The sequence below is a fragment of the Mesorhizobium sp. M1C.F.Ca.ET.210.01.1.1 genome (assembly GCF_004791585.1).
In the GTDB taxonomy this organism is placed as follows: domain Bacteria; phylum Pseudomonadota; class Alphaproteobacteria; order Rhizobiales; family Rhizobiaceae; genus Mesorhizobium.
Genome location: NZ_SRUU01000031.1, coordinates 1 through 52368 on the forward strand (window position 1 = coordinate 1; position 52368 = coordinate 52368).

Annotated in this window: 69 protein-coding genes and 1 pseudogene (1 of these 70 only partly in view); 25 read left to right on the forward strand and 45 right to left on the reverse strand. The window is 63.5% G+C overall.

Annotated features, from left to right (window positions below; translation table 11 throughout):
- Positions 1 to 367: 367 nt before the first annotated feature.
- The 7 genes from EN853_RS26435 to EN853_RS26465 all read right to left on the reverse strand — a co-directional run bounded on the left by EN853_RS26435 (position 368) and on the right by EN853_RS26465 (position 9161).
- A complete protein-coding gene (locus EN853_RS26435) occupies positions 368 to 910 on the reverse strand; it encodes a hypothetical protein (RefSeq protein WP_128357058.1) in 543 nt (180 codons plus the stop codon).
- Between the two features lie 25 nt (positions 911 to 935).
- Positions 936 to 2972 carry a hypothetical protein gene (locus EN853_RS26440; protein WP_127862050.1) on the reverse strand — a complete coding sequence of 679 codons (2037 nt, stop codon included), beginning with the start codon at positions 2970 to 2972 and terminating at the stop codon, positions 936 to 938.
- A 337-nt stretch (positions 2973 to 3309) separates the two neighbouring features.
- A complete protein-coding gene (locus tag EN853_RS26445; RefSeq protein WP_127862051.1) occupies positions 3310 to 3717 on the reverse strand; it encodes a DOPA 4,5-dioxygenase family protein in 408 nt (135 codons plus the stop codon).
- Positions 3718 to 3972: 255 nt separating this feature from the next.
- Positions 3973 to 4686 carry a hypothetical protein gene (locus EN853_RS26450; protein ID WP_127862052.1) on the reverse strand — a complete coding sequence of 238 codons (714 nt, stop codon included), beginning with the start codon at positions 4684 to 4686 and terminating at the stop codon, positions 3973 to 3975.
- 40 nt (positions 4687 to 4726) lie between these two features.
- Positions 4727 to 6118 (reverse strand): polysaccharide biosynthesis/export family protein, encoded by a 1392-nt coding sequence (locus EN853_RS26455; RefSeq protein WP_127862053.1) that lies wholly within the window; start codon positions 6116 to 6118, stop codon positions 4727 to 4729.
- Positions 6119 to 6409: 291 nt separating this feature from the next.
- Positions 6410 to 8449, reverse strand: a complete 2040-nt coding sequence (locus tag EN853_RS26460) for an ABC transporter ATP-binding protein/permease (RefSeq protein WP_127862054.1) — start codon at positions 8447 to 8449, stop codon at positions 6410 to 6412.
- 112 nt (positions 8450 to 8561) lie between these two features.
- Complete coding sequence (locus EN853_RS26465; RefSeq protein WP_167524610.1) at positions 8562 to 9161, reverse strand: LysE family transporter; 600 nt, start codon at positions 9159 to 9161, stop codon at positions 8562 to 8564.
- 216 nt (positions 9162 to 9377) lie between these two features.
- Here EN853_RS26465 and EN853_RS26470 point away from each other — a divergent pair, with 216 nt between their 5' ends.
- Together EN853_RS26470 and EN853_RS26475 are read left to right on the forward strand one after the other, a co-directional pair.
- The gene (locus tag EN853_RS26470) at positions 9378 to 10361 is read left to right on the forward strand and encodes a nucleoside hydrolase (RefSeq protein WP_127862056.1); all 984 of its coding nucleotides are present in this window, start codon (positions 9378 to 9380) and stop codon (positions 10359 to 10361) included.
- Positions 10362 to 10523: 162 nt separating this feature from the next.
- Positions 10524 to 11582: an aminopeptidase gene (locus tag EN853_RS26475; protein WP_127862057.1), complete on the forward strand. Its 1059-nt coding sequence runs from the start codon at positions 10524 to 10526 to the stop codon at positions 11580 to 11582.
- A 213-nt stretch (positions 11583 to 11795) separates the two neighbouring features.
- Here EN853_RS26475 and EN853_RS26480 read toward each other — a convergent pair whose 3' ends face one another.
- The 6 genes from EN853_RS26480 to EN853_RS26505 all read right to left on the reverse strand — a co-directional run bounded on the left by EN853_RS26480 (position 11796) and on the right by EN853_RS26505 (position 18450).
- A complete protein-coding gene (locus tag EN853_RS26480) occupies positions 11796 to 12026 on the reverse strand; it encodes a hypothetical protein (protein WP_127862058.1) in 231 nt (76 codons plus the stop codon).
- 106 nt (positions 12027 to 12132) lie between these two features.
- Entirely contained in the window at positions 12133 to 13119 is a 987-nt protein-coding gene (locus EN853_RS26485; RefSeq protein ID WP_127862059.1) for a substrate-binding domain-containing protein, read from the reverse strand.
- A gap of 86 nt (positions 13120 to 13205) precedes the next feature.
- Positions 13206 to 14273 (reverse strand): ABC transporter permease, encoded by a 1068-nt coding sequence (locus EN853_RS26490; RefSeq protein ID WP_127862060.1) that lies wholly within the window; start codon positions 14271 to 14273, stop codon positions 13206 to 13208.
- Positions 14273 to 15790, reverse strand: coding sequence for a sugar ABC transporter ATP-binding protein (locus EN853_RS26495; RefSeq protein ID WP_127862061.1), 1518 nt, complete (start codon positions 15788 to 15790; stop codon positions 14273 to 14275). The genes EN853_RS26490 and EN853_RS26495 overlap by 1 nt, the downstream gene beginning before the upstream one ends.
- A complete protein-coding gene (locus EN853_RS26500; RefSeq protein WP_127862062.1) occupies positions 15787 to 16800 on the reverse strand; it encodes a LacI family DNA-binding transcriptional regulator in 1014 nt (337 codons plus the stop codon). The genes EN853_RS26495 and EN853_RS26500 overlap by 4 nt, the downstream gene beginning before the upstream one ends.
- A 423-nt stretch (positions 16801 to 17223) precedes the next feature.
- Positions 17224 to 18450: an anion transporter gene (locus tag EN853_RS26505; RefSeq protein ID WP_127862063.1), complete on the reverse strand. Its 1227-nt coding sequence runs from the start codon at positions 18448 to 18450 to the stop codon at positions 17224 to 17226.
- 682 nt (positions 18451 to 19132) lie between these two features.
- Between EN853_RS26505 and EN853_RS26510 the strand changes: the two genes are divergently transcribed.
- The 3 genes from EN853_RS26510 to EN853_RS26520 all read left to right on the forward strand — a co-directional run bounded on the left by EN853_RS26510 (position 19133) and on the right by EN853_RS26520 (position 21083).
- Entirely contained in the window at positions 19133 to 19423 is a 291-nt protein-coding gene (locus EN853_RS26510) for a hypothetical protein (RefSeq protein WP_127862127.1), read from the forward strand.
- Between the two features lie 94 nt (positions 19424 to 19517).
- Positions 19518 to 19970 carry a GFA family protein gene (locus EN853_RS26515; protein WP_127862064.1) on the forward strand — a complete coding sequence of 151 codons (453 nt, stop codon included), beginning with the start codon at positions 19518 to 19520 and terminating at the stop codon, positions 19968 to 19970.
- A gap of 567 nt (positions 19971 to 20537) precedes the next feature.
- Positions 20538 to 21083 carry a hypothetical protein gene (locus tag EN853_RS26520; RefSeq protein ID WP_127862065.1) on the forward strand — a complete coding sequence of 182 codons (546 nt, stop codon included), beginning with the start codon at positions 20538 to 20540 and terminating at the stop codon, positions 21081 to 21083.
- Positions 21084 to 21130: 47 nt separating this feature from the next.
- On the opposite strand, the gene EN853_RS26525 is transcribed toward EN853_RS26520, so the two are convergent.
- Complete coding sequence (locus EN853_RS26525; protein ID WP_127862066.1) at positions 21131 to 21400, reverse strand: hypothetical protein; 270 nt, start codon at positions 21398 to 21400, stop codon at positions 21131 to 21133.
- A 168-nt stretch (positions 21401 to 21568) separates the two neighbouring features.
- On the opposite strand from EN853_RS26525, the gene EN853_RS26530 reads away from it, so the two are divergent.
- The gene (locus EN853_RS26530) at positions 21569 to 21763 is read left to right on the forward strand and encodes a hypothetical protein (RefSeq protein WP_126094503.1); all 195 of its coding nucleotides are present in this window, start codon (positions 21569 to 21571) and stop codon (positions 21761 to 21763) included.
- A 95-nt stretch (positions 21764 to 21858) separates the two neighbouring features.
- On the opposite strand, the gene msrA is transcribed toward EN853_RS26530, so the two are convergent.
- The 10 genes from msrA to EN853_RS26580 form a co-directional block, all read right to left on the reverse strand.
- The gene (gene msrA, locus EN853_RS26535) at positions 21859 to 22377 is read right to left on the reverse strand and encodes a peptide-methionine (S)-S-oxide reductase MsrA (protein ID WP_127862067.1); all 519 of its coding nucleotides are present in this window, start codon (positions 22375 to 22377) and stop codon (positions 21859 to 21861) included.
- A 151-nt stretch (positions 22378 to 22528) separates the two neighbouring features.
- Entirely contained in the window at positions 22529 to 22780 is a 252-nt protein-coding gene (locus tag EN853_RS26540; protein WP_127862068.1) for a hypothetical protein, read from the reverse strand.
- A 153-nt stretch (positions 22781 to 22933) separates the two neighbouring features.
- Entirely contained in the window at positions 22934 to 23257 is a 324-nt protein-coding gene (locus EN853_RS26545) for a hypothetical protein (RefSeq protein WP_127862069.1), read from the reverse strand.
- Positions 23257 to 23451 (reverse strand): hypothetical protein, encoded by a 195-nt coding sequence (locus EN853_RS26550; protein WP_127862070.1) that lies wholly within the window; start codon positions 23449 to 23451, stop codon positions 23257 to 23259. Before EN853_RS26550 ends, EN853_RS26545 begins: the two co-directional genes overlap by 1 nt.
- Positions 23436 to 23675: an ABC transporter permease gene (locus EN853_RS26555; RefSeq protein ID WP_127862071.1), complete on the reverse strand. Its 240-nt coding sequence runs from the start codon at positions 23673 to 23675 to the stop codon at positions 23436 to 23438. The genes EN853_RS26550 and EN853_RS26555 overlap by 16 nt, the downstream gene beginning before the upstream one ends.
- Positions 23676 to 23779: 104 nt before the next feature.
- Positions 23780 to 23983 carry a hypothetical protein gene (locus tag EN853_RS26560; RefSeq protein ID WP_127862072.1) on the reverse strand — a complete coding sequence of 68 codons (204 nt, stop codon included), beginning with the start codon at positions 23981 to 23983 and terminating at the stop codon, positions 23780 to 23782.
- Positions 23980 to 24708 (reverse strand): glycosyl hydrolase 108 family protein, encoded by a 729-nt coding sequence (locus EN853_RS26565; protein ID WP_127862073.1) that lies wholly within the window; start codon positions 24706 to 24708, stop codon positions 23980 to 23982. The genes EN853_RS26560 and EN853_RS26565 overlap by 4 nt, the downstream gene beginning before the upstream one ends.
- An 861-nt stretch (positions 24709 to 25569) precedes the next feature.
- Complete coding sequence (locus EN853_RS26570; protein ID WP_127862074.1) at positions 25570 to 26412, reverse strand: hypothetical protein; 843 nt, start codon at positions 26410 to 26412, stop codon at positions 25570 to 25572.
- Between the two features lie 32 nt (positions 26413 to 26444).
- Entirely contained in the window at positions 26445 to 28226 is a 1782-nt protein-coding gene (locus tag EN853_RS26575; RefSeq protein WP_127862075.1) for a hypothetical protein, read from the reverse strand.
- Positions 28163 to 28531, reverse strand: a complete 369-nt coding sequence (locus EN853_RS26580; protein WP_348631610.1) for a terminase family protein — start codon at positions 28529 to 28531, stop codon at positions 28163 to 28165. Before EN853_RS26580 ends, EN853_RS26575 begins: the two co-directional genes overlap by 64 nt.
- Before the next feature lie 599 nt (positions 28532 to 29130).
- Between EN853_RS26580 and EN853_RS26585 the strand changes: the two genes are divergently transcribed.
- The gene (locus EN853_RS26585; protein WP_127862076.1) at positions 29131 to 29967 is read left to right on the forward strand and encodes a hypothetical protein; all 837 of its coding nucleotides are present in this window, start codon (positions 29131 to 29133) and stop codon (positions 29965 to 29967) included.
- A 217-nt stretch (positions 29968 to 30184) separates the two neighbouring features.
- Here the strand turns inward: EN853_RS26585 and EN853_RS26590 are convergent, their stop codons facing one another.
- The 5 genes and pseudogenes from EN853_RS26590 to EN853_RS34795 all read right to left on the reverse strand — a co-directional run bounded on the left by EN853_RS26590 (position 30185) and on the right by EN853_RS34795 (position 32989).
- Positions 30185 to 30430 (reverse strand): hypothetical protein, encoded by a 246-nt coding sequence (locus EN853_RS26590; RefSeq protein ID WP_127862077.1) that lies wholly within the window; start codon positions 30428 to 30430, stop codon positions 30185 to 30187.
- Between the two features lie 265 nt (positions 30431 to 30695).
- Positions 30696 to 31121 (reverse strand): hypothetical protein, encoded by a 426-nt coding sequence (locus EN853_RS26595; protein ID WP_127862078.1) that lies wholly within the window; start codon positions 31119 to 31121, stop codon positions 30696 to 30698.
- A 45-nt stretch (positions 31122 to 31166) separates the two neighbouring features.
- Positions 31167 to 31811 (reverse strand): annotated as a pseudogene (locus EN853_RS26600) (terminase family protein); the annotation flags it as partial.
- On the reverse strand, positions 31765 to 32178 hold the full coding sequence (locus EN853_RS26605; protein ID WP_167524605.1) for a hypothetical protein: 414 nt from the start codon (positions 32176 to 32178) through the stop codon (positions 31765 to 31767). The gene EN853_RS26605 and the pseudogene EN853_RS26600, both read right to left, overlap by 47 nt.
- Positions 32171 to 32989, reverse strand: coding sequence for a hypothetical protein (locus EN853_RS34795; RefSeq protein ID WP_245517195.1), 819 nt, complete (start codon positions 32987 to 32989; stop codon positions 32171 to 32173). Before EN853_RS34795 ends, EN853_RS26605 begins: the two co-directional genes overlap by 8 nt.
- A gap of 286 nt (positions 32990 to 33275) precedes the next feature.
- Here EN853_RS34795 and EN853_RS26615 point away from each other — a divergent pair, with 286 nt between their 5' ends.
- The 5 genes from EN853_RS26615 to EN853_RS26635 all read left to right on the forward strand — a co-directional run bounded on the left by EN853_RS26615 (position 33276) and on the right by EN853_RS26635 (position 35740).
- The gene (locus EN853_RS26615; RefSeq protein ID WP_127862080.1) at positions 33276 to 33611 is read left to right on the forward strand and encodes a hypothetical protein; all 336 of its coding nucleotides are present in this window, start codon (positions 33276 to 33278) and stop codon (positions 33609 to 33611) included.
- A gap of 134 nt (positions 33612 to 33745) precedes the next feature.
- Positions 33746 to 34207, forward strand: a complete 462-nt coding sequence (locus tag EN853_RS26620) for a hypothetical protein (RefSeq protein ID WP_127862081.1) — start codon at positions 33746 to 33748, stop codon at positions 34205 to 34207.
- 390 nt (positions 34208 to 34597) lie between these two features.
- Positions 34598 to 34834, forward strand: coding sequence for a hypothetical protein (locus EN853_RS26625; RefSeq protein ID WP_245517196.1), 237 nt, complete (start codon positions 34598 to 34600; stop codon positions 34832 to 34834).
- A gap of 145 nt (positions 34835 to 34979) precedes the next feature.
- A complete protein-coding gene (locus tag EN853_RS26630; protein WP_127862083.1) occupies positions 34980 to 35336 on the forward strand; it encodes a hypothetical protein in 357 nt (118 codons plus the stop codon).
- Positions 35337 to 35434: 98 nt separating this feature from the next.
- Positions 35435 to 35740 (forward strand): hypothetical protein, encoded by a 306-nt coding sequence (locus EN853_RS26635; RefSeq protein ID WP_126084587.1) that lies wholly within the window; start codon positions 35435 to 35437, stop codon positions 35738 to 35740.
- A gap of 71 nt (positions 35741 to 35811) precedes the next feature.
- Here the strand turns inward: EN853_RS26635 and EN853_RS26640 are convergent, their stop codons facing one another.
- Positions 35812 to 36231, reverse strand: coding sequence for a DoxX family protein (locus EN853_RS26640; RefSeq protein ID WP_127862084.1), 420 nt, complete (start codon positions 36229 to 36231; stop codon positions 35812 to 35814).
- A gap of 301 nt (positions 36232 to 36532) precedes the next feature.
- Entirely contained in the window at positions 36533 to 37291 is a 759-nt protein-coding gene (locus EN853_RS26650; RefSeq protein ID WP_127862085.1) for a tryptophan 2,3-dioxygenase family protein, read from the reverse strand.
- A gap of 141 nt (positions 37292 to 37432) precedes the next feature.
- Here EN853_RS26650 and EN853_RS26655 point away from each other — a divergent pair, with 141 nt between their 5' ends.
- Together EN853_RS26655 and EN853_RS34140 are read left to right on the forward strand one after the other, a co-directional pair.
- Entirely contained in the window at positions 37433 to 37903 is a 471-nt protein-coding gene (locus EN853_RS26655; RefSeq protein WP_127862086.1) for an Lrp/AsnC family transcriptional regulator, read from the forward strand.
- Positions 37904 to 38029: 126 nt separating this feature from the next.
- Positions 38030 to 38680 (forward strand): hypothetical protein, encoded by a 651-nt coding sequence (locus EN853_RS34140; protein WP_189343914.1) that lies wholly within the window; start codon positions 38030 to 38032, stop codon positions 38678 to 38680.
- Between the two features lie 70 nt (positions 38681 to 38750).
- Here the strand turns inward: EN853_RS34140 and EN853_RS26665 are convergent, their stop codons facing one another.
- Genes EN853_RS26665 through EN853_RS26680 form a run of 4 tightly spaced genes read right to left on the reverse strand, consistent with a single transcriptional unit; the run spans position 38751 to position 41172 of the window.
- On the reverse strand, positions 38751 to 39194 hold the full coding sequence (locus tag EN853_RS26665) for a hypothetical protein (protein WP_127862087.1): 444 nt from the start codon (positions 39192 to 39194) through the stop codon (positions 38751 to 38753).
- Entirely contained in the window at positions 39172 to 39927 is a 756-nt protein-coding gene (locus EN853_RS26670) for an SdrD B-like domain-containing protein (RefSeq protein ID WP_127862088.1), read from the reverse strand. Before EN853_RS26670 ends, EN853_RS26665 begins: the two co-directional genes overlap by 23 nt.
- Positions 39924 to 40829, reverse strand: coding sequence for an HTTM domain-containing protein (locus EN853_RS26675; protein ID WP_167524606.1), 906 nt, complete (start codon positions 40827 to 40829; stop codon positions 39924 to 39926). The genes EN853_RS26670 and EN853_RS26675 overlap by 4 nt, the downstream gene beginning before the upstream one ends.
- A complete protein-coding gene (locus EN853_RS26680; RefSeq protein ID WP_127862090.1) occupies positions 40813 to 41172 on the reverse strand; it encodes a hypothetical protein in 360 nt (119 codons plus the stop codon). The genes EN853_RS26675 and EN853_RS26680 overlap by 17 nt, the downstream gene beginning before the upstream one ends.
- Here EN853_RS26680 and EN853_RS26685 point away from each other — a divergent pair.
- Complete coding sequence (locus EN853_RS26685; RefSeq protein ID WP_127862091.1) at positions 41153 to 41653, forward strand: hypothetical protein; 501 nt, start codon at positions 41153 to 41155, stop codon at positions 41651 to 41653. The genes EN853_RS26680 and EN853_RS26685 overlap by 20 nt on opposite strands.
- Positions 41654 to 41740: 87 nt before the next feature.
- On the opposite strand, the gene EN853_RS26690 is transcribed toward EN853_RS26685, so the two are convergent.
- On the reverse strand, positions 41741 to 42094 hold the full coding sequence (locus tag EN853_RS26690; RefSeq protein WP_189343915.1) for an SPW repeat protein: 354 nt from the start codon (positions 42092 to 42094) through the stop codon (positions 41741 to 41743).
- 156 nt (positions 42095 to 42250) lie between these two features.
- On the opposite strand from EN853_RS26690, the gene EN853_RS26695 reads away from it, so the two are divergent.
- The gene (locus tag EN853_RS26695) at positions 42251 to 42460 is read left to right on the forward strand and encodes a hypothetical protein (protein WP_127862093.1); all 210 of its coding nucleotides are present in this window, start codon (positions 42251 to 42253) and stop codon (positions 42458 to 42460) included.
- On the opposite strand, the gene EN853_RS26700 is transcribed toward EN853_RS26695, so the two are convergent.
- Together EN853_RS26700 and EN853_RS26705 are read right to left on the reverse strand one after the other, a co-directional pair.
- Complete coding sequence (locus EN853_RS26700; protein WP_127862094.1) at positions 42457 to 43512, reverse strand: PAS domain S-box protein; 1056 nt, start codon at positions 43510 to 43512, stop codon at positions 42457 to 42459. The genes EN853_RS26695 and EN853_RS26700 overlap by 4 nt on opposite strands.
- A 60-nt stretch (positions 43513 to 43572) precedes the next feature.
- The gene (locus EN853_RS26705) at positions 43573 to 43818 is read right to left on the reverse strand and encodes a hypothetical protein (RefSeq protein WP_127862095.1); all 246 of its coding nucleotides are present in this window, start codon (positions 43816 to 43818) and stop codon (positions 43573 to 43575) included.
- Between the two features lie 260 nt (positions 43819 to 44078).
- Here EN853_RS26705 and EN853_RS26710 point away from each other — a divergent pair, with 260 nt between their 5' ends.
- Positions 44079 to 44414 carry a hypothetical protein gene (locus EN853_RS26710; protein ID WP_127862096.1) on the forward strand — a complete coding sequence of 112 codons (336 nt, stop codon included), beginning with the start codon at positions 44079 to 44081 and terminating at the stop codon, positions 44412 to 44414.
- 23 nt (positions 44415 to 44437) lie between these two features.
- Here EN853_RS26710 and EN853_RS26715 read toward each other — a convergent pair whose 3' ends face one another.
- The gene (locus EN853_RS26715; RefSeq protein WP_127862097.1) at positions 44438 to 44845 is read right to left on the reverse strand and encodes an HD domain-containing protein; all 408 of its coding nucleotides are present in this window, start codon (positions 44843 to 44845) and stop codon (positions 44438 to 44440) included.
- A gap of 225 nt (positions 44846 to 45070) precedes the next feature.
- Here EN853_RS26715 and EN853_RS26720 point away from each other — a divergent pair, with 225 nt between their 5' ends.
- From EN853_RS26720 to EN853_RS26735, 4 genes are all read left to right on the forward strand, one after another.
- Positions 45071 to 45274 carry a CsbD family protein gene (locus EN853_RS26720; protein ID WP_126084600.1) on the forward strand — a complete coding sequence of 68 codons (204 nt, stop codon included), beginning with the start codon at positions 45071 to 45073 and terminating at the stop codon, positions 45272 to 45274.
- A 111-nt stretch (positions 45275 to 45385) separates the two neighbouring features.
- Entirely contained in the window at positions 45386 to 45607 is a 222-nt protein-coding gene (locus EN853_RS26725; protein ID WP_127862098.1) for a DUF768 domain-containing protein, read from the forward strand.
- Between the two features lie 283 nt (positions 45608 to 45890).
- A complete protein-coding gene (locus EN853_RS26730; protein ID WP_127862099.1) occupies positions 45891 to 46076 on the forward strand; it encodes a hypothetical protein in 186 nt (61 codons plus the stop codon).
- A 150-nt stretch (positions 46077 to 46226) separates the two neighbouring features.
- Positions 46227 to 46424 (forward strand): hypothetical protein, encoded by a 198-nt coding sequence (locus EN853_RS26735; RefSeq protein WP_127862100.1) that lies wholly within the window; start codon positions 46227 to 46229, stop codon positions 46422 to 46424.
- Here EN853_RS26735 and EN853_RS26740 read toward each other — a convergent pair.
- The gene (locus EN853_RS26740; RefSeq protein ID WP_128165122.1) at positions 46421 to 46621 is read right to left on the reverse strand and encodes a hypothetical protein; all 201 of its coding nucleotides are present in this window, start codon (positions 46619 to 46621) and stop codon (positions 46421 to 46423) included. The genes EN853_RS26735 and EN853_RS26740 overlap by 4 nt on opposite strands.
- A 278-nt stretch (positions 46622 to 46899) precedes the next feature.
- Between EN853_RS26740 and EN853_RS26745 the strand changes: the two genes are divergently transcribed.
- Together EN853_RS26745 and EN853_RS26750 are read left to right on the forward strand one after the other, a co-directional pair.
- The gene (locus EN853_RS26745) at positions 46900 to 47412 is read left to right on the forward strand and encodes a ferritin-like domain-containing protein (protein ID WP_127862102.1); all 513 of its coding nucleotides are present in this window, start codon (positions 46900 to 46902) and stop codon (positions 47410 to 47412) included.
- Between the two features lie 88 nt (positions 47413 to 47500).
- The gene (locus EN853_RS26750) at positions 47501 to 47866 is read left to right on the forward strand and encodes a low affinity iron permease family protein (RefSeq protein WP_127862103.1); all 366 of its coding nucleotides are present in this window, start codon (positions 47501 to 47503) and stop codon (positions 47864 to 47866) included.
- Positions 47867 to 47901: 35 nt separating this feature from the next.
- Here EN853_RS26750 and EN853_RS26755 read toward each other — a convergent pair whose 3' ends face one another.
- The gene (locus EN853_RS26755) at positions 47902 to 48255 is read right to left on the reverse strand and encodes a low affinity iron permease family protein (RefSeq protein WP_127862104.1); all 354 of its coding nucleotides are present in this window, start codon (positions 48253 to 48255) and stop codon (positions 47902 to 47904) included.
- 163 nt (positions 48256 to 48418) lie between these two features.
- On the opposite strand from EN853_RS26755, the gene EN853_RS26760 reads away from it, so the two are divergent.
- Entirely contained in the window at positions 48419 to 48625 is a 207-nt protein-coding gene (locus tag EN853_RS26760; RefSeq protein ID WP_127862105.1) for a hypothetical protein, read from the forward strand.
- A gap of 109 nt (positions 48626 to 48734) precedes the next feature.
- Here EN853_RS26760 and EN853_RS26765 read toward each other — a convergent pair whose 3' ends face one another.
- Both EN853_RS26765 and EN853_RS26770 read right to left on the reverse strand, forming a co-directional pair.
- Positions 48735 to 49784 carry a YihY/virulence factor BrkB family protein gene (locus EN853_RS26765; protein WP_127862106.1) on the reverse strand — a complete coding sequence of 350 codons (1050 nt, stop codon included), beginning with the start codon at positions 49782 to 49784 and terminating at the stop codon, positions 48735 to 48737.
- A 78-nt stretch (positions 49785 to 49862) separates the two neighbouring features.
- Entirely contained in the window at positions 49863 to 50846 is a 984-nt protein-coding gene (locus EN853_RS26770) for an SDR family oxidoreductase (protein WP_189343916.1), read from the reverse strand.
- A 547-nt stretch (positions 50847 to 51393) separates the two neighbouring features.
- Between EN853_RS26770 and EN853_RS26775 the strand changes: the two genes are divergently transcribed.
- Entirely contained in the window at positions 51394 to 51681 is a 288-nt protein-coding gene (locus EN853_RS26775) for a DUF982 domain-containing protein (RefSeq protein ID WP_127862107.1), read from the forward strand.
- Positions 51682 to 51772: 91 nt separating this feature from the next.
- On the opposite strand, the gene EN853_RS26780 is transcribed toward EN853_RS26775, so the two are convergent.
- Complete coding sequence (locus tag EN853_RS26780) at positions 51773 to 52165, reverse strand: response regulator (RefSeq protein WP_127862108.1); 393 nt, start codon at positions 52163 to 52165, stop codon at positions 51773 to 51775.
- Between the two features lie 39 nt (positions 52166 to 52204).
- Positions 52205 to 52368, reverse strand: partial view of a sensor histidine kinase gene (locus tag EN853_RS34145; RefSeq protein ID WP_167524607.1) — the final stretch only. It continues 277 nt past the right edge of the window; 164 of the gene's 441 nt are visible here — the last part of the coding sequence; its start codon lies off the right edge, out of view; the stop codon is at positions 52205 to 52207.

The window sequence follows — 52368 nt, forward strand, 5'->3', positions numbered from 1 at the left end:
GTTCAGGTTGATGGTTTTACCGGTGGGAAGGGACCGGGCCATGCCACGGCCTGTCCGAAAGGACGACCAGGATCCACTCGGTCTCCTTCCCACTTCAACCATACACCGGAACCAACACACAGGATCCTAGGGTCTGCGCGCGTCGCTTCGCTCCTTGCTCCGCCCTAGGATGACGAAGGTGATAGGCGCGGCGTTGGCCCTGAGCCGGCGGTGCTTCTTGAGGTGATCTGCCGCCGGCGCGAGCCTTCGGCAGATCACGATGCCCGGTTCGCTCCGGCGGCCATCGGGTCGACCAGATGGTCGCGCCTGGGGTTGGTCGAAGTCACCAGCGCGGGTGCTTCTCGCCCACGCCGTCGCGAGCGGCCGTTTATTTCGCCGGTTTACCCTTCTCGCCGCTGTCTGGGCCTTTCGGCGCCGGGGCGGCCGTCACTCCGATGGCGGAGATCCTCCAGCGGTTGTCGACGTTTTCGAAGGACAGGTCGAAATCGATTTCCAGCGGCTGCGTGGGGAACAGGCCGACGAGGTGCAGTTGCTTCTGGGGATCGAGAAAGGGAGGCGTGGACAATTGCGGTGCGATGACGGCAACCGCCGTGAGATCCGCGCCGGCCTGGCGCAGAGCCTGGAACCTGATCGCAAGATCGGCGGCGGTGTTCTGGGCGCGAAAGCCTGGCGAACCCAGATCCCTGAGCACCGTGAAATTGCCTGTCTCCACCGCCTGCTGGAGAGCCATCATCGTGCTGCGGGCGAGGTAGATCGACTGCGCGGCATTCGCGGGCCAGCCGGGTGGGGCCGGCGCCGCCGCCTTCTTCTTCCCCTCCGCCGGCGCCTGGGTCTGGGCAAGGCCAGGTCCAGCGGTGCACACGGCCAGCATCGCCGCAAGGATGGTTGTGACTATTTTCATCGGGATCATCATGTCGCGCCGGCGGGACCGCTTCCTACCAGCTCATCCTCAGGCCCAGCCGTCCGCCGGCCATATGCTGGTCGGGATCGAAGGCGACGCCGCCATTCAGCTGGAGCTGCTCGCCGAGCCGGGCGCCCGCGCTGAGCGCAAAGGCGTTGGCGCCCTCGAATGTGCCCCAGTTCAAGGTGGTGACGAATCTCTCGTCCGGAAGCACGGTCGGGGCGCCGGCCAGCGCCATCGCCATGGCGACGCCCGAATAGGCGTGGCTGCCGACAGTGTCGATGCGGGAGTTGAGGCTGTTGAACAGCGAAGGGTCGGAGAGGCCGAGCACGCCCGGGCTCACGGAAGCAAGATTGCCGGTGGAATCGGTGGTGACGATCTGAATCGAGCCGGTTTGGGCCAACGAACTTGCCGCCGACGTCAAGCCGGGCATCGCATAGGTGTTGCTCGCCGTCCCGAAGACCTGCTCGTTCTGCCTTGTCGCGACCGCGCCCGAGCCGTAGGCCGCCGAGCCCGCATAGCCGGCGCTCGCACCGGCGCCGATCGCAACCGCGTTCAGGCCGGCCGACGATGCGCCCGATCCGACGGCGATTGCTTTGGCGCCGGTCACGGTCGTTCCATTGCCGAGCGCGACGGCGTTGGTGGCGTTGACCTTATTGCCCGATCCGACCACCAGCGATCCGGATGAATTGGCGGTGCTTGCGACGCTGTTGTTCGACCCGAAGACCTGGATGCCGTTGCCGTTGCCGGCGACATTCGGGGCGTTGACGGAATTGTCGTCGCCGTAAACGAAGGCGTTGTTGCCGTTCACGACATTGGGGTCGCCGACCGCGTAGCTGCCATTGCCGTTGACGGTGTTGCCCGTGCCGAAAGCGCCGCTGTCGTTGCCCGTGACACTGTTGTTCGAGCCGATGACGGTGGTGTTGTTTCCCTGCGACTGGTTGTTGGTGCCGCCGGCCAGCGCATTCGTGCCGCTGGCATTGCTCCCCGAACCGGCGGCGGTGGAGTTCGTTCCGCTGGCGTTCGGCTGTGGGCCGGAGGCGGTCGTGTCGTAATATGGCGGACTTCCGCCGCCGGTGATGCAGGCCAGATCGCCCGAGGCATTGGTGCCGATGCCGGAGGTGCAGCCCGCCAGCGATGCAAAACGAACGGTGCCCACGACGTCGAGACCCGCGGCGGGGGTGGTCGTGCCGATGCCCACGTTGCCGTTTCCATCGATGGTCATGCGCGTCACGCCATCGGTGGCAAGGAGAAGCCGGCCGCTTGACCCGCTAGCCGAATGGGCATTGATCAGCGACGTCCCGACGCCGAGGCTCGCGCCGCCATAGCCGAGGGTCAGTCCGTCCGCGCTGGCCGCCGAGGACACGCCGATGGTCTCGAAAGTGTCTTGCGAGGAGCTGCCGTAGACATGCAGCTTGCTGTCGGGGGAAGTCGTGCCGAGACCGACATTGCCGTTCGCGGCGATGTCGAGGCTGCTCGTCGGGGCGCCCGGCCGGATGCGGAAAGGAAGCTGGCTCCCGTTCGTCGTGTCGCGCACGAAGAAGTTGGCCTCGTTGGCGCCGATGTCCCAGGTCTGCGCCGTGAAGCCGCTGGCATTGGTCTGCTCCAGGCGGATCGCCGGCGTATCGCCTCGGGTTATCTGCAGCCCAAGGGCCGGACTGGACGTGCCGAGGCCCAGATTGCCCGAGCTGCTGACATAGAGCGCATTCTCCGGAGCGCCTGCATTGACGCGGAACACCATCCTGTTGCTCGTCGCATCCTGGATGCCGAAGTAGTTGGCGCCACCCCCAGCAGAATCGTTCGCGATCAGCGCCCAGTCATTGGCGGCAAATCCGGCCGCCGAGCTGGTGTCGTCGAAATAGATCCGTGTGTTGTTTTCCTTCACGATGATCGTGTTGAACCCGAAGGCCTCGTTGTCGACGCAATCCAGGCCGACGCAGAGGCTTCCCTGGACGATCTGGTCGTCCGCAACGACATTGTCGGCAAACGCATCGGCGACCGGCATGGCGAGGATCGCGGCGCCCAGGCGCAACGCGGCGCATTTCGTCGCGAACTTTGTTTGTTTCGCCACAAGCCCTCCCCCGAGGATCAATGATCGCAGAAATCAAGGCTTATGGGCTGGTCATCGGTTTGGCAAGCAGTAGAACCGCTCACCGCTTGTCTTTATCGCGGGTGTGTTTCCAAGACATCACCAGTAACGCCCGGGCGGTGTTCAACTCTTTTCCTGCCTCAGATTACGCCCCCTCTGCGCCGCTCCAAGGTGAACTGCGCGAAACGCCATGTCGCGGCCGGGTATTTTAGCTTGGCTGCATATTTGCGGCAGATCCTGATCGAGGCTTCGGCGGTTCGCCGCCCGCAGCGTGCTCTCCTCTCGTCCAATGTGGAGACGGCTTCGAGGACGGCTCCTCCTAAACCCCAATCGTCGGCTCGGTATTCACCTCCAGCGCCGCTTCCGCCTCGTCATCGTCCGGAAGCACCTCGCCGTTCACGCCAAGCGGGCGGCCGATCCAGACCGGGTCGACCAGGTGGTCGCGCTTGGGGTTGGCGGTGTTGGGGTGGATGAGGATGCTCAAGCCGCCGTGGTTCAGCATCAGCCACGGCACCAGCGAGGCGAAAACCTCGTTCGCGAAAGAGACCTGGTACATGGCCTGCTGATGCGGGCCGACCGGCTCGTCGCGCCAGTTGCCCAGGCGCACGCGGAAACGCTCTGCAATGCGCAGACGCAGCCATTCGGCTTGTTGCCGCTCGGCCGGCCCGGCGTAGTAGATATGGGCGTGGTAGCTGGCGATCTCGGAAAGTGCCCTGACGTCGTTCATCGCGATGCTCCCCTTCGATGATTTTTGCACCCGGCGCAACTGTAGCCGAGGCGCGGGCGCCTTGTCTGCAGCCGATCCCGCGCGGTTCAGGAAGGTAATAGCACGGCAGTGCCAGCCCCCGCTCCGCCTCGGCGCTGCGCGGGGGAGCGCCATAGACGATAGCCCTGCCGCGGCCAAGGAAAACGCGGCCAATGCGCTGCCTTTTTGTCGAGAAGACCGAATAGCCGAGGTTTGGCGCCGTTGTGTCTGTGCGCGCTAAATCACCGCCGTGACCGCCCCCGCCGCGTCGAGGCGGCAGCCGACCCGCGCCTGCCGGACTTCAATGCCGCCTTGCCTTTCATAGTCTATGCGCACCGCGATGGGGGCGTTGAGACCGCCTTGACGTTGAAGCGCGTGGCCTGCGCTTGCTGCGTAGACACGCACGGCGCCAAGGGGCTTCGCTGCAGTCATGATCGCCGCGCGACAGGCGCGCACCACGGCACCCGACGTGCCGGGTACCGCTTTCAGAGGTGGCAGGACCGCAAACGGATGCCGCCCGGTGAGCCGCCGCAGGTCACCGTCGGCAGCCCTGGAAGGCCGCAGCGCTCGCGGCAGGACGATGGAGTGTGCCGCGGTCTTGGCCAAAGCTTTCGTGGCCGCGGCCGGGCGCCGGGCAGAGGCAGGCGGTCCGCGCTGGACGGAAGGATGGTTGCCCACTTGGGCGCCCGTCGACACGCCCGCGCGTGGGCTGCCCAGGTTGCCGCCGGCACTGACGCCGAGTGATCCGCCGCCGCTGGTCGATGCGCCAACGTTGGCTCCGCCGACGCCGTCGACGCTCGTACCCGCATCCGCCGACACGCCTTGCGAACCGGCGCTCAATCCAGCGCCGACCCCGACACCGCCAACGGTGCCGCCCCCGCCGACGTCAACAGCCGAGGCAGGCCCGGTCGTGATCCCGATCGCCAAGGCCGCTGCTATGTATTTCTTCATGGCCATACCTCCCCGCGGTATCGTTACGGGTCGCCGCTCCTCATGGGTCCGGCTTCGGTGGTCGCGTCGGCAGCAAAGCGGCGGGAAGAGCTATGGTCGCCACCAGGTCGGGTTGCGGCGACCTTTGCAGCTTGACCCTCTGCTTGTCCGGCGCCTTGCGCGCCGACGCTTTCGGCATGCGCTTCATGTTCACCGTGCGACGCTCCGCCTTGACGATGCCGGTTGCCTGCCGTGCTGCACTGAGGATGCGGGCCAGGCCGACAGACCTTTCGCGCTCTTGTCCCAGGGCCGCGCTCAACGCTGCCGCGGCCTCCCGTGAAGCGTCGCGCTCCTTGCGCATGCTGTCGAGATCACGCGCGGCGGCATCCGCCCGTTGGCGTTCCAGCGCCAGCGCCTCGCCGGCCTGCTTCAACGCGGCCTCGGCCGCCTGGCGGTCCTTTATGGCGTTGGCCCGTTCGACCGCAGCCTCATCTGCGCCTGTCCTGAGACCGTCGATGGCCTGGCGGGACGAGGCGAGTTCCTGTTCCACGAGCTCAACCTTGTGCCGCTCCTCATCGAGCGTCCGCTGGACAGCAGCCCGGGAGGCTTCTGCCGAGCGATCCGCCTGAAGCATGGCGGCCTTTTCATCGTCCCAGACCATGGCCTTGGCCTTGAAGCCTTCGATAACGCGCCGCGCCGCCTCCAGATCGAGCGCCAGCGCTTCGGCTTTCTGCCGCTGCTTTTCCAGGTCTTGCGCCTGTCTGGCCGCCTTGTCGGCAACCGCATGTGCCTCGGCGCTTTCCTCGCGCGCGTTGCGTTGCATGACATCCAGCGCCGCTCGTGCCGCCTCCAATTCACGGCGCAAAGCCTGCTCATGCTCGCTGGGCAAGCTTCGTGCAGCCTCCTTGAGCGGCTCCGGTACCTTGAGCGCCTCTGGCGCCGTGGGCGCCATATCTTCGGGCGCCGTCTGGCCGCCTTCGGATGCCACGGAACCTGTCGTTTCGGTGGCCGGCTTCAGGATGCGCTCGACGCTCGTCTCCGGCCGCTCGGGCAGGCCACTCCTGGCCTGCAGGCGATCGGCAATCAGCTTTGCCAACTCGTCCGTGCTGAGGCCCGCGGCGCCAATGCTGCCGATGTTTGGAAGATCAAGCCTGCCGGTCTGGTCGATGCCGAAGTTTCGGTTGAGCTGCAATCCCTCCAGGACGCCGCCGCGCAGCGCGGTCCAGTGCCAGACGTGCAGTTCGATCCAGTCTCCGGGGCCCAGCCTGTCGTCGACCGTCGACTGGCTCCTCGCCGGAAGTCCCAGCAGCAGGACGAGGCATAGCGAAATGAGGCATAGCGCGAGGGTGCAGCCTCTACCGCGCGTTCCAGGACGTAAACTCGAAACCCGTCGTCCAATGAAGGTGAAGTCCCGATGGAAGCATGCTGATTGGGTACCCTGCACATGGTTCATCACTGAACCCCACCGGCTGCGCGCCCCTCGCCGCGATCTACTCTCCGTGAACCCGTACTCCGCGGCTGGACGCCGCGCCAAAGACCCATGATAGAAAAGCGCTCTCGCCAACGCCAAGCACCGCAAAAGGCTTAGGGACCGTCTCCTTTTAACTTAGTAACTATCGATCCGTCGTGGGCGGCTAATGGCATGGATTGAGTTCGCCCACCGCGCCGTTAACGGATAACTTGCAAATTAGTTTCACCTAATACGCGGGTCGCGCCCTGCGGCCGAGGAGAACGCGCGTTCCCCTCACCCTGGCTCTCGATCCCGCGTCCCGCTCCCCCACAGCGCCCGCTTGATCAGGCTCCGCTTCCCCCTCCTTGGCACCAGCTCGACATCGCTCACCAGCTTCGCCCCGCCCTTGTGGCGTTCCAGCGTGATCTTGCGGCTGTGGAAAGCTTCCAACTCGGCGCGGTGGGCGACGCTGATGATGGTGACCTTGGGCAGTTCGCGGATCACCGTCTCCATCATCTGGTCCTGGCTCTTCTCGTCGAGCGCGGAGGTCGCCTCGTCCAGCACGACGATGTCGGGGCTGTGCAGCAAGAGACGCGCGAAGGCGAGGCGCTGCTTTTCGCCGCCCGACAGCGTCTGGTCCCACGGCGCGTCGTCCTCGAGCCTGTCTTTCAGGTAATCGAGGCCGACCTTGTCGAGGGCGGCATCGATCTCGCCCTTCTTCCAGTTGTCGGCGGCGGCGGGATAGGCGACGGCACGGCGCAGCGTGCCTGTCGGGATGTAGGGGCGCTGCGGCAGCATGAACAGCCGCCGGCCGGCATGGAAGTTGACGCTGCCGCCGCCCCATGGCCAGAGGCCGGCAACGGCCCGCACCAGCGTCGACTTGCCGGTGCCGGATTCGCCCGCGACCAGCACCCGCTCGCCCGGCTCGATCTCGACCTCGGTCTCCTTGACCACGCCGGTGCCGTCGTTGAGCGTGACGGAGAGATTGTCGAGGCTGAGCATCGCGCCGTTTTCGGTCTTGCCGTGCCTGATGCGGCCGAAAGTGTCGCTCTGTTCGGCGCGCTCCAGCCCGTCGAGCGACATCATCAGCGAGGCGATGCGGCGGGCCGAGGCGTTCCAATCGGCAAGCCGCGGATAGTTGTCGACGAGCCAGCCGAAGGCGCCCTGCACGATGGCGAAGGCCGACGCCGCCTGCATGACCTGGCCAAGCGACATCGAGCCTTCGAGGAATTTTGGCGCGCACAGCAGCACCGGCACCACCGGCGCGAACAGCATCGAGCCTTGCGAGACAAGCGCGGTGCGCATGTGCTGTCCGGTCAGCTGCGCCCATTGCCTGAGCACATGGCCGAAATTCCTGTCGATGCCGCTGCGCTCCTCCTTCTCGCCGCCCAGCAGCGCGATGCTCTCGCCGTTCTCGCGCACGCGCGTCAGCACGTAGCGGAATTCGGCTTCCGCCTGGTTCTTCGCCTCGGAAAGCTGAACGAAGTGGCGGCCGATGACCGTCATCGAGGTGGAGGTGATGGCGGCATAGATGACCGCGGTGACGACGAGGAAGCCGGGGATGGTGACGGTTGTGCCCGCCAGCGTGAAGCTCAGCGCCCCGCCGATCGTCCACAGCACCACGATGAAGGTCGAGGCCGCCAGGAACGCGTTGAGGACGCCGGCGATGAAATCGACGGGCGACTCGGTGGCTATGCGCAGATCTTCGGTGAGGCGGGCTTCGGGGTTGGTGTGGTCGCCTTTGACGAGGTTGAGCTGGTAGTAGCGGCCGCTGGCCAGCCAGCGCGCGATCACGGCGGTGGTGAGCCAGGAGCGCCAGCGGCGCTGGATCGTCATGCGCAGGTAGACCTGCGCGACGACAAGGCTGGCGCTTCCGGCCACCAGCGGCACGAAGACGGCGCTCAGCATATAGACGGTGCTGACGTTGCGCTGCTCGATGGCGTCGAAGAAGGCGCGGTTCCAGACGTTGATGCCGTACTGGAAGCCGACATTGACGACGATCAGTACCAGCAGCAGAACCGTGAACGGCCATGCGAGCTTGTCGCCATGCCGGCCCCAATAGCCGCGCCCGCTGATCCAGAAACGCCTCAAGAGGTATTTCTTGCGCGCCTGCTCGGCCTGTTCAGGCGTCAGCTCGGGATCGGGTTCGACGGCCGCCGGTGGCGGCGCGGCCTGACCGTTCACCTCCGGCGTTGGCTCGGCAGCCGGTTCCTTCTCGTCGCGCGCGTTTCCTTCGCGCGATTTCTGCGGGCGAGTCTTCCTTTCGCGCGCCTTCCGGGCACCGCGCTGTTTGGTGTTGTCGGTCGGTTTCGGTTTGGACTTGACCGGGGGCATCGGCCGACAACGGCCTGGAAATCAAAAGGTTTCACTGCGGATGCACTGACCCGGGCCATCCGACCGGTCGAGCAATCGCGCAGGGCAGCGCCGCCCTGCTCTCGCGGTCACCTCACCCGGCAAACCCCCGCCGCGCCGCGGCCATGCCTTCCCACATCAGCTTCAGGCCGAGCGCGCCGACGACGGCGCCGGCGGCGCGGTCGATCCAGTGCTTGGTGCCGAGATAGGCCGCGCGCGGCCGGCTGGCGGAAAAGGCGAAGGCGACGATGGCGTACCAGGCGAATTCGTTGAGGAAGAGCAGCGGCGGCAGCACGAAGAGCATCCAGAGCGGCGGTGAGGCCGGCAGCATGGCCGCGAACATCGAAGCGTAGAAGATCGCGGTCTTGGGATTGGCGAGTTGCACCAGAAGCGCCCGGCGCAACGCCCGCCAGAACGAGCCGGCGCGTGCCGATGCATCACTGGCGATCTCGATCGGCTGATGAGCGCCGCGCCAGATCTTGATGCCGATCCACAACAGATAGGCGCCACCGGCAATGCGCAGAACAATGTCCAGCCAGGCGACCTGGACGAGCAGCGCCGTCAGGCCGGCCATGGCAATGGTGGCGAAGATGAAGCCGCCGATGCCCATGCCGATCGCCGCCGCCAGGCCGTCGGTGCGCTCGCCGGCCACCGCGATGCGCGAGACGACGACGAAGCTTGGCCCAGGGCTCATCGCGCCGAGCAGGAAAACGCCAAGGATGGACAGGATGGTTGCAAGCTCGGTCAAGGCTCTTCTCCCAGGTCGATGACGGTTGCCGCGCAAACAATGCACGCGCCAGGCTGATTGTCACCACCCCTGGCGGGCCGATCGGTTCGGCCAACATGAGAATGTTGACGGCGCCGGGCGTGGCAGTTTGTAGTCGCCGCGGCCGACAGGGAGGACGCCGCCATGGAAAAGATCATCCTGGATAGCGATCCGGGGCATGATGACGCCATCGCCATCCTGCTCGCGGCCGGGAACCCGAAGATCGACCTCCTCGGCATCACCACGGTTTCGGGCAACCACAATGTCGAGAACACAACACGCAATGCGCTCTCCGTCTGCGCCGCCTACGGCATCAAGGTGCCGGTGGCCAAGGGCTCTCCCGGCCCGCTGATCATCGATCAGGTGCTGGCCGTCGAGATCCACGGCGAGACCGGGCTCGACGGCCCGGTGCTGCCGCCCGCCTCGTTCGAGCTCGACAAGCGGCATGCCGTCGACTTCATCATCGACACGGTGATGGCGCATGAGCCGAAGACCATCACCCTGGTGCCCGTCGGCCCCTACACCAACATCGCTTTGGCCGTGCGCAAGGAGCCGCGCATCGTCGAGCGGGTGAAGCGGGTCGTCGCGATGGGCGGCAGTTTTTCGCGCGCCAACATCACGCCCGCGGCGGAGTTCAACATCTATGGCGACCCGGAGGCCGCCGACGTGGTGTTCCGCGCCGATTGGGACGTGACCATGGTGGGGCTCGACCTCACGCACCAGGCTCTGGCCACCCCGGAGCTGCAGGAGAGGGTCCGTGCCGTCGGCGGCCCGATCGCCAAGTTCATCCTCGATATCTGGGAGTTCATAGCGACCACCCATGGCGGCCTCTTGCAGATCGCCTATCCCGCCGTCCACGACGCCTGCTGCGTCGCGGCCATGATCGACGGAAGCGTCTTCACCACCGAGAAGGCCGATATCCGCGTCGAAACCGCCGGACGCTGGACCAAAGGCATGACGGTCTGCAATTTCGAGAAGATGGGCGGCATGCGCCATTTCGGCGGCACGGCGAGCGATCAGGTAAACTTTCGCCACACCGTGGCGATGAAGCTCGACCATGCGAAGTTCTGCGATCTGATTGTGGATGCGCTGGAGCGGCTGACGAAGGGGCAAGGGGTGAGTCACTGAGGCGGCTACCACGGACCTTGTCGAAAGGCATTGCCAATCCTTCCAAGTCGAAAGTCCGACCTGCACCCTCCAGGTCTTGACGAAAATTGGTGGGCCTGTTTGAGACACGGGGGCAAATGGGGACATTTGCTCAACGGGGATACGAGCAAGCGGGGGCAAGCTTTGAAGCGCGTGTTTCGATTGCTTGCGGCTCTGGTCCTGGTGTCCGGGGTAGCCGGGTGCACCAGCATTTCCTATTACGCACAGTCGCTGGAGGGCCATGTCGAGATCATGGCGGCGCGCAGGAATGTCGGGAAGCTGATCAGCGATCCTTCGACGCCAAAGGCATTGCGCGCCAAGTTGACGTCGGCCGCCGCCATACGCCGCTTCGCCACCGATGAACTGGCGCTGCCCGACAACAGCAGCTACCGCAGCTATGTCGACATCGGCCGGGACAACGTGACCTATGCCGTTTTTGCCGCGCCGCAATTTTCGCTCGCGCCGGTAACATGGTGTTTTCCGGTTTTCGGCTGCGTTTCCTACCGGGGTTACTTTTCACGGAAATCCGCGATTGAAAGCGCTGCCGAACTGCAGCGACAGGGGCTGGACGTTTACGTCTCAGGCGTCACGGCATATTCCACGCTGGGCTGGTTCAGCGATCCGCTGCTCAGCACCATGCTCCGGCACGACGACACCTACATCGCCAGCCTTGTCTTTCATGAACTGGCGCATCAGAAAATCTATGTGAACAACGACTCCGCCTTCAACGAGGCTTTCGCAGTTTCGGTCGAAACCAGCGGCGCCAGAAAATGGCTCCGCGCCACCGGCAACCGCGCCGGACTGCGCCGCTACGAAGCCAATCGCAAGCGCAGCGCCGACTTTCTCGCGCTGATAGCGAAAACGCGGGAAGAGTTGCAGCAGGTCTATGGAAGTCCGCGTAGCCCGGAGCAAATGGCTGCCGCCAAAGACGCCGCATTCGACAGGCTGCGGATGCGCTACCGGCAGCTGCGCGACAAGCGCTGGGCCGGATACCACGGATACGACGCCTGGTTCGATAGCCCGATCAACAACGCAAAGCTCGCCGCAACTGCTGTCTACGGCGAACAGGTTCCGGCCTTCCTTCGCCTGTACGATCTGTGCTCAGGCGACTATCCGAGGTTCTACGCTTCCGTTCGACGAATTGCGGCCTTGCCCGCAACTTCCCGAGCGGAGGCGTTGAAGACCGCGGCTACGTGCAATTGACGCTCACAGCCGGAGGGGCATCCCCGCCCTTTGCGCGATGCTGGCTCGAGCGTCATGCAAGGAAAGTTTCATATGGCAGCGCCACCATATGCGATTGCCCCCGGGAAGCCACGCGAGACCGCGCCACGGCCCGAAAACAAAACAAGGCCCGTACGGGCCTCGTCGCAATAGCTTCTGGGCCTTGCCGGCACCCAATCGGCAGTCCTAGCTCTACTAGCTCGAAAACGTCACGGTCACGCCGCGCTGGCGGAAATAAGCCTGCATCAGCTTGCGGCCCGCGCGGTTGTTGTGCGCCAGTTTGGCCGGATCGAACACCGCCTCTCTTATCCCTTCTCGCGCCAGCGCCGCCTTGAGCGTCGCGATATGCGCGTCGATGTCGGCATTGTCCGCCTTGAGCGAGGCATAGATGTTCTCGGTCGCCTGGACCACGGTCGGTTCGCTCACTTGTGTCGTCCTTCGGTTGGTGGAGCGGCGGCTTAACCGGGCCTGAAAACAAAAACAAGGCCCCTCCCGGGGCCTTGTCGAACAGCTCCGATGGTAGAGCCCTGCCCTACTTTCCGGCCAACTGCTTGGCGTTCTCCGGCGTGATCGCGGTGGTGTCCACCGTCACGGTCGCATCCACCGAGGTCGCGCAGTCGAGCAGGATCTTCTTCGACATCTCGATCGCTTCCTTGGCGCCGGTCGGATAGGTGAAGGTCGCGGCCCAATCGCCCTTGGCCACCGCCTCGATGCCCCCGGCCGGGCCCGGCAGGCCGTCGGTGCCGATGATCTTGACGTCCTTGCCGGCGCCCTTGGCAGCCAGCAGCGCGCCCGCCGCCATCATGTCGTTCGAGGCATAGAGCACCTTGATGTCGGGATGGGCCTGCAGCATGGCGGAAAAGGCGGTCTGGGCTTTATCCGGAACCCAGTCGGCGGCCTGCTCGGCGACGATCTGGATCTTTGGGTTGGCCTTCACGCCTTCCTTGAAGCCGTTCAAGCGCTCCACCGCCGGGGTCGAGCTCGGCAGGCCTTCCAGAACCGCCGCCTCGCCGCCGTCGGGCAAAAGCTTGGTCGCCGTGAACTTGCCGGCTTCCTGGGCGATCTTGAAATTGTCGCCGCCGATGAAGGCCGTGTAGTCCTTGCCGGGGTCGCCCACCGTCTTGCGGTCGAGCTCGATCACCGGAATGCCGGCATCCATGGCGCGCTTCACGGCGGGCGTCAGCGGCGCTGCCTCGAAGGGCGAGATCAAGAGGAGATCGACTTTCTGGGTGATGAAATTGTCGACCTGCGAGGTCTGCGTGTTGACGTTGCCGGCGCCGTCGGCGATCTGCAGCGTGAAGCCCGGCACCTCCTTGGCCGCCGCCGTCAGCTCGTCATTGACGTGCTGGCGATAGGGCTCGGCATTGTTGGCCTGCGAAAAGCCGATGACGAACTGGCCGTCCTTGGCACACGCCTTCACCATCGGGTCGGCGGCTTCAGCCGTTCCGGCAACGCATAGGCCGGCGCCTGCCAGCAGCGCGGCCCGCAGGACGCGCGATCCTCTCAGTGTGGTTCTCATGCTTAGTCTCCTCCTCGTCTGGCCGGGGTGCCAGACCTTCGTTACGGTTCCTCGGGTTGCTCTTCCAGAATGCTGCCGCCGGCCTCCTATCGTCCCAATCCCTCACGGCGGCGAACAAGGGATTGGAGCACTGCCGCCAAGACGATGATCGCGGCGGTCGCGAGCAGCTGTGTGGCGGGGGTGATGTTGTTGAGCTGAAGGATGTTGGCCAAAGCGCCGAGCATGATGGTGCCGGCGACGGTGCCGACCATCGAGCCCGCGCCGCCGAACAGGCTGGTGCCGCCGATGACGACGGCGGCAATGGCCGTCAATTCATAACCCAGGCCGTCATTGGCGCTGCCGAAGTTGAACTGGCCGGCGTGCACGATGCCGGCAAGCGCGGAAGCAAAGCCGGTGATGGCATAGACCGAGATCTTGACCATCGACACCGGCACGCCGGAAATGCGCGCGGCGCGCTCGTTGCCGCCGACGGCGTAGACGTAGCGGCCGAAGCGCGTGGTGTTGAGCACCAGCGTGGCTAAAGCGGCAAAGATGATGAAGACGATGGTCGCCACCGGCACGGTGTTGTCGAACAGACGCTCGCCCAGCACCGCGAAGACCGGCGGCGCGAGGCCCGGCCCGTCGCCATAGGAGATATTGATGTACTGGTTGCCGGAGACGATCAGCGCCAGACCCCGCGCCGCCTGCAGCCCGGCCAGCGTGACGATGAAGGGCTCCAGCCGGAAGCGGGTGGAGATCGTGCCCTGGACGACGCCGAAGACGATGCCCATGGCGAGCACGGCGATGATCGTGGAGATCAGCCCGAAGCCGCCGGAGATCATCATGGTGGCGGTGACCACGGCGGAGAGGCCGAGCACCGCGCCGACCGAGAGGTCGATGCCGGCGGTGATGATGACGAAGGTCATGCCGATGGCGATGATGCCGGTCTCCGACACGGCGCGCACGATGTTGGCGATGTTGTCGGGGTTGAGGAACAGGATCTCGCCGTGGCGCCGGGGCGAGAAAATGACGCCTCCGATCGCCACCAGCACCAGGCCGATCAGGCTCTGGAAGCGCACGATGATCGCCAGCGGGTCGACGCGATGCTTTGCTGCCGTCGCGGCTGGACTTGAAGCTGCCGGGCTTGCCGCCACCGAAATCTTCTGGTCCGACATCAGGCCTCCCTGCCGTTTGCCGCGGCAAGCACGGTGTGCTCGTCGACGCCGCCGTTGAATTCCGCCACATTGCGCCCCTGGCGCAGCACCACGATCCGGTCGCAGAGCCCGATCAGCTCCGGCATCTCGCTGGAGGCGACCAATATGCCCAGCCCCTGCGCCGCGAGTGCTCTCAGCCGCGCATAGATCTCGCCCTTGGCCCCGACATCGACGCCGCGCGTCGGCTCGTCGAGCAACAGCAGGCGCGGGTTGCCGAGGATCTCCTTGGCCAGCACCACCTTCTGCTGGTTGCCGCCGGACAGCGCGCCGACGGCGATGTCCGGGTTCTTCGGGCGGATGTCGAACTGGCCGAAGGACTGCCGCACGGCCTCCGCCTGGCGGCGCGGCGACATCAGGCCGGCCGGCGAGATGCGGCGGATCACCGACATTACCAGGTTGAGCCCGACCGCCATCCTGAGCATCAGGCCGCTGCCGCGCCGGTCGTCGGTGACGAAGGCGATGCCGGCCTTGCGCGCCGCGCTGATGGAGTCGAGCTTCACCGGCCGGCCGTCGACCGCGACCTCGCCCTGCCAGCGGCCGGCAAGGCCGGTACCGTAGAGAGCGCTGAGCAGCTCGGTGCGCCCCGCCCCCATGATGCCGGCAAGTCCGACGATCTCGCCTTCCTTGACCTCCAGCGAAATACCGCTCGGCGGCTGCCAGCCGGCGCTTTCGCGGGCGAGCCGGAAGCTCGCATCCTTGAGGCTGAGCAGCGTCTTGCCGGCCTTCTTCGCGCGTTCCGGGTAAAGCTCGTCGAGCGGCCGGCCGACCAGCAGGCGCACCAGCTCGGCCTGCGGCGTATGCGGCTCGGTGATGCCGGCAATTCGGCCGTCGCGCATCACCGTCACGCGGTCGGCGATATCAGGGACTTCCTCCAGCCGATGCGAGATGTAGACGATACCAACGCCGCTTGCCGCGAGCTTCCTCATGATGTCGAACAGGCGCTCGACCTCGCCGACGGTAAGCGCCGCCGTCGGCTCGTCCATGATCAGCACGCGCGAGGCGTAGGACAGCGCCTTGACGATCGCCACCACCTGGCGCTGGCCGATCGAAAGGTCGGCGACGAGGCGCGCCGGATCGATGGCGAGCTCGATCGCCTCCAGCCGCCGTTTCGCCTCGCGGCGCATCGCCGGCACGTCGAGCATGCCGCCCGCCCGCATCAATTCGCGGCCGAGGAAGAGGTTCGCCGCGACATCGAGCGAGGGCACAAGGTCGAGCTCCTGGAAGATGGTGGCGATGCCGGCCGCTTGCGCCTCGCGCGGATTGCTGAAGGTGACCGGCTCGCCGTCGATGCGGATTTCGCCCTCGTCCGGCGTGTAGACGCCCGAAAGCAGGTTCATCAGCGTCGACTTGCCGGCACCGTTCTCGCCGAGCAGCGCATGGATTTCGCCTGCCTTGAGGTCGAAGTCGACGCCGCGCAGCGCCTGCACCCCGCCGAAGTGTTTCACGGCGCCGGTAACGGAAAGCAGTGCCGCGCTCATGCTGGCCTCGTCTGGGCCGGCCGCGCGCAGGATTCTCGCGCCTGCAGCCTCGCTTGCAGCCGCACGGCGTGGGGTGCCGCGTCGCTGGAAGCGATGCGGGCGCTGAGCAGCGCGGCGGCCTGGCGGCCGATCTCGGTGCAGGGCTGCTCGACCAGCGTCAGGCGTGGCTCGAAACAGTCGGCCCATTCGAAATCGTCGAAGCCGACGAGCGACAGGTCGCGCGGGATCGATAGACCCTTCTCGCGGATGGCGCGGACTGCCCCGATCGTCGTCATGTTGTTGCCGGTGACCAATGCGGTGGGCGGCGCGGGCAGCGACAGGATCGCATGGGTCGATGCCGTGGCGCTCGCCGTGTCGACATTCTCGGGCGAGACATAGTGCGGCAGGCATTCAAGTCCATTGGCGGCGAGCGAGGCGCGGAAGGCGTCGACGCGCTCGCGCGTGGTGGCGAGCCCCGGCTGGCCGGCAATGTAGCCGATACGTCGATGGCCGAACGAGGCGACATGGTCGATGAGCGCTCGCATCGCCGTTTCGTTCTCGACGCCGATCTGATCGAAACGGTCGTCGGCGAAGCGGTCGATCAGAACGCATGGAACCTTCTTGTCGGCGAGATAGTCGATCGCGCGCTGCGGCGCGCCGGAAGGCGCCAGGATCACGCCGTCGACGCGGCGCTGGTGGAAGGCGCGCACCACCTGCAGCTCGCGGCCGGGGTCTTCCTGCGTGTCGGAGAGGAACACCATCAGGCCGAGCCGCGCACATTCGGCTTCGACCGCGCAGATGATGTCGGTGAAGTAGGGATTGGAGATCGCCGAGATGGCGAGCCCGACGCTCCTTGTCGAGGCCACTTTCAGCGAGCGCGCCAGCTCGTTGGGCTGGTAGCCCATGGCGGCGATGGCGTCGTTGATGAGCTGCGCCTTCTCGGGCGAGACGAAGCGCGTGCGGTTGACGACGTGCGAGACGGTCGAAACCGAGACGCCGGCGCGGCGTGCGACCTCAGCCATTGTCGGCATGAGGGCTCTTACGGAGTGCAGCCAAGCGCTCCTCCCTTGAATGCGTTTCCCGTCCGCTCTGCGGCGGATCTGGCGAAACCATAGAGCCATCGAAACGTTTGCGCAATCGATTCGATGACGGGTTGTGGAAATCCTTTTGGCGGGAGCAATTGGAGCGGTGATTGGCGTTGCAAGCCAATTGTCGAGATCGGCGCCGCCCCTCATCCGCCTGTCGGCACCTTCTCCACGTAAACGGGGAGAAGAGGGCTGGTCGCAACGTTGGCGCTCTTCCTGCAAGGCTGGCGATTGGCGAAACCAGAGGCGAGAGCGCCCTTCTCCCCGTTCACGGGGAGAAGACGGCGGCAGCCGGATGAGGGGCAGCGCAAACGCTCGGGTTGGGGACACCACGCCGAAAGGACTGACCCCAACGAAGGCTGCGGGCAGCTACGAAGTAACCGCCAGCCAGGCCGTGCCGACCAGCAGCGTGATCAACGTCAGCGGCAGGCCGACCTTGAAGAAGGCCATGAACGACAGCTCCTTGCCAGCCGCTTTCGCCTGCTCGGCGACGATGAGGTTGGCGACCGAGCCCAGCAGCGTGAAATTGCCTGCGAGCGTCGAGCTCATCGCCACGACCAGCCAGGCGCGCTCGGGGTTTTCCAGGCCCGGAATGAAGGGCCGCAGCGCCAGCACGGCCGGCACATTGCTCATGATGTTGGAAAGCACGGCGGTGAAGCCGGAAAGCCGCCAGACATCGTCGAGGCCTATTGCCTTCGCCGAGGCGATCATGTCCGGCGTCAGAAGCGTGCGCTCCGCACCCGCCACCACCACGAACAGGCCGGCGAACATGAAGAGCAGCGGACCATCGATCTCGCGGTAGATGCGGTGCGGCTTGATCGCCCGGGTAACAAGCAGGAAGGCGCCGGCGATCAGCGCCGCCTTTGCGACGGGGATACCGGCGAAAAAGGCGATCGCCAGCGCGACGCAGACGATGGTCGCCTTCAGCACCTGGCCGGGCAGCATGCGGCCGCGATAGACCTCGGGGCTGAGCTCGGCGGGCCGCGAAAATTCAGCGCGGTAGACGACGCGCACGATGACGATGACGGCGACAAGACCGAACAGCGCGACGGGTGAAAGTGCCGCGATGAAGGCCGGGTAGGAAATGCCGGACAGCGCGCCGATCACCATGTTCTGCGGGTTGCCGGTGATGGTGGCGACGCTGCCGCAGTTGGAGGCGGTGCAGGTGGCGATCAGATAGGGAACCGGGTTGCGCCTGATGACGCGGGTGACATGGACGACGATCGGCGCCATCACCAGGCAGATCGCGTCATTGACCAGGAAGGCCGAGAGCACGCCGGTGAGCAGCGTCACCATGATCAGCAGCATGAAGGGCGCATGAGCGTGCTCGATGGCGAAGCCGCCGAGCGCGCGGAAGGCGCCGGATACTTTCAGATGCGCCACCACGATCATCATACCGAGAAGCAGCGTGATGGTGTCGAAGTTGATGGCGCGGTAGGCATCCTCGATGCTGATCGCGCCGACAGCGATCATGGCCGCGCCGCCAAGCAGCGCGATGCCGGCGCGGTCGAGGCGCAGGCCCGGAATGCGACCTACGGCGACGCCGGCATAGGTGGCTATCAGGATGAATAGCGCTGCCGCGCCCGTCCATGTCATTGCAAAAGGTTCCCGTTCGCCCTGCCCGGCAGATTCTGCCTGCCTCACCTTTAGCAAGGGCGCGGCAAAGGGAAAGCGCGGACTGTTGAAACTTTCGTCATCCGCCCCGGCGGCTTTTATATTGCGAATAGCTAATGTAATATTTTTCGAAAATACACCGGACCGACAATCCAGTCGTTGGGGACTAAACGGATGAACACGGTCGTTGAAGGCGGGCATCGCCTCTCGCCTGAGGAGTTTTTGATGCCCTCGACGGAATGCCGGCGCTGCCATGGCGCCAGGAAAGTCTTCATCTGCGCCCGCTGGGTCAGTTCCAACGGCCATTGCTGCCCGGAAGGGACGCATCGGCTGAGCTGCCCGGGACACAGCGTGGTCTGCCTCGAATGCGTGGGACGCGGAAGCCAGAATGCCTGACTAAAGCATGTCACCCGAAAGCGGGAACCGGTTGTCGGGACAAAGGCATGCGTAGAAATCAGAAAGCTAAAGCACGGAGCGGATCTGAAAGATCGCGATGCGCTTTAGCCTCTTGCCGACATCGCGCCGATTCTCGCCTCGCCGGCTGCCCGATCGCGACACGGCCGATCGCAGGAATATCCTCACCGGCCCGCACAAAAGCCTTGCGGCGCTCCGGCGCCGATCCATATTCGTCGCGGGAAAACCTTGATTGGAAACCGGTGCCTCGATGAAAAGCCTGTGGACCGCCCTTGTTGCCAGCATGATATTGTGGAGCGCCGGCGCCGCCGATGCGCGCCCCGACACGCGGGCCATGAGTTGCGCCGAGGCGCAGGCGCTGATTCAGAGCCGGCACGCGGCGGTGCTGACCACCGGGCCCAACACCTATGATCGTTTCGTGCGCCAGTTCGGCAACGAGTGCGACTGGCCGGAAGTCCCGATGTCGGTCGCGGTTCCGACCCGCGACGGTCCGTGCCGCGTCTACCGCTGCGAGGAACCGGTCTTCGACTTCCCCGGTTGAGCGGCGCTTCCACCCGCGGTGCGGAACCGTTGCGGCCGCGCGCGAATTGTAACGGGTGGTGACAGCAAGGATCCCGGCTGCAGGAGGAACGGCCATGTCCAACGACATCATGCGCAGCGGCAGCTGCCTGTGCGGCGGAGTCCAGTTCCGGGTGACCGGCGAGCCGCTGAGGGTCGGCCTGTGCCATTGCAAGGACTGCCGCAAAACCAGCGGATCGGCCTATCAGGCCTTTGCCATATGGCCACGCCAGGCGTTCGAAAGCGAGGGAATTACCAGCACCTATGGCGGCAGAAGCTTTTGCCCGACCTGCGGCAGCCGCTTGCCATCGGTTGGCGAGGACGAGGCCGAGGTCATGATCGGCAGCCTGGATGTCGCGCCGACCGAAGGGCTGGAGCCCAGCTACGAACTGTGGATCGGCCGGCGCGAGCACTGGTTGCATCCCCTGCCCGAGGCGCGCCAGTTCGAGCATGACAGGACGGCAGCCGATTCGGCGACCGATGGTGGCGAAGCGGGAGAGCAGCCAGAGCCGCATCGCAAGTCAGCCTAAGTTCTTGGTCGCCGCAAGGCTTAAGTCCCAGATCCAGGGAAACAACGGTCCCAGCAGGCCGGCAATATGCCCGGAGATCGCGGGCCGCCGGCCGCGGGGGCCTCGTCCTCGTCCTGAAGCTCGCGCATTTTCAACCACCGGTCGGTTGCCGGGCCGGCACCAGCCGCTAGCATCCCGGCGCGGCGAGACTTTTTGGAGGCCGCTTTGGCCGGCGCGGCTCAGGCAACACACCAGCATTGCCGCGCCGGCCTTGCAAGATCGATAGAATGTCCATTCTTGGCTACGCATCCGGGCGAGTACAGCCTTTGAGGTTGTATTCGACTTCAGGTGCTTTTGCTTATCGCGTGAAGTTCCGAGTCTCCACTGCGATAGCGACGTGAAAATCGTTTCAGCGAGCGAAAATTCTTACCATTTGTATTTCTGGTCGTCGCAACTGTGCGTTCAAGCGGCTCGACACCAAGAAGCAATGCCTATGATTTTCGACCTTGTACAAAAGGCCACCTTTGTTTCTTTGGCATTTTGCGACATAGTGTTGGCGAATCTTGAAACTGGACGGGGCAGTTTTCAATGACGTGGGCGCCTGAACGCGGCCGCAACGTGCATATGCGGTATCCGCCGATCGACGGATTCTGGACCTGGGACATCAAGCGCGACCGCGTCTATGGCGACGCGAATCTGTCCGCCTATTTCGACCTGACGCTCGAGGAATTCTCGCACGGCGCACCGCTGGAACGGTGGATGCAAAGCATAGAGCGGGACGATCAGCTGCGAATTCGGCTGGCGATCCGCAAGGCGATCGAGCGCAGGTCAGGTTTCCGCGAGGTCTACAAGGTCCGCTCGGAAAAGATGGGGCTACGCAAGATCCTGGCCGTCGGCCAATGCTATGTCGACGGCATGGGTGAGGCAGCGCTCTATCCCGGCTGGTTCGTCGACCTGACGCAGAGCGCCGCGTACGACGACCAGTCATTGCGCGAAATCCACAACCATGTCGAGCAGGCCAAGGAAATCGCGCAGTCGATCGGACAGGACATGCTGTCCTATCTCCTGGACAACATCCAGGAGGAGATACAACAGAGGCTTGACGAGAAATCGAGGAGGCGCAAATCCTCCTGAGGCGAAGATTGCCAGTTTCTTTCCCAGCTTCCGGGCCGGTTCCCGGCCTAGCTTCCGGGCGGGAACCTGCCGCGCTTGCCGACCTCGGCCGTCACCAGGCGCGCGAAATGCGACTGGGGCGAGCGGCGCTCGATAAGCCTGGCGCGCTCGAGGGCAGCGTCGCCGTAGAATTCGATCAGCGCATTGGCCGCCTTGGCGGCGTCGGCCTTCAGCCGGCCGAGATCGGCCTCGCCGCTCCCGCTCGAGGGTTCGCTCCTGGCAATCACGTCAAGCATGGCTTGCAACTTGTCAGGAGTGCTGCCCTCGTCTTCGTGCATGGTCGCTATCCGATTGGGGGGCGTAAAATATCGACATTTCCGCGCATTGTCCAACAGCTTGGTCGATCGAGCGCGGGTGCAACCGGGTACAGCCCAGCCGTGAGTCAGACCGCAACCTTCGTACAAATATAGTGAGCCAAACTTCCCGTGCAGACATTGGGGGCACCGATGGACCAGCCAAGCAAAATGGAAAACCTGCAGTTTGCGCAGGGGATCTTGCGGGAGCTTCGCCAGAGGGCTGAGGCCGATGGCGAAAAGCTTCTGACATATCTCATCGACATGGCTTATCTCGAAGCCAGCGACCGTATCCGGGCCCATTGGATCGGCAGCCACGAGAACGAGAACCGCCGGGCCAAAGGCTAAGGCTACCAGCCAGAACGCAAAAAAAGCCCGCCATGCCTTTCGGCACGGCGGGCGTGATCGTGGACAAGCGGGGGGCGGCTTTGCAGCCGCCATCTTTACGAAGCGGCGGCCTTCTGACGGACGGGAAGCTTCCAGCCCGGCCGGACGAAATGGCAGGTATAGCCGTTGGGATAGCGCTCCAGATAATCCTGATGCTCGGGCTCGGCCTCCCAGAAAGGACCGACGGGAGCGAGTTCGGTGACGACCTTGCCCGGCCAGAGGCCCGAGGCGTCGACATCGGCAATGGTGTCCTCGGCGACCAGCTTCTGCTCGTCGCTGGTGTAGAAGATCGCCGAGCGGTAGCTCATGCCGACATCGTTGCCCTGGCGGTTCCTGGTCGTCGGGTCGTGGATCTGGAAGAAGAATTCAAGCAGCGTACGGAAACTGGTCTTGGTCGGATCGAAGATGATCTCGATCGCCTCGGCATGGGTGCCGTGGTTGCGGTAGGTTGCGTTCGGCACGTCGCCGCCGCTGTAGCCGACACGGGTGGAGATCACGCCGGGGATGCGGCGGATCAGATCCTGCATGCCCCAGAAGCAGCCGCCGGCAAGGACCGCACGTTCGGATGAAGCCATGTCAAACCTCCTTTGGATTTCTCCACAGGTAGGGATTGTGGCCCGCTTCTTCCAGCCGCTCAAGCGCCCGAAGGTGAGCAGCAGAGCGCCTGGTCTGCGCCGATGCCCGCCGGTTGGACCAACCGGCGGGCATCGGGTTGCCTGGTCAGCCTCACTTAGGCCCCTTGTCGCTTCTGCCGTTGTTGCTCCCGCCCTTGTCGCCCCGGCCGTGATCACCCCTGCCCTGGTGGTGGCTTTCACCGCCCAGGCAGTTGGCGTCACCGGCGCCGCAGCAGCGGCCGGCCCAGAGCTTGTTGGTCGGCGTGTTGTCGCATTCGTAGATCTGCTGGCCGGCCATCGCGGAGCCGCCGATAGCTGAGACGGCGACAGCGGCCAGAAGTGCATTGCGAAGGATTGCAGTCATCGGAAAATCTCCATGGGTAGATGGCGTTCATTTGCCCCCATGCGTCGCGCGGCGGCACGAATTGGTTCACGGAGTTTTCGGAGAATCTGCCGGCGGCTGGCTTAAGGTCGACGATGAACGGCCTGGACCGGCAAAGTCCGCGCCGGGGCCACTTCATTCCTCTCGCGCCGGCTTGAACCGCCGCACCACTACCTCGAAGACGATGTCCGAGATCCACATCGCCGAGACGCCGATGAGGAAGGCGGCGGCTAGAGTGGTGGTGTCGTCGGCGGCTTCGGGCATCGGCAGGCCGCTCGCCTGAACCCAGGCGACTACGGGCAGCGTCAGATAGGCGGCAGCCAAGGCGCCGCAGATCGGCGAGGCCACCATCTCGCGCAGTTTATAGCGATGGCGCGAGAGCGCTCTCAGCGCCCCGCCGGCGAGACCGGCGGCCACCACCTGGCCCTTGATGCCGAGCAGGTCGAAGATGTCGTGCATCAGGGCCTCCAGCCGCAGAGTTTTTCGCCCTTGCGGTTGTGGGCGAGAAGCGCCCTCGCCTCCTCGTTTGACAGCGTATCGACCGCCCTGGCGGAGAGGCGCAGCGGCGAGGAGACCGCGCAGAAGCCGCCCTTGGCCGTGCTGCAGCCGCCGAGCGCGGCGACGACGACGGCCGCGATCAGTCCTTTGCCCATGCCTTCAGCTCCTTCTTGAGCGCATCGGCGGGCAGCGCGCCGATATCGCAGTCGACCTGGTCGGCGATGTCGCGCGCCGCAGCCTCGGCCGTGGCCTGCCGGTCGCGCTCGGCCCTGGCGCCGGCAAGCCGCTGGTGAAAACCCCAGCCGAGCGCCGCAATGAAGGAGGCCAGCACACCCAGGATCGCCGGATTGCCGGAGAGGAAGGACAGGAGCGCCGTCATGCCAGGCACCACACGACAAGCGCGCCGATAAGCAGCAGCGCGCCGATGACCCAGGGCAAAGCCTGGCGGATGAATTCGGTGAAGACCTCGACCATTTCAAAACCTCACTTCGACCAGTGGAATTTGCGGGCGAGCGCGTACCAGGCCTCGGTGGCGAAGCTGAGCGCCAGGCCGATGCCGGTTTCGAGCGCCATCTGGATGTCGGGATCGGCCGAGAGCGCCGCGGCGTCGCCGGTGCCGAGCAGGCCGCGCGCGACGAGGACGCCGGCGCCGTAGCGCAGTGCGATACGGATGATGACGGCGGTCATTGGCAGAAGACTCCTAGAAGATTGCAGGGAAGATGCGCCGCCCATGCGGCAGCCGAGCCGAGCGCCAGCACGATGAGCGCGAGTATGCCGACCGCGGGCGAGGCCGACGCCGGCGGAACGGCCGGCCGGGCGTCGCTGGCTGAGGCACCGAAGGCTGGCGGCGCGGCGCCAGTTTCCAGCGTCGGCGGCGGAGGCTGGAGAGGCGCCTCAGGCTGCGCCGACATCAGTAGCGCCTCGGCGCGCACCCGAGCGACGCGTGCGCGCCAGCCCTTGCCGAAGGTCGGCCAGGTCGGCAGCCGCTCAAGGAAGGCAAGCCGGGCGTCGCAAAGCGTGTCGATGACGACGCCGGCGGGCATCGCGCGGGTCGCGGCCAGTGTGGCCGGGCCGATGCGGCCGTCCTCGGCAACGCCGATCGCGGCCTGCAGATATTTTGCCGCCCTGCCCGGCCCGCTGTTTACGGCGAAATCGAAGACGGCGTAGTCGATGCCGTCGGGCAGTTCGGCGCCGAGCAGGACGTCCCAGTAAAACCGCCGATAGACCGTCGCGACCTGGCTATCCGTGATCTTCTTCAGATCGGCCTTGGTGGCATCGGCCTTCACGTAACGGCGAAAGTTGGCGAGTGTGACGCCCTTCATGGTGGCGCCACCGGGATCGGCTTTCTTGTCCGACCAGCCGCCTTCGGATTCGAGCACGAGCGCAAGCGCCCGTGCGAAATTGCGGTCCATGGGAGGCTCCTTGGGGTTGGTTTGCAGGGGAAAAGCTTTGCCGGCGAATTGCATCCGCACCGATTTAGCGTTTTAGAAAAGCCTTAATTGCCGTATGGTAACGTTGGGAGATGGCGGTTGGGCTCCGCCGGGGTGAATGGGGTAGCGGCGTTACGACGCCGAGGGGTTGGGCAAATGAGTTTGATGTTATCGCAAACAGGCGAGTGCCAGGGCTGCGGCGGCACCGGCACGATTTTTGAATGTCCGAGATGGAGAAGCTCCAACGGCCACTGCTGCCCGGCGGGGACGCATCAGCACAGGTGTCCTGGGGTAAGTGTGTGATGCGCCGAATGTGAGGGGACTGGCGGGGTAACCGTGCCAGGGGCAGATGGGTATGCGGTGGAACGAGTCGACTGAGGGCACGGCCCCGAAAATAGAAGACGGCGTATGCTATCGGGCCCCTTAGTGCCGACAACGGTGATAGAAGCGGCGATAGACCGTAGCAACCCCGGCATCAGTGATCTTCTGGTCGGCCTTCTGGCTCGGCCTTCACGGCGATAATCGGCGAGTATGACGACTTCATCGTCGCGCACCCGGATCGGCCGGGTCATCGATTAGCCCCCTCAGACTTCGGAGCGAGCGCAAGCTTCCACTGGAAATTGCGCTCCATGGAATTACTTGAGTTGCAAAGTGTGGAAATAGGCCCGCCGAAGCGAGCCGTTGGAATTCAATTGATGTTCTCTTGTCTCAAGGCGCTCTGCGCGTGCCCCATGCATTTTGGGCTATCCGTACACTGAGGGAGACGGGGCGGTGGTTCGGAATCGAGCAATTGAACAAGTGCCATCCCTCCGACAAGAAGAAAGAGAGCGGCAACAACCGCGATCAGGGCTGGATGCGGCCCACTATCGGTCGAGGACTTCGTGTTCCGGATTGACGAGCGAGGAAAACGCATGCCAGCAGATTTAGCACGGTCATCAGTAGAAGCAAAACGACGGCATATCGAGATCGTTGGAAAATAGCTGCTTGCTGCTCAGATCTTGCATCAAGGCCATCGTATGTCCCGTTGTCGCCAGCGCTTGTGTAAAAGCCAGACAATTGGTCAAGATCGCCGGACGCCGCAAGTAAATAGGTTGACCTGACTACATCCTCTAGCGATTCCGGCCTTGCTGCGAAGGGACCAACTCCATAGTCCGGGTCGGTATAATATTGCTTGCCTTCAATACTTACCCGAGCGACGACGTGGCCGTTCAATCCGAATACGTCAGACTCGATGCCATTCCGCTGAAGGGCTTGGTGTACCAAAAAAGCTCGTTGGTGGCAGAACCCGCAAACGAAGCGATCTTTTACCAGGACGCCATCTGAGAAGACGCTCGGATTTCCCGACAAAGCCAAGAAGATCCGGTCTAGCCAGCTCAATGAGAAGTCACTTGGCTGGCAATTGAAAGTCGAAAGATGCACAATGTCGGTGACCCGCTTGACGTAAGCGAGCTTGCTTTCGCCCCCTGTCATGTCGAGCGCAGTGTTTGGAATAGAAGCTATCGGCACAATGCTGATTGCCGTAATCCCAGCCGTGCCAGCGCCGGGCCTGCTTTGGTGGACTGTCCAAATTTCTTGGGTTGCAATCGCCGCGCAGGCGACAGCCACACAAAGCAGTGTTGCGGGAAGGATGGCTGCTTTTTTCACAACCCCTATAATCACAATGTCCAGATCTTCAGCAAGGGTCATGCGCCGAGAGGCCCAGTTACGTCACTTGTTTTCTAGGGCACGATTTTGACAACGTTGCCCGCCGATGTGTCGTAGTACAATGTACCCGACGACAGGCCGGACGGCGCGCCGGCAAATGCCGGAATAACCCCGCCGAACCACTGCACATATCGCCCGTCCACGTTGGCGGCGGCAAGGCCTGTTGCACCGTTGATGTTATTCGGGCCGAACGTAAGGCGCTGCGCTAGCACAATAGATCCGACAAGGTTGTTCGTGAGGCCGACAAAATGGTTGTTGGCGATATGTACTTCTTGCGCGTGCGTGCGGTTAGCAATGACACCCGTAAAGGCCACTGCAGGGCTGCAATGGTCGAAATTGTTTCCAATGATATTGACGCCGTGCACGCCATCGTTGCCGTTGCCCACGGCTGCGCCGCCGAGACGTATAGCGGCACTGTAAGCGCCGCCCGTGTCGTAGCCGCCAAACCGGCAGCCGATCACATTCAACGCGTTGCCACGATAGGCTGCGATCCACTCGCCGCCACCAGCAAGTTGATCATAGAACGTACAGCCGATGATATCGACGCCACGGAAGTCCTGCACCGTGGAGCCGGACCAAAACCGGCCAACGCCATCCGCACCGGCTTGTACATTGCAGCCGGTGAACGTTAAGCCTTCACCCGCCCCGTGCACGGGATAGTTGCTACTCGCCCCCTTGAATTGACAGGACGTGAACGTGTGCGCATTGCAGAAGCCGACGCCGTTTATGTCCTGCAATGCCAGTACGCCGCTCGCAGCCTTTCCGTTGAACGATACGTCCTTGAAGGAACCTTGCGTCGCTCCGTACAGGTTCACACCCCGGCAGCCTGCCACGCCGCTGTCTGCCATGACAAAGCAGTCCGTCATGTGCATGTAGGCCGAACCGGTCGTGATGAAGCCGTAATCAATCAGCGAAGCGTTAAATACGGTCTTATCGAGCGCCTCTATCCAAAGCCGTTCGAACGATACGTTGAATGTGTCGCGACAGTCGACGACGCGACCCACACCCGCGCCGGCCGCAGATCGGAGATAGGTTTGCTGCGCCGAGCCGGTGCCAAGTCCTCCAAGACCCATCAGCCGGATATTGTGCTTCCCCTGGAGCGCCGCGAGCGTTGTCACGCGAACATCGCCCTTCAGCAGGATGTTACCGCCCTCTGGCGGCAGACTATTGATCAGTAGGGCGAGCCGCGCCGTCTGGTCGGTGGCGTCGCCAGGAATGCCGTTGTTCCATGCCTCCACTACAGGCAATTCCGTGAAGGCGATCGATTGTAGTTTCGTGCGCACAGCTGCGAACGTCTTCGCCTCACGTGCCGTGCCTACAGCGTTGTCGATCAACATGGTGTTCGCGGTTACCGGCGGCAGGTTTACACCAGCCGCCGCGGCAATGGCTGCATCCCTGGCCGTTTCCGCCTGGGCGATTAGATCCTCGGAAGCCGCTTCGACGGAAGCGATGCCGGCTGCGACAGCCGCGTTCACCTCGCTGATCGTGTCGTCGGAGTGGTAGAAGGCGATGGTGACGGCGTCGGTGCCGACCCGTAGATTGATACTCTGGAAGACGAATGTCTTTCCAGGGTTCGTGATGCCCTCCTGCACATGGACGGTGGTGCCCTTCTGCAGCGTGCGCGCGGTGCGGGCGTCCGCCGCGCGGAACCACTGGCCCTCGCTTGCGGTGTAGATGCCGTTTTGCGTCTGGTCGGCCTGGTCCTTGACCAGCACGCGGTCGCCGACTTGCGTCAGCACGCCGTCGATGGTCTGCAGGCCGTAAAGGGGGATGTTCGCGCTCGTCGCCAGGCGCACGGGTTCGCGTTCGTCACGTAGACGATATCGGCCTCGGTATCCCAGGCCAACTCGACGGCAGCCGACGGATGGTCCCAGCCGAAATCGAGCGCGCCGATCCGCGGCCACCAGCGCGGCAACTTGAAAGGCTCGCAGGCGATCGTCTCCTCCAGCACCGGAAAGATGCGGCCGGAGCCCAGCACCGGAATGCCTTTCGCGCGCGCCTCGCGCTCATGCTCGGGATAGGCGGCGATGATTTCGGCGCGCTGCTCGGCCGAATAATGCCCGGCATCGTCGATGGTCATGAAGGTGACGTGTCGGGACATATTAGCTTACTGTAATTAACTTCCTCGACGAGCTTCTGGCATTGATAATACTGTTCATCAGTGCGAAGCTGCCGGCGGGTTTGGGGGAGATACATGATCCGCATTGCAATCGTTGTGGCCATTGCTGCCAGTGCATCAGCATGCCAATCGAACGTTCCGTATGATACAAGTAAACAGACCTGCAAGATGTACGAGTTCGACGGGCGCCAACACAAAGTCTGTGCTCCGGACACACCGAACAAAGTATGCAATGTCTGGTTCAATCAGATTACGGGCGACGAAAGGATATGGTGCCAACCGCTTACCCGGAAGGCGACCGATCCTAAAGCTCGCGCCAGGCAGCTTGCGGGCAGCAAATATCCCTGATTCAATGACGCCCTCTGCGGACCGCTGCACGGCCGCCGGCGCCACGCCGGGCGATGGCGATCAAACGCCCTGTCCTTGGTGGACGATTCCAGAACGAGCAGCAAAACTGCGGCCACTTTTCATCGTCGGCTTTATGCGATAGGTCTTGCCCCGCATCGGCGAGACCGATGCGTCTTGGGCCCGTGCATTGTGCCCGGCCTCTTCTCTACGCGGGTGGGAAGCCACCCTTTGCCATGACAGATCTATTCGAGGCGATGCGCCTGTCCGCCGAGGACAGCGAGACCGCTCATCTTTACTTCAGCGAAGGCGGCAAGATCCTGCTGCCGCTCGGCAAATCGACAAATGCCATGACGGGTCAGGAGATGCTGCAGCGGCTGCTATCGCCTTCCGATGACGACAACGGCACGATTGCCAACGACTTTCTCGGCGAGCTTGGCAACACGGTTCCGCTGGAATGCCTGCGCCTCCTGCTCAAATCGGGCAATGCCCGGACGCGCGCGGCGGGCGCGTTCCTTGCCACGTTTCAGAACCAGAACATCAGTTCGATGGTGGGGGAACTGGCCGCATTGCTGGCAGATGACAACCCGCGAACGCGCTTCGATGCCGTAGAGTCTATCCTGCGATGCAGCACGCGGGCTCACGGCGACTATCTGGCGCAAGCCCTGTTTGCTCTTGATGATGAGCATGACGGTGTACGCATGGGCGCCGTCCAGTTCGTGCGCTTTGCAAAGGATTGGCAGTTGAAGTTGGCCCGCCAGCACGCCGCATCGCTCAGGCCGGGAAGGCCGTTTGCGTCGATAGCGGATATTTCCGCGCAATGGCGGGACGATGCATCAGGCATGATCCGGGCGATGCTGGACCATGCGGAGCCAGTCGTGCGGCGTTACGGTCTGGGGCTAGCCGGCCGGGCGCGGTTTGTGGTCGTTGACGCCTATGTGGAATGGGCGCGGGCGTCTGACGATCCTGAAATCAGCAAACTGGCAACGGATTGCATCGAGCGCAACCTGATATCGCGGCATGCGATATGGCATTCATCATTGCCGGCAACCACCCGAAATAGCCCCGGCTAATGGTGGCGCGAAGGTGATGCATTGCCCCTTTCCTTCTCCCCTTGCGGGAGAAGGTGGATCGGCGCGGTAGCGCCGAGATGGATGAGGGGTACGCGAAGGAACGCAGCGTCAGTGTTTTTTGCGGACGCCGGCATCAAGCTGGAGCACCCCTCATCCGACCTCGCTTCGCGAGGCCACCTTCTCCCACAAGGGGAGAAGTAGAGTTGGCGCCTAGCCCTTATATCCCTCGTTGAGGCAATCGTTCGTCCCAGGCCCAGTCGAAATCGGCCTGCGACATGGACTGGCCCATGCCTGGCTCGACGAAGGGGCCGACGGTGTTGTCGATGTAGACGATGAAGCGCGCCCCCTTGGTGAAGGCGCCGATCTTGGCGGTAATGTCGCCGCAGGTCTGGCCGGTCGAACTGTCGCCGGTGAGCTGGACATGCAAGAAGGTCGCCGCAGGATCGTTCACGAGGCCGCGCATTTTGGCTTCGGCGGAAGCGATTGCATCAGCGCGCCAGTCGCCGCTGGGGCCGGTGCAGGCGCCGAGAGTAGTGCGCAGACAGCAAGCAGTTTTGATCCCTGGCGCATTTCGTCCCCCATCGACACGAGAAATTACTCGCTTTGGTTGCGACCAAACCCATATCGCAAATCATCGTTTCGGCTGAGTTTCTCGCAGCCTTCTTGCCAGGAGTGAGGAATGGAGTACCAGCCGCCTAATCCGCGGCGACAGCGAACGCAGTTTCCACTTACGGGCCGGGCTTGAGCACTCCATTGTTCTTGAGCTTGAAATCATCTTCGTCGTAGCTGACCTTTTCTTCTATCACATAAGCGCCTTTCGAGAGACTGTTCGAAGGAGGAAGGCGAAGTATCAGCATGTTTTGGCTGACCTTCTCGGTTGCCCAGATGAGTGCAACCATGATTGCGATATAGCCAATCATCCAGCCCAGCAAAGACCACAAGCCATGATGATCGAATATCCAGTGCGCTATTCGCAATCCCTGGCCGAGTGTTGAGAAGCCTGCAAAAATGAAAAAATAAAGCAAACCGAGGACGATGCGGTTACTTACGGTGTCATATAACCACTTCAGCATACATGCAGTCTGGTCGAATATTGCTAAATTCCATTCTAATGTTGGCATTAAAATTCGAACCATCGTGAAGCGATATGCCAAGCATTTAAGTCACCCCTTCCCCATCCTCTGCACCTCCCCCGCGCTCAGGAACCTCAGCACCACATCGCTCATGCCGAGCAGCGGCGTGAAGGTGACGATCGTTATCCCGCCGGTCGCATTGGTGCGGGTCAGGCCCTCCGAGTAGATATCCAGCGGCGGCTCCTCGTCGAACCAGACGCCGTGCAGCGTCTCGCCCTGCCATTTCTCGCGGCCCTTTTCGTAGCTCTTGAAGGAGAGCACGCTTTCGCCCGCCTGCACGTCGCCGCCACCGCCCCAGCGAACGACGACGCTGTCGAGCGCTCCGGGCGCGCCGCGGCCCATCACCGTATCGGCGATGGCGTCGGCCGGGATCATGCCGGTGCCCCATTCGCCCTGCTGCTGCGGCGGGCCGACCAGCACGCGCTGCGGGTTGTCGCGGGTGCCCTCGCCGGTGACGCCGGCGGCCCAGAGCCGCACGGGCGCGTCGAACACCTTACCCGCCCACCAGTCGGGGTAACGGCCGGTAAGGTGCATGGCCCATTCGGCGCCCCCTGCCCTGGTCTTGCCGAGCTGGTTGCCGGCCATGAACAGGCGCTCGCGGTTCGTTGCCCCCGCCGCGTGAAATTCCGCCTGCCTTTCATAGGGCTTGTAGGCAGCGAGAAGGTTATGGCGCCGCCTTCGGTCGAGTTCCTCGAGCAGCGCCAGATACATCTGCACCGCTGTCGAGGAATGGCCGGAGGCTCGCTTCGAGGCCGCGGATGCGGCTGCGGATCTCCTCATCGCTCAACCGGTCGAGACTGTTTTCACTGGCATCGAGACTTTCCGAAAAATCCTTGGGCAGCATCGTCAGCACGACCTTCAGATACTGGTCGGGCTTTTCGGCCCGCACCGCGGCGATGACGCCGGCGCCATGGGCGCGGAAATCGGCGCGCAGCGCGGCGGCGAAATCGTCGCCGAGGGTCTTTTTGGGGCGCTTCGGGCGGGCAGGCGCGGCGGCCGGTTCGGGCTTCGCAGTCTTTGCATTCGCGGTTCGGGCGCCGGCTGCCTTGCGCCGCGCCTTGGGCAGCCCGTCAGCCATTGGCGACTGCCAGCGCTCCCGCGGAACTCACCTTGCGCGCTCTGGCGGCCTTGCGGGCCGGCTTCTTGCGCGGCTTGGCGCGAGCCGGCTTTGGCGGCGGGGTCCGGTCAACCTGATCGGATGCAGCCGTGCCAATCGCCAAGGTTGGCGGGACAGCGCCCCCCTCTGTCCTGCCGGACATCTCCCCCACTTCAGGGGAGATCGGCAGTTTCGGCGCCGGCGCCGCGGCCTTCAGCGTCGCCGTAACGGCAGCGATCGCCGAATGGGGGAGACCCTGGCGCGGAAAGCCGAAGCCGGCGACCGCCTCGACCGGGCCACCGCGCATCATGCCCATCAGCACGCCCGGCGCCACTTCCTCGACGCAGCGAGTGCTTCGCGGCAGGCCACAGGATTCGAACTCGCCGATGGCGCTGACGATCTCAGCGCCGTCGTCGGCGGTGATGATGGTGGCATAGCGTGGCATGATGGTCGCGATCCAAAGCATCGTGTGGCGGTTGCGGCATCTGTTCGACGATGAGATGCTTACGTCACGGACATTCATGCCTTGACGATAGCCGCTCTTTTCACAAGCGAGACAAAATTGGGTAAGAAAAACGACTTCGACGACAGGCCAGAAATTAATATTTTCGACCCAGCCGGGAGTGGCAAAAGAGTTGACGACTATCTTCGCAGATACGGCCTCCTCGAACGGTTTAGGCTGGCCTGCTTCCTGAGCATGATCGTGATAGTCGCGTTTGCGATCTATATGTTCGCCACCGCGCCGCGCTGACAGAAACCCGTTGCCGGCGACGGCAAGCGGCACGATTTCCATTGCAAGGCGCACAAAAACAAAACCCGCCAGGAGGCGGGCCGTCGGCGCAAATCAGCACCATGGACAAAATCATAGCATTGCTGCCCTCACCGGGCAATGCCTTATAGGCAAATTTTCCTAGCATCCTTGTCGCCTGGCCACACGAAAGCATTGCGGACGCCACAGCCCTGGATTGAGCCGCCGGCTGAAATCAGAGGGAATTTGTCGGAACCATCACCAGCCCGATGGGTTCCACCCCTAGTCGCAACGCGACGCAGCGGACCCTCTCGCAACAAAGGAGAAGATCATGCTCATCAAGATTCTCGCGGCTTCGGCCCTGACGCTTGGTCTCGCCACGGCGGCGGTGGCCGAGAGCGCCGGTGGCACCTCCGGCAGCGGCCAGTCGGTGACGGTGGAACCGAGGACGCCGGCCAATTCCCCACCCGACCAGATGATGCCCGATGACATGTCGATCGACATGGGCACGACCGGCAGCATCTATGGCGGCCCGACCTACGACGGCATGAATTCGAACGCCGACCGGAACTGCCCGGCGAGCCCGCAGGGCGCGCAGCCGGATGCAAACAACCTGTCGCCAGGCACGGCGTCGCCAAGCGTCAACGACAATCACTGCGGCAAGTAAGGCAGGGATATCGTTGCGAATTTCGTCGCAAGGGCCGTGGAGTTCGCTCCACAGGCCCCTCCTTTGCGTCCACGGCGCGCTTGCGGGAACCATGACCCATCGCGGCCGTTGCAAAGAAAAAGAGGAGAAAACCGATGGCAGACAATGAAACGGGCATGGCCAATCCGGCCAGCGGCAACGGCAAGGGCACGACGAGCGCCGCGCGCAACAGGGGCGCCTCGCGCCGCGGCGCGCAGTCTTCGGGCGCATCCGAGGCGGCGCTGAAGCGGCAGATCGCGGAACTGAAGCGCGAGGTGAACCGGCTCAACCGGATGCTCTCCGACCAGGCAGAGGAAGCCGCCGAGGCGGGGCATGGCTGGTTCCAGAGCGCAACCGACCGGGCCTCCGACCTCTATAGTGGCGCATCGGATCGCGCTTCACGCGCCACCAGGCAACTGCGCAGCCAGGCGCACAGCGTGTCTGAAACGGTACAGCAGAACCCCGGCACCATTTCAACGGCGGTCGCGATCGGCGGACTGTTCGGCGTACTGATCGGACTCGCGATCGCTAGGGGCTCGCAGCCGGAGCCCGACTGGTTCCATCGCTGGCATCGCTAAAGCGCGAGACGGCAAAGCCGTCTCGTCGCTGTTCGCGCGGGCCTAACGGAAAAGGCGAGAGCGCGAGGCGGCTTTGCCGCCTCGTCGCTTCATCAGCGAATACAAGGCGCGAGACGGCAAGCCGTCTCGCGCTCTGGCGGGCCTGTTCTGGCCACGGCCTGCGAGGCACGGCGACGAGACAGCAAGCCGTCTCGCGCTCTGGCGGGCCTGTTCTGGCCACGGCCTGCGAGGCACGGCGACGAGACAGCAAGCCGTCTCGCGCCCTGAGGCAGCGACGAGACAGCAAGCCGTCTCGCGCCCTAGTCAACGGCCGGACCTTGTGGAATCATTCCGCAGTTGGAATCGCAGAGAGCGGGCATGGACAAACCTGCCATGGCATCCGTCTTTCGGATGCGGCATGTGTCAGCAAGCATTTCGGGCGTTCGCAGCCTGGGCCGGGGCCAGGCGGATCCGATCTTCCACTCCAGGCCGCTCGGTGAAGCCATCCGCTTCATCGCCGAGGGCGACGGCCAGTACGACCTCAGCGCCGTCGCCATCTCCTATGGCGACCGCTCGACGCCGCCGCTCGTCGGCGGCGAGATCAAGCAGCTCTGGAGTGAATATGGCATGCGCCTGATGGAGGCTTAGTCCTCGCTGGCGGCCGGCTGGCGGCTGCTTTCGCTGAGAAATCTTCGCGGTGAACCACGACTATTTACTGGGGCTCATCTGAACTGCCTTGTTCGCGTCATGGAATTTTGCTCGGTTCGGGCGCGATTTGATTTCAGGAGGACAGATGCGTTTCGAAATGCGTTTTAGCGCGGTGCTGCTCGGGGCCGCACTTCTGGCCGGCTGCACCAGCACCAAAGAAGGCCAATGGAACAGCGCGCAGGCGGCGATGCAGGGCAGCCCTGCCTTCAAGCGGCAAATCATCGCCGATTGCACCAAGCAGATCAGGTCGCGCCGCCTGGAGGACAGACAGACCGTGGCCAAGCTGATGAACGTCGGTATCGCCCGTGTTCCAGCCGCGTTCTGCAATCGGTTCTACAATGCCTGGGCAAGCGGCCGGCTTAGCTATCGTGACATTCAGGGCATCCATTCCCAGACGGCCGACAACAGCCGCTTCGTGCGTATCCTGCAAGGCAGGGACTAGGCGGACCGCCCGGTCCTCGCTGCAGCGGCACCAACCATCGCGCCGGATCGGAAACGCCCTTCGCGCGTTTTTATGCGAGGTCAATGGGAGGAAGCGCCATGAACGTCGCCAATCTGCAACTCGAGGGCCTGCTGATGGCCGTCGCCGCAATCAACCATACGCTGGTGCGCAAGGGGGTGCTGACTGTCGAGGAGATCGACATCGCGCTGCGCAAGGCCGAAGCCGTCGAGACCGGCGAGGACCGGTCCGAGGGCATGTCGGCGTCGAGCCGCGACGCCGTCAACTTCCCGATCCGGCTGCTGGAACTCGCCAACCAGTGCCAGCCGGAGGCGGACATGCCGTCCTTCTCCAAGCTGGCGCGCATGGTCGGGCAGATGAAGGAGCCTTACAACGACCAGATGTGAGGGTGGTTTGTTAGCGATGCCCGTGCTGCCCCTCATCCGCCTTCTCCCCGAGAACGGGGAGAAGGAAAAGCTCACGCCCTGCCCGGCCAGCCCTGGGGCAGCGCAAGCACGCTGCCCGGCCCATGCACGGCCGCGAACAGCAGGCCGGCGGCAAACGGGAAATGCGACATGAAGGCGCCGAACTCGGCCTGCTCCGTGGCCCAGTGCGACGGGCCGTGGAAGGCAAAGCCGAGGAAGGTGACATAGACCGCGCCGATCAGCGCCGCCGGGGTCAGGAAGGCGCCGGTCAGGAAGGCGATCACCAGCAGCGCTTCGAGGATCGCGGCGCACCAGGCCAGGAACAGCGGGAACGGGAAACCGGCGGCGGCGATGTAGCCGGCTGTGGCGCCGATATCCATGAACTTGAAGGCCACCGCCATCGCGAACATGGCTGCGAAGATCAGGCGGGCGATGAGAATGGCGGCGGTCTGCCAGGTCGATTGCGTTTCCACGTTTGTCCTCCGGTTGAAGCGGTTGATGTGCTTCAAGGACGGACGAGGCGCGATGGTTCCGACAGGGGGGTGGGAAAAATGTTTAGCTAGGCGGGAAAACGGGCGGCGCCGGCGGGACAGCGCCCCCCTCTGTCCTGCCCGACATCTCCCCCACTTCGGGGGAGATCAGCAGCTTCGGCGCCTCGCTCCTCGTCCAACGTTGGCGATTGGCGAAACCGGGCGCGACAGCCAATCTCCATTCTTGTGAGGGAAATGGCCGGCGGGCCAGAGGGGGCGCGAAGGAACTCGGCCTTGCGACTGTCTAGCGCTGAGCGACCGCCTGCGGCGGATGGCTGATCGAATCCCGCACCCGACCATACTCGGCGCCCCAGCGGTCGGTCATGTCGCAGCGTATGTCCCAGAGCTCGGGGAAGAAGCGGTGGCGAGCGCCGCCTTCCAGGATTTCCACCGGCCGGCCCTTCAGCGACTTCGAGCCGAGGCCGATCGAGCGGTGGATAAGATAGAGGTGGTTGGCGCGGAATTTCTGGAACAGCTCGTCGAACTCGATCAGCGCCTCGGCCACGACATAGGCGTCGCCATGGTCGTAATGGGCGTCGTAGATGTCCGCGACGGAGAGCTCGCGGCTATCGAGATAGGCGTGCTTGAAGGCCCGCCAGAGGTCCGGCGGCAGGCGCAGGATGAACTTGAAGCCCGGGGATTCCTGGCCGCTGCCGTTGCCGAGCTCGAGGCGGACCTGCTGGTATTCCTTGGGCGACATGGTTTCCAGCACATCGAGCTGCGCCGTCATCAGCCGCATCAGCCGGTGGACGCGGCCCATCAGCGTGACGACGCGGTGCGTGTCCTGCTTTTCCAGATAGTCGAGCACGTCGACCAGCGTGTAGGCGATGAGCTTCATCCACAGCTCCTCGACTTGGTGCACGATCTGGAACTGCAGCTCGTCCGCATTGACCATCTCGGCCAGCGGCTTCTGGCAGGAAAGCAATTGGTCGCATTTCAGGTAGACGCCGTAATCGCGCATCTCGGGGGCCTCGATGCGGGTGTGGTAATCCGATTTGTCCATGGCTCGTCTCCTCGGGCGGGCTTCGTTCGACAGATGGCCAAGGATAGCGCTTCCGGCTTGAACATTGTTCCTTTCTGTTATCCAATCTGCCAAAAATGGAGTACGATTCATCATAATTCAGACGATTTTGGAGAACGAAAAATGCTGGATAACATCGACCGCAGGATCGTAGCCGCGCTCGAACGCGATGCACGCATCTCCTTCGGCGAACTCGCCGAAGAGGTTGGCCTGAGCAAGACGCCGTGCTGGAAGCGGGTCAAGGCGCTGCAAGAGGCCGGCGTCATCCGCGGCTACTCCACCCGTATCGATCCGGCCGCGATCGGCTTCGGCATCGAGGCCTTCATCCAGGTGTCGATCGACTTCGAGGTTTCGGATGCCTTCGAGGCGGCGGTGAAGAAGCATCCGCTGATCCGCCGCTGCTACGCCACGACCGGCGAGGCCGACTATCTCCTGCAGGTCGTCACCGTCGACATGAGGGCGCTGGACAGGATGCTGCGCGCGGAGCTCAGCCGGCTGCCCGGCGTGCGCCACACCGTGACCTCGATGGCGATGCGCGAGATCAAGGGCGATATCTCGTTTGCCAACGCGGCGGGGCATGCGCTGAGGGGATAAGTCGCGCGCACCAAATGAGCCGCGGATACCGGCCGTACAGACGCCCCTGACTTTTTCTGGGACGGTCGAGAACCGACGTTCAACCGGTCTATAGTCACGCGCGGGGTTACGCGGGTGGCTGATATCATGTCGATCAAAACAGCTGCGGAGCCTGCCGGGCGATTGTCGGCAGGACGCTTAGGTTTCGCCTTCATGGTGAATGCCGATATCGCGCGCCGATCCTTGCCCATTCTGGCGGCGGTGCCGCTCGCATCGACCATGCTGCTACCGATGGCAGCCCGCGCGGCGCCGATCGCGCCGGAGCCGCGAGACGGATTCCACCGGCCGATCGATCGGAAGGCGCAGTTGCAGGAGGCCAAGCGCCTTCTTCTGGCGCAAAGCTCGGGCGGCAACGGTGGAAATGGCGGGAATGGTGGTATCGGCGGTAATGGCGGGAATGGTGGCAACGGCGGTAACGGCGGGAATGGTGGCAACGGCGGTTCCGCCGGCGGCAATGGTGGCGACGCTGGCGGCAATGGCGGCGAGGCCGGCGGTAATGGTGGGAACGGCGGCAATGGCGGCGGCAACGGTGGAAATGGCGGCGACGGCGGCTCAGGCGGAAACGGTGGCTCAGGCGGTAACGGCGGCTCAAGCGGCAACGGCGGCTCCGGCGGAAACGGCGGCTCAGGCGGCAATGGCGGCTCCGGCGGAAACGGCGGCGGCAGCCATCACTCCACTTTCGGCCATTCGGACGGCGGCCCGCGTTCCTGCGGAGTCTCCCAGAGATCGTCTTGCTGAGGCGGCCTGACCTCAAAGCGCGTCACGCCGAAGCGGGGGCAGTGCAGCGGCAGATCGCTCGTGGACCGCGCTACGGGCCGGTGCGGTAGGCGAAATCGTCGATCGCGGCCTGCCAGTAATGCTGCGTGCGGACCTCGAGGCGCGTGATGCGCCTATAGTCGGCCGCGAAGTAGACCAAGCCGTTGGCCGACAGCGCTAGTTGATCCTCATAAACCGGCTCATCGCCCCGCCAGGCCTTGAGAATGAGCGTCTCGCCCTCAGCGTCGTCCCAGCCAGCGCCGAAATAGGCGCCCGTGAAATCGAACGGCTTGTCGCTGAGCACCTGAGCGGGATGGCCCGAGCTGTTGTAGGCGATGAATTCGCCCGACGTGGTGGTGTTGATGTAGCCCGGGCCGGCGGTGAAGCGCTGGTGCATGGCAACGAGATTGTACCAGTCGAGCCCGCCATAGCCTGACGGAACCTCGAACACGCCCGGTGTCGTCATCAGGTCATCAAAGCCGACGACATGCTCCATGGGCAGCGGCTCCTCGGCGGGTCCGCCCTTTGCCAGAAAACGTGGAGAGCACCACCGGCGCCGTGCCGGCGACCACCACGTGCCGCCGCTCAGTCGTCCCGCCGGCCGAGACGTCGACCAGCCATTCGCCGGGCGCCGCGGGCAGGCTGAAGCGCCCGTCCGGGCCGACCTTGGCTGCGGCTGTCACGCCGTCTGGCCCGGTGAGGGAAACGCGCGATCCGGCGGCGACCAGACCGCTGATCGTCAGATCCGCCGCAAGCCCGACCGGGTGCGTCGTCGTCTGGGCGATCATGTCGCCCGGCGATCCAGGCGAAACAACATAATCGCTTTCCTGCGATGCATTGCCGGTGGTGACCGAAAAACCTGGCGGCGGCACGACGCGAACGGCGTAGTGTCCGGGATCGACAACCTCGAGATCGCGCTGGATGGCCGACATGCGGAAATTGGCGAAGCCGCTGACGTTGGTCAATCGCATGATGGTGCTGCCGTTCGGCTTGTCGAGTTCGACGGCGACATGAGACATCGGCCGGTCGCCCAGATCGTAGACGCCGTTCCTATTGAGGTCGCGGAACACCATGAGCGACGTGTTCATCTGGCCACCTTGGAAGGAACCCCATGCACGCTTGGGATAATAGTCGTCAGCGCTGCCGGCACGGGCCGCGCCGCAGGACATGGACAGACCGATGGCCGCCGCGACGACGACGGCGCCCGAAAACACCAACCCACGCTTCACGAAATTTCCCCTTTGGCTGTCCCTGCCGATCCAGTCCCCTGGAGCCGCGCGATGACCTTGTCGACGGCATCGGCATCGAAATAAGCGAGATAGAGCAGCGCCATGGTGGCGCTGAACGTATAGACCGGCAGCGTCACATAGATGATGGCGTGAAAGGCCAGGCCCGGCAGGACCAGATAGCGCCTCGCCGCACGAAACGGCAGGCCGAAGGCAAGGCAATATTCGAGCGCGACCACGGCGAACGACACGATCGCGGCGAGCCAGGCAAGGCCGGCCGGATAGTCCGAACCCGCATAATACCAGAGGAATATAGCCTCGATCCGCGCGCCGCTGAGAAAGGCGTGGTTCGTCTTGTCGAAGGCGGCGAAGAAATAGAGCACCGAGAGCTGCACCACGATCAGCCGCAGCCCCCACAGATTGCCGCGCTCCGCCGGCGGCGGCAGGCCCGCGCGCTCGGCGCGCGTCACCGCCAGGTAGCGGTCCAGCGAATAGGAGCGGCCGCAGGGGGTGAGCGCGATCAGCAGTGCTGCGACGGCAAGCAGATAGGTATGGTGGTGGGTCCAGGGCTCGCGACCAAGCTGGTGGCCGAAATAGGAGTACATCGCGAGCCCGATCGATCCCGTCCAGACGGCAGCGATGCGGCTGTGATAGCCGACGAAGAGCAGCACCGTGGCGACGAAGAAGCTGGCTGCCAGAAGCAGGCCGACCGGCGACTGGTCCCTATAGAGCAGCAGCTCGCCCGCCCAGCGCGACCAGAACAGCATTGCCAGGCCGATGCGGATCAAGGCGGACGAACGCGACGAGCCTTCCGTCTCGACTGCCCAGGCGACGAAGCGCGCCGCAAAAGCGTGCATCAGGCGCCAGCCGGGCCAGTCGCCGACGGCGTCAGTCGGCGCAGGCATTTTCGGCATCGCTATGGACGATCTGCCAGCCGGCGCGCGTGGCCTGCCGCGCGCGAACGCGGATGTCGGCGCCCTGCCCGGCAGCGGCACAGAGCCGCTTGATGACGGAAGCCAGTTCGTCACGGCTTTCGATCCGCTTCAGCCCGCCGCTGCGTGAAGCGCCGAGCATCTCGAACCGATCGAGCGGGAGAAGCGCACCGTCGGGCCGGCGGATCTCGAAGGAGGCGTCGATCACGCCGAGCCCGATCGCGCTGAACATGGTCCAGGAACGCAGCAATGCCGTTCGCACCCCGAAGACCTGCTCCGCGACCGGACCGGCGACCATGAACGCGGCGATCACCATGAACGCGAAAAACCGCAAGCGCCCTGCCGACACCAGTCGGGCAGGCTGCGCACTTGCTCTGATCGAACTGATCGAAACGAAATCCGCCACCCGCGCACCCCCGGCGGCAACTATAGACCGGTTCAATGCCCGTTCCAGACCATCCCAGAAAAAGTCAGAGCTCGACGGGGCGCGTAACCTCGATGACGATGCACAAAATCAAGGCTGCTGGCAGTTCCGAAAGGTCGGCGTGATAGAGGGGGCGCGAAGGATCGCGACCTCAGGATTTTTCCGCTGCGTCTTTGTTGGCGTACGAAGGCTCGGCGTCAACCACCCCCGTCTCCAGCTCCTTCTCGGCGTCCGCCTTGCGCTTCGGGCACGCCTCGAAATTGTGGTCGCGGCCGCCGCAATAGGAGCAGCATTTGGCGGGCGTGTCGGGGTGGAGCATCGAGGCCATTCCCAAGAATGCACGAAAAAAGGTCCGATGGCAGCAATTGCGTGAAGTGCCGCAAAAGCTGCTTAGCCCGATGCCCAATATCAAGTCCAAGGAGCTCGCCGCTTGCGCGGCGGGCTCCCGTTCAATCACCGCTCACGCATGGGCGTGGGGATGACGGAAGTCCCAGACGGCCCAGGCCGATGCCGCGACCACCAGCACGCCGAGGACGACATGCGTGGCCATGACATTCCTGTCTGCCGCAAAGCCCAGCAGCCAGGGCGACACGATCAGCCAGACCCCGAGGACCAGACTTACCCATTCCTCCCACTCGGCGAACACCGAAAGCGTCGCGAGCGCCAGAGCGCCGAGCGCAACGCCGATAATCCAGGCGTTCCACGCGGGCACCATCGCCGCGGTGAATCCGATGACCCAAGGTGAGATGAACAAGCAGATCGCGAGGACCAGGGTGATCCAGTCCATGCTCTTTCTTGCTTCCATCATTGCCATGACAACCTCCATGGATGAAGCTTGACCAAAGCAATTGCATTCGCGTGGACATTGCACGCTCAACCGTTGATATAATTACGCTTTCAAGGCGCTACAAGGAGCGCGCCCCGGCCGGGGGTGCTTGCGAGCCGCCCGGCGTGCCCTTATCTGCCTTTCATGGCAAAGCTCATCGTGCTCGGCGTGGTTGTCCTGACGATCGTCGAGATTGTCGTCGAGCTCTGGGAGCTCTGGAAAATGAGCCTGTTTGCGCGCAGCCGGCGTACCTCTGCCCCAATACCCATGCATGACGAACCGGACGGCGTGCCGACCCATGCTGCTCCCAGCCAAGACGGCACGAACCGGCTTTATCAGCCGACGTCGCTTTAAACGCTGAAATCGCTTTCGTTCTCAACCCCGAGCTGGGGCATGACGATCGCTTCGAGCGGCGCCGTCAGCGACCATTTCAGCGCACCTTGCGAACGCTCGAGGCTGGAGGAGCCGCTGAGCGATTGCGGCGCCACCCGCTGCAGCACCACGGTGCCAAAACCCTTGCGCGCGGTTTCATCGGCCTCGCCGCCATCGGCATGGCCATTCAACGTCTCCTGCCAGACCAGGTGAAACAGGCGGCGCGCTTGCGGACCGGTCTCGACCGTCCAGGTGATCTCGACATGCCCGCCCTCGCCCGCCAGCGCGCCATATTTCGAGGAGTTGGTGCCAAGCTCATGGAAGGCCATGCCGAGATTCTGCACGGCGTTCGACTGCAGCGTCAGCAAGGGGCCGGAGAGCGAAATGCGCTCCTCGTGGCCGAACGGCTTCAGATGCTCCTGGATGAGGTCGAACAGGCTGGCGCCGGCCCACTCCGAAGTGACCAGAAGGTCGTGCGAGCGCGACAGCGCCATGATGCGGGAGCGGATCATCTCCTCGAACTCGCCGGGGCTGGCCGAGCGCTTGTTGGTTTCCCTCACCATAGAAAGGATCACCGCGAACTGGTTCTTCACGCGATGGTTGACCTCGCGCATCAAGAGCCGGATGCGGCGCTCGCTTTCCTTGGCGGCGGTGATGTCGCGGGCGATCTGGGAGGCGCCGACGATCTCGCCCTTGCTGCTGCGGATCGGCGAGACGGTCAGCGAAACGGCAAGCAATGAGCCGTCCTTGCGCCTGCGCGTAGTCTCGTAGCTCGCGACACCCTCGCCCCTGCGGATGCGGCCGATGATGTCGCTCTCCTCGTCATGCATGTGCTCGGGGATCAGTAGCAGGATCGACTGCCCGATCGCCTCCTCGGCGGTATAGCCGAACATGCGCTCCGCGGCATGGTTCCAGTCGGTGATGACGCTGTTCAGATCCTTGGCAATGATGGCGTCGAAGGACGAATCGACGATCGCCGCCAGCCGCGCGTCCGCACTTGCGTCTTGTCGTTGGGGCGCCCCGCTCTCCGTCATAAGCGCTAATTAGAGCGAGAGCGGTTCAAGGCAACTGTCGCGCCAAGATGAAACATCCTTCTAAGTGTTGGAATGATCCGGGTTTTCCTCGGTCGGCAGGTCCGGCGACAGCACGCCGAAGTCCTGCGACTTCACGCCAGTCCCGGCCGTAAGAAACCCTTCGGCCGCGAGGCCCCGGCGCAGCAACTCGCGCACGGCGGCCGAGCGGCTCGGCATGCGCTTTTCGAAACGCCAGTTCTCAAGCGCCGCCAACTCTCCCTCGGTCAGCATAATCTGTAGCCTTTGCGGCCTTTCCAGTTCAGCCACGCTCGCCTCCAAGACAACGAATGAGTATGTGTCTCACTGTGAGTAAAAGTAGGGTTTGCCTCACAAGACATCAAGGGGGGCCGGTACGCCGATGGGGGTTTGCGCCAAGGATACCAAGGATAGGACGAAATCACATTTGAATGACTATGCTAACTAATTGAATTATTTATTATTTTTTAGATTTTTTGGTTGCCATTCGCGAGATTTAGGCGGATGCTGCGACCAGAGGGATGAACCGTCCGTGGAAGGAGGGTTTTCCAATGCTTCGAGACTTTTCCGACCCGTTGCGCTACGACGCCCATTGCAAGGTTCAGCAGGCCTTGCGGGAATGCGGTATCGTCAACATCATCGAACTGTCGGAGGAGATCAGGCTCAAGAACATCGAGGAGAATATCGCTCGCGAGGATATTGAGAGCCTGGTCATGGAGGTGGCTCAATTCTACGGCGCGCCCATCGAGTTCGACGAGCAGGCGGCGATGGCGGCGGACCTGCCCGACACCTTCGGCGGCGACAATCGCAGCGATGTGGAAAAAGCCCTGGACGAGCGAGCGCCGCCGAACCTTAGGATCGATCTGAGCGTCCGGCGGAATTGCTGACGCCGGACCAGGCTATAGCTCGTTCACCCGGTCAACCCATCCAGCAGGCGTAGACCAGTCTCATATTTCGTCGACGCGACGCCGGCCTGACGCGCCTGCCGAAGATTATCCCTCAGGTCCGCCTCCTTGACAGGTCTCGCAAGCGGATTCGATGCGGCGCGGCAGATGAAGCCTTGCTCACTGTCGTCGAGCCGCCGCGTCAGGGCGTCGACCGCCGCAACGATGGGATGGCTGAAGCCTGCCGCCTCGAGCCGTTCGAGCGTCCAGCCTTCGCCCTTCTCGACCACGTCGTGCAGATAAGCGACGGTCTTTTCGTCCAGTGTTTCGACGGCGCCGGCCACCCGCATCACATGTTCGATATAGGGCTGGCCAGTCTTGTCTTGCTGGCCGCGATGAGCCTCTTTGGCGATCTTCGCCGCTCGGTGGAGCATGACCTTCTCGCTCTCTCTGTCTGAAGCCCGCCCCGGGGTGGGACGACCGGGGCGGGCAGGATCGGGCTCTGGATACCCATCCTTCAGCGCGCCTTCACGGGGGTGCGGGGTTGCGCGCCATACTCAATAGGAACATCAGCGGCGTCTAATTGTTCCTCGTATCCGGCTGGAACCCGCGGCCAGTGCCGCCGTTAGCCCATTGTGCGAACAAAGGAGGTCCACGCCATGGATTGGAACCGCGTCGAAGGAAACTGGAAGCAGGTCAAAGGCAAGGTCAAGGAACAGTGGGGCAAGCTTACTGACGACGACCTCGACCGCATCGCCGGCAAACGCGACCAGCTCGAAGGCAAGATCCAGGAACGCTACGGCATCGAGAAAGATCGCGTCCGCCGCGACATCGACGACTGGGCGCGCCGGCAGGGCTGGTAGGCCTCGGTTTTCCCCGGTCAATGAAGGGGGCGTGCCGTTCGGCACAGCCCCTTTTCTGCCGGCCTTGGTGTTAGCGAATGGAACTTCTGAGGGTCGGTGCGTTTAGGGTGGATGAGCAAGCGCGGTGCGGAATTCTTTGGGAAGTGGATCACCGACAACGTGATGCGCGGCAAAGTCGGGGCGGATATCATTTCCGTAGCCGAACTTACGGACAAGCTTTTTTCTGATGCCAATGTGGCGGGCATTTCCGAGCATGAAATCGAAGAGGAAATCGGTAGCGTCTACGAGGCTATACTCAAGGCGATCACGGGTCCGGATGACGGATCCCGCTAGGTGAGCACGGCGAAAACGTCGGGAACATTTTCCTCGATACCCGCGTTCCCGCTCCGTCGGGATGGCATGTCGCCCTTGGAGATGCTGACGGCCTGCGGGAGGCCCCGACAATGAGCCCGCCCGTGTCTGGTGCGGGCTCATTCATTGAAGCGGGCTGTGGGCCTGTCGGATCCGGATTGCCGTCCGACTGCGGACGCCCGCTTGGCGTCAACCCGCCCAAATTTTGATTTGCGAACAAAGCTACTATATTAGCTGACTAAGTGATTCATGGCGTTCTGATTCGATGACCAAGAAGAAATCGAGACAGGCCTTGTCCGCCATATCGACAGCCACCCGGTCGGAGGCGACCGAGGCCGTTTATTTTGCCCGCAAGTGCGGTCTCACTCCCGAAGAAGCGCTGCGGATCATCCGCGAGGCGCGTGAGGCATCGGGGTACAAGGTTCCGGACGGCGGGAAGCGGAAGCGCTGACGTTCGGCCCGCCCCCCACATAGAACACATTCTAAAACACGATCATTTTCCCCGCTTGGCCGCCCTTGAGCCATGTCGGCGCCCTGCATCGTTCCTGGGCCGATGCAACATATCGCCGCCTCGACGATTTCCCTAAAAAGGAAGCGTCAGATGACCGGTGACGATCGACAGCAAATCTCGCAGAAGGTAGCCGATGTTGAATTGCTCGCTCGCCGGCTGGCGAAGGAGACGGCCATCTCGCAGGACGAGGCGCGCGAGTTGATCAAGCTGATCGGAGCCGACTGGCCCTCGCTGCTACGCGAGGCACAGTTTCTCAAAGCCGGCACTGACCGGCCCGCTGCCCGCTAGCCAGGCGACCGATTTTCGCGGTTCTTTGCGAGGTCCTTCAGTGCCTTGAGAAAGATCGGCGCCGCCAGATCACATTTGTATTTGGACGGCCCGTTGGTGTGGATGACGATCTCAGCCTGCTTCAGGGTCAGGCCGTGCTTTCGGGCGAATTCGAGCGGTTCATAGGCCCGCTCCCAACCTGGCCCTTGCTTCAACATCGTGATGCTTTCCTCCCGCAATCGATTGATACGTGAGGCAACGCGTTCGACTCGACAAGGTTTCAATGGCTTGCAGAAAGCCGGCAATCCTTTCCCCCCGAGCGCCAGCAAGCTCCGACCATGAGAGCTCAAAATTCTACACCTTCCGGCCGCAGCCGACGCCAGAAATGAGGATCAATAGCAAATGATCGTTTTCGGCTTTTCAGGGCTGAAATTCTTTCTGGAACAAGTCGTTTCGGGGCGAGTTGAGGCTGACCAACCATCAGGAGATCCAAGGCATGGCAACGACCAAATCCGCCTCGAAAAGAGGCCTGAATGAACTTTTTCACGACACGCTGAAGGACATCTATTTTGCGGAGAAGAAGATTCTCGCAACCCTTCCCAAAATGGCCAAGGCTGCGCAAAGCGACGACCTGAAGGCCGCTTTCGAAAAGCATCGCGACCAGACCGAGGAACATGTCGCGCGGCTCGAGGAAGTGTTCGAAGTGATCGACAAGAAGCCGGTCGGCAAGACCTGCGCCGCGATCATGGGCATCACCGAGGAGGGTGCCGAGATCATGGAGGAATACAAGGGCTCGCCCTCGCTCGATGCCGGCCTGCTGGCGGCAGCGCAGGCGGTCGAGCACTACGAGATCTCGCGCTACGGCACACTGAGGACCTGGGCCTCCGAACTCGGGCTTACGGAGGCGGTCAACCTTCTCGACAAGACCCTGGGCGAGGAGAAGGAGACCGACGCCGCGCTTACCGAACTTGCCGAGTCCGCCGTCAACGTCGCCGCCGAGGCGGCGTAGCGGAAGGCAGGATCTTCCCTCATTCCTGTTCTTCCCCGAGCCCCGGCGATATTTCACCGGGGCTTGGTAACACCGCTCGGATCGACCTATGGAAAAGTCATTCAATCGAATGGCGGAAGCCGTCGCGCACGCCACCGGCAGGCCGTGGGCCTTCGCGCTTTGCCTGGCGTCCGTCGTCTTATGGTCGGCGACCGGGCCGGTGTTCCACTATTCCGAGACCTGGCAGCTCGTCATCAACACCGGCACCACGATCGTCACTTTCCTGATGGTGTTCCTGATCCAGAACACGCAGAACCGCGACGGGGCCGCCATCCAGGCCAAGCTCGACGAATTGATCCGCTCCGGCCACGCCAAGAACGATTTCATCGGCATCGAACATCTCACTGAAGCCGAGGTCGAGGAATTCCGCGCCCGCTGCGCCGAAGCCAAGAGAAGGCAGATGGCCGACGCCTAGAGAAAGTTCAAAGGGTCGACGGCTCCGTCAATCGTTTACCGGGATGCAGGCCCGGACGCGCGCACGCCTGTTACTGCGGCAGCACGTGTTTCAATGTTCTCCCGTTCCTCGTTTATGTCCTCCGGCGATTCATGCTCGAGGCCGACGACCTCGTTGCGGGCGGCCTCCAGCGCAAAGATGATCTCGTTGAGCTTGGCCTGCATGGCGGCCGTGTCACGGGCATTCTGGATCAGCACGACACCGGTCAGCGCCAATGCCGAGATCGAAACGATGTAGGTGCCGAGAGGTGCGCTGGCGATGGCGGCACAAATGAGTGCGGCCGCCAGCAGCATGTAAAATCCCGGCGGTTTGGAGAAAAACTCGGCAAGGAAGTAAAGCGGTCGATGCATGAAAGTCCTGTCACTCCGTGGCGCCAAGACCTGCGCCTTTTGCAAAGCGTAGGCCCGGCCGGCGTGTCCGCCGGCCGGCAGCTACCTTGGAGGGACACTGCGGGGATGGAACTTCAGTCGAGGCTAGTTGTTCCCCATGAGCGAAAAAGGGTGGCTTTGCGAGATGACCAGACCGTCGCTGCATCTGCTCAAGGGCGCAGGCTATCTCGTCTCGACGGTCAGCGTGGCCTTGCTGGCCGTCGTTAGTTGGTCGAGCGCATCCCAAAGCCCGGTCTTGACTGCCTGCCTGCTCGGCGGCGCCGCCACGTCGATCGTCGGCATGTTCTGCCGCTGGCTTTCCTACGAAATCGAAAAGCGTCGCGACCGCTAAAGCGGTTCGCCATTTCGCGGAAACGGCGAACCGCTCTATTCGCTTGTTGAGCCTGTAACGTCCAAGATCTGTACTTGTTTTCCACCAAATTGGCTTGCCTCGACAATCGTCAATTCCCGCGCCGTCCCCACTGCGAAATCAAAAGCGTGATCAGGCTGCTGATGACGATCCAGATCCCGACTTCGCCGGCGGACGCAGCGGCTCGCGACACCGCAACGTCCGCGGCCGGAACGCTTCCCGCAGCCGTGGATCTGCCACTGGCGGCTTCCGGCTGCTCCTGTCCTTTCCTGGCCGCCATCACCGGCGCGAGATCCTGTCGGCTGCCGCGCCGCACCGAATAGGCGCGGGTGATCTCGGCGCCGAAGAAAAAGATCTGGGCCGAGTAGTAGACCCAGACGAGCACGACCATCAGCGCGCCGGCGGCGCCATAGGAGGTGGCGATGGCACTGGTGCCGATATACCAGCCGATCAGCGACTTGCCGATGGTGAACAGCAGCGCCGTGACGACCGAGCCGACGGCGACATCGCGCCATTTGAGCCTGCGGTCCGGGAGAACCTTGTAGATCGCCGCAAAGAGCAGAGCGATCAGCGCGAAGGAAACGATGGTGTTGACGGCGCTGACGATCAGCTCGCCGAACGGCAGGCGCTCGTTGATGTACTCGCCCAGCGCCGAGATCGCCGTGCTTGCGGCGAGCGACACCAAAAGCATGAACCCAAGAGCGGCCACCAGGCCGAGGCTCGCCGCCCTCGCCCGCACGAGGCGCGAAAGCGAAACGCTATCGGGCTTGACCTTCCAGATCTGGTTCAGCGACTGCTGCATTTCGCCAAAGACGCCGGAGGCGGTGACAAGGAGGGCGATCAGCCCGATGACGGTGGCCAGCGTGCTGGAGCCGCGATGCGAGGCGGTCTCGATCGCTGCCTTGAGGAGGTCGGCGCTCTGCGGGCCCATCACGCCCGAGAACTCGGCCGAAAGCGCGAGTTGCGCTGCGTCGTTGCCGATGACGATGCCCGCGATCGCCACGACGATCAGAAGGATCGGCGCCAGCGAGGTCGTGGCGTAGAAGGCCATCGCCGCGCCATGGCTCAGCGCATTGTCGTTGAGGTAGCCGGCGAGGCTCTCCTTCAGCAAAACCCAGGCTTCCTGGAACCAGCGCCGCATATTGGCCACCGCCTATTGCGGACGCGAGCTGCAGGTTCGGGTTCGGGCAGTCGACGTTCTGTATGGGATCCTCATGAGTTAGTAACCCCCGATGATCGGCAGGATCTCGCCGGTGATGTAGCTGGAACATTGCGGCGAGGCCAAGAACACATAAGCCGGCGCAATCTCCTCAGGCTGGGCGGGCCGCTTCATCGGCGTCCTGGCGCCGAACCGCGAGACGTCGCCGGCCTCCTTCTCCGACGGGTTGAGCGGTGTCCATACCGGGCCGGGCGCCACCGCGTTGACGCGGATGCCCTTGCCGATGAGGTTGCCGGACAGCGCCCGGGTGAAGGCGTGGATGCCGCCCTTGGTCATCGAATAATCGATCAGGTCCTTCGAGCCCTCGATGCCGGTGACGGAGCCGGTGTTGATGATCGCCGAACCCGGCTTCATGTGCGGCACGGCTTCCTGCGCCATGTGGAAATAACCATAGAGGTTGGTCTTCAGCGTGGTGTCGAAATGCTGCTCGGTGAGATCGACGAAGTCGGCCGAATGCACCTGGAAAGCGGCGTTGTTGACGAGCACGTCGAGCCCGCCAAGAGCCTTCACCGTCTGCTCGACCGCCTTGCGGCAGAAGGCGCGCCTGGTGACGTCGCCGCGAAGCGTGATGCAGCGCCTGCCTTCGGCCTCGACCGCGGCTTTGGTCGTCTTGGCGTCGCGATCCTCGCTGAGATAGACGATGGCGACATCGGCGCCTTCGCGCGCAAAGAGTACGGCCACGGCGCGGCCAATGCCGGAATCGCCGCCGGTGATCATCGCCACCTTGCCGGCCAGCTTGCCCGACCCCTGCCAGAACGGCGCGTCGTAGAGCGGGGCCGGGTCGAGCGCCCACTCTTCGCCGGGCTTCGGGTGATGTTGCTTCGGAAAAGGCGGCACCGGATATTTGCGCGCGCCGGCCTGCATGGGGGCCTGTGATCTGCCTTTGGGCTTCGCGCGATCGGTGGCGTCGACCTTGCGCTGCACACTGCGCTGCCGGCTCGCCGTCTTCGCGCTGTCGGATCTGGATTTGATACCGGTCGACATCGCCATCTCCTTTTCGACACATAACGCATGCCGGGAGAAAAGGTTGGCTTTCGCCGAGCGACCTCCGCCGTGCGGCCACGGCACGCGCTACGTCAAAGTTAAATGCGGGAGCTCGCCATAACTGCTAATCGATCGATGTTTTGGGGGACTCTGCAGGAAGAGTTCCATGGAAGTTCGAAATCTGATCGGCAAGCTATCTGCTGCATTCGTGCGCCAGCGTGCCGCCGCGCCGATAGCGCCTCTCAGGCCGATCCGGCCCTCGCTCGCTGACGTGCCGCTGAAAGTGCGGCCGCGCCCGCCCCACGTTCCGGCGCCGCCTATCCGGCGCGCGAGCAAAATGTAGCTCGCCTGCCGTCAACCCTGGCCGATCGGATGCAACCGGCTGGCCGCATCTTCGTTTATGGCGATCCCAATCCTGGTGGAGCTAAACATGAAATCCATTCGCATGAGCAATCCCGTTTTCATCCTGGCGGCAGCGGCGCTGACCGCGGTGCCTTTCATCGGCCTCGCCTGGCGCGCGCATGAATGGCTTGGATGGTGACCGAGAATGAGCCGATTCCTGCCGCTCACCATCCGTTTCATCAATGGCGGCACGACGGTGGTTTGCTCGATCGCCGACGCGAGGAAGGCGCTGGCGGAAGAATGGAAGGACAAGGAGGCGCCGAACTATCTCGAGGCGGTGCGGCTGGTGGACGACGCCGTGGCAGGCATCTGCCGGCCGGACGTAGCCTTCGCCGCCTTCAGGAAAGCGGCCGCCCAGCAGGGTCTCCTGAGGCCGACCGACCCAAGCGCGGCTCTCTCAATGCTCGACCAACTTTGGTCGCGTGACCCCTGAAAAGCCGCCAGCTGAAGCGCCCTGACCTCGGCCCGCCGCTGCCTGCCCGGCGGTGAAGCCCGTCGCGCCTAGACGGTCTGTCGTGCGACCCTCACGTCGGAACTGGCTTGGGAGCATGCCGGAATCTCGCCACCGCCTCGGTCAGCGCCTGCGTGTCGACCGGCTTCGACAGTCTTGGCGTCCCCTGGAATTCATCGGGAAAGACCGTCGCGCTGTCGTAGCCGGTCAGGAATACGAAAGGGATGCCTCGGGAGGCGAGCAGCTCGGCGATCGGAAAACTGCGTTCGCCTTGCAAATTGACGTCAAGCACCGCGCCGTCGAGAGCGATGCCGTCAAGCTGCTTCAAGGCCTGTTCCACCGAGGCTGCCGGACCGATCACCTCGCATCCGGATTCGGTCAACTGGTCGGAGAGATCCAGCGCCACCAGGAACGTGTCCTCGACGACGAGAACCTGAAGACCACTTAGGAGAGCTTTCTCGTGCATGGCTTGCCAGGAGCCGGCGGGAAACTGGGAAGCCTCTATCTAGGACAGCGGTATTTCCAAGACACAGTCCAAACCAGAAGGCTTGAATCGTAGCGCTACAGTTCCGCCTAACTCATACTCCAAACTCTGCCGGACGAAAGTGGTTCCAAAACTCGTCTTTGACGGTTCTTCCACGACCGGACCGCCGATTTCCCTCCAGGTAA

Coding starts and splice junctions, on each gene's coding strand:
- EN853_RS26435 (WP_128357058.1), bottom strand. CDS start 910: ATGATCCCGATGAAAATAGTCACAACCATCCTTGCGGCGATGCTGGCC.
- EN853_RS26445 (WP_127862051.1), bottom strand. CDS start 3,717: ATGAACGACGTCAGGGCACTTTCCGAGATCGCCAGCTACCACGCCCAT.
- EN853_RS26450 (WP_127862052.1), bottom strand. CDS start 4,686: ATGAAGAAATACATAGCAGCGGCCTTGGCGATCGGGATCACGACCGGG.
- EN853_RS26455 (WP_127862053.1), bottom strand. CDS start 6,118: ATGAACCATGTGCAGGGTACCCAATCAGCATGCTTCCATCGGGACTTC.
- EN853_RS26460 (WP_127862054.1), bottom strand. CDS start 8,449: ATGCCCCCGGTCAAGTCCAAACCGAAACCGACCGACAACACCAAACAG.
- EN853_RS26465 (WP_167524610.1), bottom strand. CDS start 9,161: ATGAGCCCTGGGCCAAGCTTCGTCGTCGTCTCGCGCATCGCGGTGGCC.
- EN853_RS26470 (WP_127862056.1), top strand. CDS start 9,378: ATGGAAAAGATCATCCTGGATAGCGATCCGGGGCATGATGACGCCATC.
- EN853_RS26485 (WP_127862059.1), bottom strand. CDS start 13,119: ATGAGAACCACACTGAGAGGATCGCGCGTCCTGCGGGCCGCGCTGCTG.
- EN853_RS26490 (WP_127862060.1), bottom strand. CDS start 14,273: ATGTCGGACCAGAAGATTTCGGTGGCGGCAAGCCCGGCAGCTTCAAGT.
- EN853_RS26495 (WP_127862061.1), bottom strand. CDS start 15,790: ATGAGCGCGGCACTGCTTTCCGTTACCGGCGCCGTGAAACACTTCGGC.
- EN853_RS26500 (WP_127862062.1), bottom strand. CDS start 16,800: ATGCCGACAATGGCTGAGGTCGCACGCCGCGCCGGCGTCTCGGTTTCG.
- EN853_RS26505 (WP_127862063.1), bottom strand. CDS start 18,450: ATGACATGGACGGGCGCGGCAGCGCTATTCATCCTGATAGCCACCTAT.
- EN853_RS26510 (WP_127862127.1), top strand. CDS start 19,133: ATGAAAAGCCTGTGGACCGCCCTTGTTGCCAGCATGATATTGTGGAGC.
- EN853_RS26515 (WP_127862064.1), top strand. CDS start 19,518: ATGTCCAACGACATCATGCGCAGCGGCAGCTGCCTGTGCGGCGGAGTC.
- EN853_RS26520 (WP_127862065.1), top strand. CDS start 20,538: ATGACGTGGGCGCCTGAACGCGGCCGCAACGTGCATATGCGGTATCCG.
- EN853_RS26525 (WP_127862066.1), bottom strand. CDS start 21,400: ATGCACGAAGACGAGGGCAGCACTCCTGACAAGTTGCAAGCCATGCTT.
- EN853_RS26530 (WP_126094503.1), top strand. CDS start 21,569: ATGGACCAGCCAAGCAAAATGGAAAACCTGCAGTTTGCGCAGGGGATC.
- msrA (WP_127862067.1), bottom strand. CDS start 22,377: ATGGCTTCATCCGAACGTGCGGTCCTTGCCGGCGGCTGCTTCTGGGGC.
- EN853_RS26540 (WP_127862068.1), bottom strand. CDS start 22,780: ATGACTGCAATCCTTCGCAATGCACTTCTGGCCGCTGTCGCCGTCTCA.
- EN853_RS26545 (WP_127862069.1), bottom strand. CDS start 23,257: ATGCACGACATCTTCGACCTGCTCGGCATCAAGGGCCAGGTGGTGGCC.
- EN853_RS26550 (WP_127862070.1), bottom strand. CDS start 23,451: ATGGGCAAAGGACTGATCGCGGCCGTCGTCGTCGCCGCGCTCGGCGGC.
- EN853_RS26555 (WP_127862071.1), bottom strand. CDS start 23,675: ATGACGGCGCTCCTGTCCTTCCTCTCCGGCAATCCGGCGATCCTGGGT.
- EN853_RS26560 (WP_127862072.1), bottom strand. CDS start 23,983: ATGACCGCCGTCATCATCCGTATCGCACTGCGCTACGGCGCCGGCGTC.
- EN853_RS26565 (WP_127862073.1), bottom strand. CDS start 24,708: ATGGACCGCAATTTCGCACGGGCGCTTGCGCTCGTGCTCGAATCCGAA.
- EN853_RS26570 (WP_127862074.1), bottom strand. CDS start 26,412: ATGACCCTTGCTGAAGATCTGGACATTGTGATTATAGGGGTTGTGAAA.
- EN853_RS26580 (WP_348631610.1), bottom strand. CDS start 28,531: ATGTCCCGACACGTCACCTTCATGACCATCGACGATGCCGGGCATTAT.
- EN853_RS26585 (WP_127862076.1), top strand. CDS start 29,131: ATGACAGATCTATTCGAGGCGATGCGCCTGTCCGCCGAGGACAGCGAG.
- EN853_RS26590 (WP_127862077.1), bottom strand. CDS start 30,430: ATGCGCGGCCTCGTGAACGATCCTGCGGCGACCTTCTTGCATGTCCAG.
- EN853_RS26605 (WP_167524605.1), bottom strand. CDS start 32,178: ATGGCTGACGGGCTGCCCAAGGCGCGGCGCAAGGCAGCCGGCGCCCGA.
- EN853_RS34795 (WP_245517195.1), bottom strand. CDS start 32,989: ATGGAAATCGTGCCGCTTGCCGTCGCCGGCAACGGGTTTCTGTCAGCG.
- EN853_RS26615 (WP_127862080.1), top strand. CDS start 33,276: ATGCTCATCAAGATTCTCGCGGCTTCGGCCCTGACGCTTGGTCTCGCC.
- EN853_RS26620 (WP_127862081.1), top strand. CDS start 33,746: ATGGCAGACAATGAAACGGGCATGGCCAATCCGGCCAGCGGCAACGGC.
- EN853_RS26625 (WP_245517196.1), top strand. CDS start 34,598: ATGCGGCATGTGTCAGCAAGCATTTCGGGCGTTCGCAGCCTGGGCCGG.
- EN853_RS26630 (WP_127862083.1), top strand. CDS start 34,980: ATGCGTTTCGAAATGCGTTTTAGCGCGGTGCTGCTCGGGGCCGCACTT.
- EN853_RS26635 (WP_126084587.1), top strand. CDS start 35,435: ATGAACGTCGCCAATCTGCAACTCGAGGGCCTGCTGATGGCCGTCGCC.
- EN853_RS26650 (WP_127862085.1), bottom strand. CDS start 37,291: ATGGACAAATCGGATTACCACACCCGCATCGAGGCCCCCGAGATGCGC.
- EN853_RS26655 (WP_127862086.1), top strand. CDS start 37,433: ATGCTGGATAACATCGACCGCAGGATCGTAGCCGCGCTCGAACGCGAT.
- EN853_RS34140 (WP_189343914.1), top strand. CDS start 38,030: ATGTCGATCAAAACAGCTGCGGAGCCTGCCGGGCGATTGTCGGCAGGA.
- EN853_RS26665 (WP_127862087.1), bottom strand. CDS start 39,194: ATGGAGCATGTCGTCGGCTTTGATGACCTGATGACGACACCGGGCGTG.
- EN853_RS26675 (WP_167524606.1), bottom strand. CDS start 40,829: ATGCCTGCGCCGACTGACGCCGTCGGCGACTGGCCCGGCTGGCGCCTG.
- EN853_RS26685 (WP_127862091.1), top strand. CDS start 41,153: ATGAACGCGGCGATCACCATGAACGCGAAAAACCGCAAGCGCCCTGCC.
- EN853_RS26680 (WP_127862090.1), bottom strand. CDS start 41,172: ATGGTGATCGCCGCGTTCATGGTCGCCGGTCCGGTCGCGGAGCAGGTC.
- EN853_RS26690 (WP_189343915.1), bottom strand. CDS start 42,094: ATGGCAATGATGGAAGCAAGAAAGAGCATGGACTGGATCACCCTGGTC.
- EN853_RS26695 (WP_127862093.1), top strand. CDS start 42,251: ATGGCAAAGCTCATCGTGCTCGGCGTGGTTGTCCTGACGATCGTCGAG.
- EN853_RS26700 (WP_127862094.1), bottom strand. CDS start 43,512: ATGACGGAGAGCGGGGCGCCCCAACGACAAGACGCAAGTGCGGACGCG.
- EN853_RS26710 (WP_127862096.1), top strand. CDS start 44,079: ATGCTTCGAGACTTTTCCGACCCGTTGCGCTACGACGCCCATTGCAAG.
- EN853_RS26715 (WP_127862097.1), bottom strand. CDS start 44,845: ATGCTCCACCGAGCGGCGAAGATCGCCAAAGAGGCTCATCGCGGCCAG.
- EN853_RS26720 (WP_126084600.1), top strand. CDS start 45,071: ATGGATTGGAACCGCGTCGAAGGAAACTGGAAGCAGGTCAAAGGCAAG.
- EN853_RS26725 (WP_127862098.1), top strand. CDS start 45,386: ATGAGCAAGCGCGGTGCGGAATTCTTTGGGAAGTGGATCACCGACAAC.
- EN853_RS26730 (WP_127862099.1), top strand. CDS start 45,891: ATGACCAAGAAGAAATCGAGACAGGCCTTGTCCGCCATATCGACAGCC.
- EN853_RS26735 (WP_127862100.1), top strand. CDS start 46,227: ATGACCGGTGACGATCGACAGCAAATCTCGCAGAAGGTAGCCGATGTT.
- EN853_RS26740 (WP_128165122.1), bottom strand. CDS start 46,621: ATGTTGAAGCAAGGGCCAGGTTGGGAGCGGGCCTATGAACCGCTCGAA.
- EN853_RS26745 (WP_127862102.1), top strand. CDS start 46,900: ATGGCAACGACCAAATCCGCCTCGAAAAGAGGCCTGAATGAACTTTTT.
- EN853_RS26750 (WP_127862103.1), top strand. CDS start 47,501: ATGGAAAAGTCATTCAATCGAATGGCGGAAGCCGTCGCGCACGCCACC.
- EN853_RS26755 (WP_127862104.1), bottom strand. CDS start 48,255: ATGCATCGACCGCTTTACTTCCTTGCCGAGTTTTTCTCCAAACCGCCG.
- EN853_RS26760 (WP_127862105.1), top strand. CDS start 48,419: ATGACCAGACCGTCGCTGCATCTGCTCAAGGGCGCAGGCTATCTCGTC.
- EN853_RS26765 (WP_127862106.1), bottom strand. CDS start 49,784: ATGCGGCGCTGGTTCCAGGAAGCCTGGGTTTTGCTGAAGGAGAGCCTC.
- EN853_RS26770 (WP_189343916.1), bottom strand. CDS start 50,846: ATGTCGACCGGTATCAAATCCAGATCCGACAGCGCGAAGACGGCGAGC.
- EN853_RS26775 (WP_127862107.1), top strand. CDS start 51,394: ATGAGCCGATTCCTGCCGCTCACCATCCGTTTCATCAATGGCGGCACG.
- EN853_RS26780 (WP_127862108.1), bottom strand. CDS start 52,165: ATGCACGAGAAAGCTCTCCTAAGTGGTCTTCAGGTTCTCGTCGTCGAG.